Consider the following 42,451-nt stretch of genomic DNA (forward strand, 5'->3'; position numbering starts at 1 on the left):
AACAGATCTGGATATTGGTATTGGCGAAGAGAACCGTAAACGTTGGTTGCGTACAGGGAAGTGCTCATTCTTGCCTGAAGAGCGCGCATGGTTAGAGCGTTTACAAAATTGGGGTTTAGTCGATACTTTCCGTGCCGCAAATCCAGATTGCCATGATCAATTTTCGTGGTTTGATTATCGTTCACGCGGATTTGATGAAAATAGAGGGCTGCGTATCGATTTACTATTGGCGAGTAAGCCACTGGCTGCTCGTTGTATTGCCACGGGTATTGACTATGAAATTCGCGGGATGGAGAAACCTTCAGATCACGCCCCTGTCTGGTCTGAATTTGCACTCTAATTCTATCTCTTCGCCCTCGATTACCTTATGGCTGACATGAGGTATATGTGCAACTTTGATTGTGTCGGCGATACTGGCCCTATTTTAAGATAGGGCTATTTTTATGGCATAAATAAACCACTGTCACTGAGAAAATAAAAATGATTGATGTCGTCGCAGCAATTATCGAACAAAACGGCAAAATTTTACTGGCACAGCGAGATTCACATCGCGATCAGGCGGGAATGTGGGAGTTCCCTGGCGGAAAGGTCGAGGCTGGCGAAAGTCAGCAGCAAGCATTGATACGCGAACTTGCTGAAGAGTTAAATATCAGGGCGACAGTGGCAGAGTATATCGCTACCAATCAGTGGGACTCGCCAAAAGATAGGATCCGGCTACATGCCTGGCACATAGACAATTTCAGCGGTGAGTTGGTATTGAATTGCCATTCAGCATTAGTTTGGCTAGCACCAGAGGACGCATATAACTACCCTCTGGCACCCGCCGACATTCCACTATTAGAGGCTTTTATTGCTCGAAAACTTTTATTTCTCAAAAACAAATAAACTACTATCTGGTTAATCTTTTCCAAATCAGTGGATTTGTCCCGACCACACTGGAGTCACGCACGCATTGCAGAACTTCTCCCTCGACTCGCAATACGGCCCCTTCCGAGTAATTTTGGTTTTGATAAATGCAACAGCGCGTACACGGGTTATTATTTGTGTTGCGATTTGATGAGTTATTCCATACCTCTGGCGGCAAAGGAACGACAACATCGACATTATTTCTGTTCGCCATCGCCGCACCGGAAATAAGCGTGGTGAAACCAATAAGGCCCAGTAATAGCTGTGTTCTCATGACTTATTCTCCTTGGCTTTAGACGATGTTTTCTTTCGCTTCTTTGTCGCACTAGCAGGGGCTGTTGGCAACCCACGAAAAACCTGAGGCGAACGATTTTGTTTTGCTTGATTGATTAAATCTTGCAACGTGGTTACTAGCGGCTGCATAAAATCCTGATATCGACAATTCTTTTCACTGATTTGCGTCAGCGTCGATTCCCAATGTGCCGTCATATCTGGGCGGGCGGCAATATCAGGTAACGCATGAATCAATGCTCTACCTGCCGGGCTAGCATGGATATAGCGGCCCTTTTTAAACAAAAAAGTCCGTTTAAAAAGCAGCTCAATAATACCTGCGCGTGTCGCCTCAGTCCCTAAACCGTCGGTGGCTCGCAGGACTTTCTTTAACTCTTTATCTTGTACAAAACGCGCAATACCCGTCATTGCAGAAAGTAGGCTGGCATCGGTAAATGGCCGTGGAGGTTGAGTTTGCCGCTCAACAACCTCACCACGTTCACACAATAACTCCGCGCCTTTCTCTACCACGGGCAGCGGCGCACCTTCGTTTTCTTCATCGCGTTCTTTGCTACCCAGCAGAGTCCGCCAACCCGCCTCAGCCAGAAAACGCGCTTTAGCAATAAACTTGCCACCAGCAATATCCAATTCAATAACGCACTTACGGAACTGTGCATCTGGGCAAAACTGCATCAGATATTGCTGCGCAACTAATCGGTAAACCTTACTCTCATCCGTGGTGAGATTCACTTTAGTGGATCGTGCCGTTGGGATGATCGCATGGTGCGCATCCACTTTTTTGTCATCCCAGCAACGGTTACGTCGATCGCTATCCATCACTTCTAACGGCAGTAAATCAGCCTGATGGATGCTGATAGCATTGAGCACCGAATGGCGGCCGGCAAAATGTTCTTCTGGTAGGTATCGGCAATCTGAACGAGGATATGTAATCAATTTGTGCGTTTCATATAAACGTTGACAAATATCAAGCACTTGTTGTGCACTCAGGCCAAATCGTTTTGCGGCTTCAATCTGTAAAGTCGAAAGCGAAAATGGCAAAGGGGCTGTTTCTGATTCCCGTTTATCATTATAAGACGTGACAAAAGCAGGTTGGCCAGTGATGCGATTAACGACATGATCCGCCAGTGGTCGGTGCAACAAGCGCCCTTCTTCATCTTGATAAGATTCGCAGGAATCACTCGGTTGCCATAAAGCAATAAAACGCTCATCAGCAGGTGTGACGATGTGCGCTTTAACTTCAAAAAAGTCTTTAGGGACGAAATCTTCAATCTCTTCATCACGACGTACAACCAGCCCTAATACTGGCGTTTGTACTCGTCCGACAGATAGAACACCGTCATAACCCGCGTTGCGCCCAAGAATGGTATAGGCACGTGTCATATTGATGCCATAAAGCCAATCCGCTCTAGCCCTCGCCAAGGCGGAAACACACAGCGGAATAAACTCCCGGTTATAACGTAGTCGCTCGACTGCGCGCTCCACCGCCTGGGGATTTAAGTCATTAATCAGACAGCGGCGCACATTTTGCCGTTTCTCCGCCTCCAAATCGAGGTAGTCCAATACTTCATCAACCAGAAGTTGTCCTTCGCGATCAGGGTCACCGGCATGGATAACTTCGTCAGCCTGCTGCAATAACTGTTTGATGACATTAAGTTGTTTACTAACAGAAGGGCGTGGCTGCAATCGCCACTTTTCAGGAATAATAGGCAGGTCAGCCAAAGACCAACGGGCATAGCGGCTGTCGTAAGCATCAGGTTGAGCCTGCTCCAGCAAGTGGCCAATACACCACGTCACCATTTGGTCATTGCCACAAGCAATGAATCCATCACCTCGGCGATGCGGCTTTGGCAGGATATCGGCAATCGCTCGCGCCAAACTGGGCTTTTCGGCAATAAAAAGTCGCATCATTCACCGTATAAATACATCAGAGAGAAGGTCATTCTGTTATCTCAATCAGCGCCCGACGATTATCCACCGCATGTAGCTCACCAATTGCGCTGAGTGTCATACCGTGTTGAGCTGCAATCTCTTGCACTTGGTTTTGTGCCTCTGGTAATACCGCCAATAACAATCCACCCGATGTCTGCGGATCACAGAGTAAATTTTTCTGCAGATCAGACATCGCGCCAATCAGATGGCCATAGCTATCAAAGTTGCGTCCAGTTCCTCCCGGCACGCAACCTTTCGCAATATACTCTTCGACCGCCGGCAGACGAGGAATGGCCGAAAAATGCAAGGTTGCCTGAACACCCGACCCCTGACAGATTTCGCTTAGATGCCCTAGCAAACCGAACCCAGTCACATCCGTCATCGCAGTCACTCCGGCAATATGCGCAAAGTCGGCACCCGATTTATTCAACTGACACATGGTTTGCGTGGCAATACCTTGATGTTCCGGGCGTAATTGACTTTTCTTTTCTGCCGTAGTCAGGATGCCTATCCCTAGTGGCTTAGTGAGAAATAGCTGACAACCCGCTTTTGCTGCACTGTTTTTCTTAACCTGATCCGTGCTGACAATACCGGTTACTGCTAACCCGAAAATCGGTTCTGGCGCGTCAATAGAGTGCCCACCAGCCAGCGAAATTCCGGCCTGTTGACAAACATAGCGCCCACCTTCAATTACCTGTTGGGCGACTTCTGGCGCTAATTTATCAATAGGCCATCCTAGAATGGCAATCGCCATAATCGGTTTGCCACCCATAGCATAAATATCACTGATGGCGTTCGTCGCCGCTATACGCCCGAAATCAAACGGATCATCGACGATCGGCATGAAAAAGTCGGTAGTGCTGATAATGCCAACCCCACTGCCAATATCATACACCGCGGCATCATCACGGGTTTCATTGCCCACCAGCAGACGGGGATCAAGAAATTTTTGTTGCTCAGAATGCAAAATTTTATCCAACACTTTGGGTGATATTTTGCAACCGCAGCCCGCTCCGTGGCTGTATTGAGTAAGACGTATCGCTGGCGATGTCATAACACTCTCCCGTCTGATGGTTCAGTAACAAACAATCTAACCAATATGCTATTAAATCAATGAATAAGCTATTTAGTCAGGAATGATGCAGATAAGGTAAATATCCAGAGTATCTATGGTAGCGCCTCTAGCTTGGCTTGGTAAGTGGAGAGCCGTGATAAGGCGGATAGGTTGGTCACAAAGCGGGCTAAAACGCAGCTTGCCGCTGAAAAAACAAGCAAACTGCGTTTTGATATGAGAAATCAAGTCTCAGAAATAACGAACAAAAGGCGAGTAATCCGGCGGAGTGACTTTGGTGGCTGATTTCAGTTGTGGAGTACCAAGGTAGAGGAAACCGACGATTTCATCCTGCTCGCGGCAGGCAAAACCCTGACGAACAACTGGGTGGTGAGTCCAAGAACCCGTGCGCCAAATACCATTGAACCCTTGTGCCAGCGCCGCCATTTGCATAGCCTGCACGGCACAACCAGCAGAAACAACCTGCTCCCAATTTGGTACTTTAGGGTTTTCTGTGACATGGGCAATCACCGTAATAATCAGCGGTGCGCGGAAAGGCGCTAACTTCGCTTTTTCCAAAACAGCCTCATCAGACCCATCGTGTTTAACCGCATCTTGCAGTAATTGGCTAAATCGCTCCAGACCATCATTTTGAATTAAAACAAAACGCCACGGCTGTAATGTGCCATGATCAGGTGCACGCATACCTGCATGAATTATATTATCCAATGCCTCACCTGTTGGGGCTGGTGTGGTTAAGCGGGACGCCGAACGACGATTGAGTAACAATTCCAATGCATCCATCATTTTCTCCTGATAACGATTTTCATTTTCAGCACGGTAGCATAAGTTGTCGTTTTGTTACCAGTGTTGACCGATTCTCGAGGTTTTTCGGTGATTTAAAGCTGACTTTTGTTCATCAGGTCATTAGGATAACTGCACTTGCCCGGTTTTGTTGGAGATAACATGCGCACTTTGTGGCGAATTATTGCTGGTTTTTTTAAGTGGACTTGGCGTCTGCTGAATTTTGCCAGAGAGTTTATTCTTAATCTTTTTCTCATCCTGCTGATTTTGGTCGGCGTTGGTATTTACCTTCAGTTCCAAAGCAAACCGGCAGAACCGGTTAAGGGCGCACTATTAGTTAATTTAAGTGGTGTGGTGGTTGACCAGCCAGCAGTGAATAATAAGCTCCGTCAACTGGGGCGTGAATTATTAGGGGCATCCAGTAATCGTCTACAAGAAAACTCCCTATTTGATATTGTAGAAACTATTCGTCTAGCCAAAACCGATAGCAATATTACGGGGTTGGTATTATCGCTGAGTGATTTTACCGGCGCTGATCAGCCTTCGCTGCAATATATTGGCAAAGCACTGCGGGAATTCCGTGATACGGGTAAACCGATTTACGCTATCGGCGATAGTTATAATCAGACACAATATTATCTAGCCAGCTTTGCCAATAAAATCTATTTGTCCCCACAAGGGGCCGTCGATCTGCATGGTTTTGCCAGCAATAATCTTTATTACAAATCGTTGTTGGAAAAACTCAAAGTCACCACCAATATTTTCCGCGTGGGCACATATAAATCGGCAGTTGAGCCGATGATCCGTGATGATATGTCTCCCGCTGCCCGTGAGGCTGACAGTCGCTGGATTGGCGGTTTATGGCAAAACTATCTGACAGCGGTTTCTGCTAATCGTCAATTAACGCCAGAGCAATTGTTCCCGGGTGCCGCGGGTGTTATCAGTGGATTACAAGCTGCTGGCGGCTCCCCTGCGCAATATGCACTCAATAGTAAGCTGGTCGATCAACTGGCGGCTCGCCCTGAAATTGAAACTGAGTTGGTGAAGACGTTTGGTTGGGATAAAAGAAATAATGACTTTAATTACGTCAGTATTTATGACTATCAACCGACACCAACCCCACAGCAAGGTGAGCAAATTGCGGTTCTCTTTGCTAATGGCGCAATCATGGATGGACCACAAACACCGGGGAATGTCGGCGGCGATGCTCTGGCTGCGCAAATTCGTCAGGCGCGTTTAGATCCAAAAATCAAAGCGGTTATCTTGCGAGTGAACAGCCCTGGCGGCAGTGTCAGTGCCTCTGAGTTGATTCGTTCGGAATTGGCGGCGCTGCGGGCTGCTAATAAACCATTGGTTGTATCAATGGGTGGCATGGCCGCCTCTGGCGGGTATTGGATTTCAACCCCAGCCAATTATATTATTGCCAACCCAAGCACACTGACTGGTTCTATTGGTATCTTCGGCGTAATTAATACTTTCCAAAACTCGCTGGAAAGCATTGGTGTACATACCGACGGCGTGGCAACGTCACCACTAGCGAATGTATCGATAACCAAAGATTTGCCACCTGAATTTTCCCAGATGATGCAAATTAATATCGAAAACGGCTACAAAACCTTTATTGACTTGGTTGCTACCGCTCGCCATAAAACACCGGAGCAAGTCGATCAAATCGCGCAAGGCCATGTGTGGATAGGTCTGGATGCCAAAAACAACGGGCTAGTAGACCAACTCGGTGATTTTGATGATGCCGTCAAGAAAGTCGCCGAACTGGCAAAACTGAAAACCTGGCAACTGAATTGGTTTGTTGATGAACCGAGTCTCAGTGATTTGATTTTCGGTCAAATGAGCGCGTCAGTACAGGCGATACTGCCTGAAGCTATTCAGGCATGGTTACCTGCACCAATATCAGCCATGGCACGAGCAGTTAAAGATCAACCAAGTTTGCTCAATACACTCAATGACCCACAGAATCGGTATGCGTTATGCCTAACTTGTGGTGATGTGCGCTAGTCAAATCCTCAAATCGTAGATAAATACTCCGCCCGGCACCTGCCGGGCTTTTTTTCCTCACCAACCGCCCTATAATTCACTCATCTTATTCAGTTCGACTTTTCAGGCATATGACTCATGCAGAAGAAATCTATTTATGTCGCTTATACCGGCGGGACTATCGGTATGCAGCGTTCAGATCACGGCTACATTCCCGTGTCTGGTCACTTGCAACGCCAACTGGCCTTGATGCCTGAATTCCATCGGCCCGAAATGCCTGATTTTACTATTCATGAATATGCTCCATTAATTGATTCTTCTGATATGACGCCTGAGGACTGGCAGCATATTGCCAATGATATTCAGCAAAATTATGATTTATACGATGGCTTTGTTATTTTACATGGCACTGACACTATGGCGTTTACCGCCTCGGCCCTCTCCTTCATGCTGGAAAATCTGGCTAAACCCGTGATTGTCACCGGTTCGCAAATTCCCTTGGCGGAGTTACGTTCCGATGGGCAAACCAATTTACTTAATGCTCTGTATCTGGCAGCTAATCACCCAGTGAATGAAGTCAGTTTGTTCTTCAACAACAAATTGTTTCGCGGTAACCGTACCACCAAAGCTCATGCCGACGGTTTTGATGCTTTCGCCTCTCCTAATCTCTCTGTTCTGCTAGAAGCGGGCATCCATATTCGTCGTATGGCATCAGTTGAGTCCCCTATCAATAATGGGCCATTGGTCGTTCATAACATCACGCCGCAACCCATTGGCGTAGTCACTATCTATCCCGGAATCTCTGGTGCAGTAGTGCGGAACTTCCTGCTGCAACCGGTCAAGGCTTTGATTTTGCGATCCTATGGTGTGGGGAACGCACCACAGAAAGCAGAATTACTGGATGAGCTAAGAAATGCCAGCGAGCGCGGTATTGTGGTGGTAAATTTAACCCAATGTATTTCTGGCAGGGTCAATATGGATGGCTACGCTACGGGGAATGCACTGGCCCATGCTGGCGTGATCAGTGGTTTTGATATGACCGTTGAGGCTGCCCTGACAAAACTGCATTATTTGTTGAGTCAATCTCTATCCCCCGAAGAAATCCGCCGGTTGATGCAACAAAACCTGCGCGGCGAATTAACCGACACCCACTGATCTGGCGGAACTCTCATGAATGCGGCACTGTTATTAATTGATTTGCAAAATGATTTTTGTCCGGGAGGCGCATTGGCTGTCACCGAAGGTGACGAGGTTATTGCTATTGCAAATGAGGCTATTCATGCCTGTTTGATGTTAAAAATACCTGTTATCGCCAGCCAAGATTGGCACCCAGCCGAGCACCGTAGTTTTGCGATTAATTCCAATGCAGAACCGGGTTCTGTTGGCGAATTAGACGGTTTAACGCAAGTCTGGTGGCCCGTACATTGTGTACAAGACAGCCCCGGTGCAGCTTTGCATCCACGTTTAAACCATGAGGCTATTGCTGCGATTTTCCGTAAAGGCCAAGATCCCGCGATCGACAGCTACAGTGCTTTTTTTGATAATGGCAGACGAGCAAAAACCCCCCTGGATGGGTGGTTGCAGCAACACGGAATTGAGCGTTTGTATGTTATGGGGTTAGCAACAGATTATTGTGTGAAATACACCGTTTTAGATGCATTAACTTTGGGTTATCAAACCACCATCATCAGTGATGGTTGCCGTGGTGTCAATCTGCAACCACAAGACAGCCAACAAGCCTTTGACGCTATGCGTGATACTGGCGCCAACATACAAACATTGGCGCAACTTCTGACGGACTTAGAGGTAAAAGCAACTTATTAAACGAGGCACTCAACGGAGCCGATATCGACGCCGTTGAGTGATTCATTCTGGTTTCAACTTCACCAACGTCGGCTGGCTAAATTGCTGCTTAAGCTCTTGTTTGGTTTTCATCACAATCTGACCATCGGTGCCAATACTCATATGCTGGGCATCAGTGTTATGGCGCGCTTGCCATAGCATGACCATTTGCAGACTGTTCTCTTTCTGCTCAGGCGTCAGTGCCACACCATCTGGCCATTTACCTAACTCTACCGCCTGAACTAAACGCTGGTAAATTTCGGGTGTCATCACTGATATTAGGTCTTCAAGCTCCATCGGAACATCCTCAGATAAAGGAATAGCAAGCTGAATCGATTTTTCACTTATCCGGTTACGGTTTTTATCAGCCGTTATCCCGCAGTCTGTTCGCCATTTTGGTCATCAACAAAATTCAGTGATGCCGAGTTCACGCAATAGCGCTCTCCGGTAGGTTGTGGGCCATCAGGGAACACATGCCCCAAATGTGCATCACAGTTACCACAACGAATCTCGACACGGTGCATATTATGAGAATAATCATCAATATAGCGGATTGAATTCGCGTCAAGCGGTTGATAAAAACTCGGCCAACCACAACCGGAATCAAACTTAGATTCTGAGATAAAAAGCGGTTGGTGGCAACACAAGCATTGATACACACCGTCACGTTTATTGTGCAGTAATTTGCCACTAAAAGGCGCTTCCGTCCCCCGCTGCTGGGTGACATGCCGCTGAATATCGGACAGTTTCTCAATATTTTCTGTAGGGTTCAGTTCTTTAGCCATTTGTGCGATTCTCTGGCAGGGAATAAAGTCAACGAAAACAACGTCTAATAATAACAAAAAATTAACAACAAAGCAGTTAAAATTGTCCTAAACTGTATGCCATCGAAGCGATAACGGTGTAAATGTGATAAAAATCGCAAATATTACTGATTCTCACTTTAAACTAAATTATTCGCCCCAATATAAAAATGAGGCTAATCGTATCAGGAAACGCGTGATTAATGTTCGATCTACCTCCCCTGGTTTGATTTGTAGCAATAATTGACACGATTCCGCTTGACGCTCGGTAAGGTTTTTGTAATTTTACAACCAACCTTTTATTCACTAACAAATAGCTGGTGGAATATATGACTATCAAAGTAGGTATCAACGGTTTTGGCCGTATCGGTCGCATTGTTTTCCGTGCTGCTCAGGAACGTTCTGACATCGAAATCGTTGCAATCAACGACCTGTTGGACGCTGACTACATGGCGTACATGCTGAAATACGACTCTACCCATGGTCGTTTCGACGGTACTGTAGAAGTAAAAGACGGCCATCTGGTTGTTAACGGTAAAACCATCCGTGTTACCGCAGAGAGAGATCCGGCTAACCTGAAGTGGAACGAAGTTAACGTTGACGTTGTTGCTGAAGCAACTGGCCTGTTCCTGACCGACGAAACTGCACGTAAGCACATCGCTGCTGGCGCGAAGAAAGTGGTTCTGACTGGTCCTTCTAAAGACGACACCCCTATGTTCGTTATGGGCGTTAACCACAAGGCTTACGCTGGCCAAGAAATCGTTTCTAACGCTTCTTGCACCACTAACTGCCTGGCTCCACTGGCTAAAGTTATCAACGACAAGTTCGGTATCGTTGAAGCGCTGATGACCACTGTGCATGCAACTACTGCAACTCAGAAAACTGTTGATGGCCCGTCTCACAAAGACTGGCGCGGCGGCCGCGGCGCATCCCAGAACATCATCCCTTCTTCTACCGGTGCTGCTAAAGCAGTAGGTAAAGTTATCCCAGAACTGAACGGTAAACTGACTGGTATGGCGTTCCGCGTTCCTACCCCTAACGTTTCTGTTGTTGACCTGACTGCGCGTCTGGAAAAACCAGCTTCTTACAAAGAAATCTGTGCTGCCATCAAAGCAGCTTCAGAAGGCGAGCTGAAAGGCGTTCTGGGCTACACCGAAGATGACGTTGTATCTACCGATTTCAACGGCGAAAAACTGACTTCAGTATTCGATGCTAAAGCAGGTATCGCGCTGAATGACAACTTTGTGAAACTGGTTTCTTGGTACGATAACGAAACTGGCTATTCAAACAAAGTTCTGGATCTGATCTCTCACATCTCCAAATAATGGATTGATGTAGATTTCTGTCAAAAGCCACCCTCGGGTGGCTTTTTTATTGTCTAAAAATGCGGTGATGGCTACACGACTCCATCGGGTCAGTGTAATAAATTGCGTAATATCAATGATTCACCACTACTCTACTGTAGGCTTGCTGCAAGATTTTGCGTCTGTGATATTATCGAAAGTCTGAAGTTCAATGGATCTCAAGTTCCTATTCCCATAAGGCCAAACGAATGAACGAGAAAGTATTCACCCTACCTGTTGTTGAACAAATTTCGCCTTACATCAGCCAACGCCAGTTAGACGAATTACCCGTCGTAGTTGTATCCCACCCCAAAGTGCGCGCTGCAGTCACCTTGCAAGGTGCTCACCTGCTGGCTTTCCAGCCAAGTGGTGAACAGCCAGTTATTTGGTTGAGTAATAACACACCATTTAAAGATGGCGTTGCGATTCGTGGTGGCGTTCCTATCTGTTGGCCTTGGTTTGGTCCATCCGCGCAACCTTCCCATGGTTTTGCGCGTTTATTGCCATGGACTCTCAGCGCTCATGATGAGAACGAAAATGGGGTTATTTTGACCTTCACACTGGAAGACAGTGATGCCTCACGTAAATTCTGGCCACACGCATTCACTTTAATCGCCCGCTTCAAGTTGGGTGAGGAATGCGAAATGGAACTAGAATCACACGGTGATTATGAAGCGGTTGCCGCGTTACATACCTACTTCCAGATTGGCGATATCAACCAGATAAAAATCAGCGGACTTGGCGAAAAATACTTAGATAAAGTGCTGAAAGTGGCTGATGCCACACAGCAAGGCGACTTAGTGTTTAACGGCCAGACTGACCGGATCTATACTCAGCCAGAAGCCTATAGCCTGATAAAAGATGCCGCGCTGAAACGTACTATTGAAGTGCATCATCATCATCAAAGTGATGTTGTGGCCTGGAACCCTGGAGCTGAACTGTCTAGCAGTATGGTCGATATGCCAAATGATGGCTATAAGACGATGGTTTGCGTGGAGACTGCGCGTGTGAATAAACCTTTAGTTGCAACGCCGGATGCACCTGCTCGCCTTTCCATGACGATTCGTAGCCGTAAACACGCCTGATTGTGACATACACGGTCAGGCACAAAAATGGGGCATAACGCCCCATTTTTTATGATTCAGATACCCTACGCACAAATTAGCGGAAAGTATAAGTCACACCTGTCCATAACACGCCACTGTATGACGCATCGACCATTGGGCTGTTTTTCACTTCACTTGCCAGACGGATATAGCGGCCAGTAAAGAAAGCATTCCAATTAGGGTTGATGTTGTAATTAGCGGTCAATTCCAGATACGGTGCCCAGCTATCACTTGGGCTGTATTGCGCCAGACCACTACGAGCCGACTCATTGCGACTCACACCGTAGTAGTAGTCGTTTTGGTCCTCGCTATTCCAGCTTACACCCACGCCCGGCGTCAGTGTCCAACTATCAACATTAAAGCGATAGAGATAAGCCAGGTCTGCAACAAAACCACCGCTATTATCCAGCACATCGCCAGAGAACATGGTACGGATGGTCCCCCAATCTTCGATATGAGAATATGACATCCCTGCCATCATAGTACTGCGGCGTTTGTCCAGCTGTTTCATCTGCTGGTCATCACTGTCACCTGGCTTAAAGTGCAAAGGCAAATAATAGGCATCAATCGACAAACGATTAGTGTCATCTTTCCACAGGTAATAGCCAGCCGCCAAAGTACGGAAGTAGAAATTATCACTTTCATAAGAAACGATAGGCACGGGATAGACACGGTCATTCTTACCACGATAAGGGTCTGGACTGACTAATGCAGATGCCCCCAGAGACCATGTACCTGCCATCGCTGTTGGTATACAAACAGCGGTAGCAACAGCCAATGCTGCCAGTGTTTTTATTTGCTTCGTTTTTATGTCATGTTTTTTCACGGATTAAATCCCATTGGTCACTAAATCATGAGGTAACTTAGTGTAAATCAATTGCTTGCCTGTGGCGAAATCTTTACACATGCAAGCCTAATAATCATTTTACCTGTACAACTTATCATCAATAAGTATCAAACAGGCAAGCTAAAAATTTACGCAGATTTGATTACAATAAAATAACAATATATTCAAACAGATAATTTCGATTAATCATATATAAAACTCTGCAAACGAAATAAAAAATAGATTTAATTACCAAATAGTGGTTATTTATTGTACTAAGGGTGGAAAATCTAGGGTTTAGGTGAACTTGACCTTTAGAGGAGACGCGACCATAACAATAAGGTAGTAGTTTCAAAATTTTAACCCAATAAAGCACTACTATTATTTTATGTTCCCAACCATTCAAACAGGACGGGCATCGCTATGAACATATTTGATCACTATCGCCAGCGCTACGAAGCTGCCAAGGACGAAGAGTTCACACTGCAGGAGTTCCTTACTATCTGTCAGCAAGATCGCAGTGCATACGCCAATGCGGCTGAGCGTCTGCTGATGGCTATTGGTGAACCTGTGATGGTCGATACCGCACTTGAATCCCGCATGTCTCGACTGTTCTCTAATCGGGTTATCGCCCGTTATCCTGCTTTTGAAGAATTCTATGGTATGGAAGAAGCCATAGAACAGATAGTTTCGTACCTGAAACATGCTGCTCAAGGGTTAGAAGAGAAGAAACAAATTCTGTATTTACTCGGCCCTGTAGGGGGGGGGAAATCATCACTGGCCGAACGTCTTAAGGCTCTGATGCAACGGGTGCCTATCTATATTTTAAGTGCCAATGGTGAACGTAGCCCAGTCAATGACCACCCATTATGCTTATTTAACCCGCAGGAAGATGCGGCAATTTTAGCCAAAGAATACAATATCCCTAGCCGTTACCTCGGCACTATTATGTCGCCATGGGCGGCCAAACGCCTGCATGAATTTGGCGGGGATATTACCAAATTCAAAGTCATAAAGGTCTGGCCTTCTATTCTTGAGCAAATTGCGATAGCGAAGACAGAGCCTGGGGATGAAAACAACCAGGATATCTCGGCGTTGGTCGGTAAAGTTGATATCCGTAAACTGGAAAATCACGCACAAAATGATCCTGATGCCTATGGTTATTCCGGCGCATTATGCCGGGCAAACCAAGGGATTATGGAGTTCGTGGAGATGTTCAAAGCTCCTATTAAGGTGCTGCATCCACTGCTGACGGCGACACAGGAAGGAAACTATAACGGTACTGAAGGGATCTCTGCCCTGCCATTTAGCGGCATTATCCTCGCGCACTCTAACGAATCAGAGTGGGTCACATTCCGGAATAACAAAAATAATGAGGCATTCCTTGACCGTGTCTATATCGTCAAAGTGCCTTATTGCTTGCGTGTATCGGAAGAGATCAAAATCTACGACAAGTTATTGAATCACAGTGAATTAACCCATGCACCTTGTGCTCCGGGGACGTTGGAAACACTGGCTCGCTTCTCGATTCTTTCCCGTATGAAAGAGCCGGAAAACTCCAGCATCTACTCCAAAATGCGGGTATATGATGGTGAAAGCCTGAAAGATACCGACCCGAAAGCTAAGTCCTATCAGGAATATCGGGATTATGCCGGGGTTGATGAGGGTATGAATGGTCTCTCGACTCGATTCGCCTTTAAAATTCTGTCTCGGGTATTTAACTTTGACCATGCAGAAGTTGCCGCGAACCCAGTCCATCTCTTCTATGTCCTGGAACAGCAGATCGAGCGCGAGCAATTCCAACAGGATGTTGCAGAAAAATATCTCGAACACCTTAAAGGTTATCTGATTCCGAAGTATGCCGAATTTATCGGTAAAGAAATTCAGACCGCCTATCTGGAATCTTACTCTGAGTATGGCCAGAATATCTTTGACCGCTACGTTATCTACGCCGATTTCTGGATTCAGGATCAAGAGTATCGTGACCCAGATACCGGGCAATTATTTGACCGTGAATCGCTGAATGCTGAGTTGGAGAAAATTGAAAAACCTGCGGGTATCAGCAACCCGAAAGACTTCCGGAATGAAATCGTCAATTTTGTGTTGCGCGCCAGAGCCAATAATAATGGCCGTAATCCAAACTGGACCAGCTATGAGAAACTGCGCACGGTTATTGAGAAGAAAATGTTCTCTAACACCGAAGAGTTACTGCCCGTTATCTCCTTTAACGCGAAGACCTCAACGGATGAGCAGAAAAAGCATGATGACTTTGTCGATCGGATGATGGAAAAAGGCTATACCCGCAAGCAAGTACGCTTGCTGTGTGAATGGTATCTGCGGGTAAGAAAATCATCATAATTTGTGACTGATTCTCTATGGCATCTGGCTCTGAAGGCTTAGTCCGTTGAGTTCTCAGGGTAAGTGAAGGCGGCAATTTAACCCATCCCCAGTCATTGAGTTGACTCAGTGACTGGGGTCAGTGAAGACCGTCAACACAGCAACAACGTGAAAGATGCAGAGGCTGGGGGAGCTATGGGCTACTTTATTGACCGACGACTTAACGGTAAGAATAAAAGCATGGTTAATCGCCAGCGCTTTTTGCGCCGCTATAAGTCGCAGATTAAACAATCGATTTCCGATGCCATCAATAAAAGGTCGGTGACTGATATTGAGAGTGGCGAGTCTGTCTCAATACCTATTGACGATATCAATGAACCGATGTTCCATCAGGGCCGGGGCGGATTGCGTCATCGTGTGCACCCCGGCAATGACCATTTTGTTACCAATGACCGTGTGGAGCGCCCTCAAGGGGGTGGGGGCGGTGGAGGTAGCGGTCAAGGTAATGCCAGTCAAGATGGTGAAGGTGAGGATGAATTTGTCTTTCAAATTTCCAAAGACGAATATCTCGATTTATTGTTTGAAGATCTCGCTCTACCTAACTTGAAAAAAAATCAGTACAAGCAACTGACGGAATTTAAAACCCATCGTGCGGGTTATACCTCCAATGGGGTGCCGGCCAATATTAGTGTGGTACGTTCACTACAAAACTCACTGGCGCGTCGTACTGCCATGACTGCCAGCAAACGCCGTGAACTGCGGGAGTTGGAAGAAACTCTCGCCGTGTTGGAAAACTCAGAACCCGCGCAATTGTTGGAAGAAGAGCGCGTTCGTAAAGCCATTGCGGAATTAAAACAGAAGATAGCCCGCGTACCTTTTATTGATACTTTCGATTTGCGTTATAAAAACTATGAACGACGCCCTGAACCATCAAGTCAGGCAGTTATGTTCTGCCTGATGGATGTGTCAGGCTCGATGGATCAGGCCACCAAGGATATGGCGAAACGGTTCTATATCTTGCTGTATCTTTTCTTAAGTCGTACTTATAAAAACGTCGATGTCGTTTATATTCGCCACCATACGCAGGCCAAAGAAGTGGACGAGCAGGAGTTTTTCTATTCGCAAGAAACCGGTGGGACTATTGTATCCAGTGCACTGAAACTGATGGATGAAGTGGTTCAAGAGCGCTATGACCCGGCACAATGGAATATATACGCCGCCCAAGCGTCTGATGGCGATAACTGGGCCGATGACTCGCCATTGTGTCATGAATTATTGGCGAGAAAAATTTTGCCTGTGGTGCGTTACTACAGCTATATCGAGATAACACGCCGTGCCCATCAAACACTGTGGCGAGAGTACGAGGACCTGCAAGCAAACTACGAGAATTTTGCTATGCAGCATATACGTGAACCTGAAGATATTTATCCCGTCTTTCGTGAGTTGTTCCATAAACAGACCGTTGATAACTGATAGCAGCCCTACCCAGCCGGTTAACTCTTTCTATGACAGAAATAGCTTTCCGGCTTTTTCATGGGCTAAAATCACCCTACCTTCATTATTCTCAGAACTTACCCATGAAATGGCATGATGGATTACGACAACCCGGCGTCGCCGCTGCATTAATTGCCGCAGTACTGTTCGGTGCGGGCACCCCGCTGGCAAAACAGTTGCTGAATACCGTCAGCCCGTGGTTATTGGCGGGTTTGCTGTATCTAGGTTCTGGCGTTGGTTTGGCGCTTTATCGAGCCATAACCCGGCAGGCCGCTGTACACCTGCCTCGAAACGAACGCCTGTGGTTTATCGGTGCCATTACCTCTGGAGGCGTTATTGCTCCAGTGCTGCTGATGGTTGGCCTGACCGGGATGCCTGCATCCGGTGCATCATTGTTACTCAATGCCGAGGGGGTATTTACCGCCCTACTTGCCTGGTTTGCTTTCAAAGAGAATTTTGACCGCCGTATTGCCTTAGGCATGGTGGTCATTGTGGCTGGTGCTGCTATTTTAAGCTGGCCCGGAGAAGCTCAATTTTCCGGATTGTGGCCCACGCTGGCTATTTTAGGAGCCTGCTTTGCCTGGGGGATTGATAACAACCTGACACGTAAAGTCTCGCTGACCGATGCCACCTGGATTGCCGCTGTCAAAGGGTTGGTAGCCGGCGTGGTGAACCTTGCTTTGGCTTTCGCGCTCGGGGCAACATTACCACCGCTGATAAATTTAGCTGGTGCACTGTTAGTGGGATTTTTTGCGTATGGCGTCAGTCTGGCACTGTTTGTGATTGGTTTGCGCCATCTTGGCACCGCGCGGACGGGGGCTTATTTCTCCATCGCTCCATTTTTAGGTGCAGTATTGGCCGTTGCTATGGGCGACACCATTACCTTGCCTTTGGTTATCGCAGGCTTGTTGATGGCGATAGGGATTTGGCTACATCTTACCGAACAGCATGAGCATCAACATCATCATAGTGACTTGATACATGAGCACGAGCATCTGCATGATGAACATCACCAGCATTCACATGACTTTCCTGTTAACCCGAATGAGCCACATAAGCACCGTCATCAGCACCAGCCGCTGGCGCATTCTCATCCCCATTTTCCAGATTCACACCACCGTCATAAACATTAGTTTCCCTATTTATATAAAAAGGCTTTTATAAAACACCACTTTTACGGATATTTAATAGGATAAATATCAGTTTGTAAGTTGCCATCAGCATAATTTACCAATTAAAACTAAAATACAGATGAGCTGCATCAGAGAGATTTCTAAAAATAACAAACGACTATGGTGAAACTATTAATATGTATAATTATTTTATCTGTCGTCATTTTTAAAACAATAAAATGGTTTTAAAAGATCACCTAAAATCATCGGTTTATCTCTACAAGCAAATCATCTAATATAAGAATATTCTTATTCGCATGTGTTGTAGAGAAAACTGTGCGCCTCCTACTTTCACTGACACTATTCTTATCATTCATCCCTGTATCTCAGGCGGTGTATAACCCAAAAGAATATAATATTTGGTATATTCATGGCGGCGTTTTATACGGGGCGACTCAAACAGAAGACGAGGAGCCAGTACTTATCAGTATTGCTGGCCCCACAACAGATTGGGCAAATATGGTGATTTCATTGATGAGTCATGAGCCTTGTGACCCTACGAAAGTCACGACGAAATTTGCCTTCAATAACGATATGCTCACGGTAGAATATCGCTGTTTAAAAGCCGCAGATCACACAGTAAGCAGCTATACCCTGCATGATGCAGTCAAAGTCAATCAACTCTATAACCAACTGAAATCAGGTTTTACTGTCACGCTGGATAAGCGCATTAAAGTGTGGGCGGCAAATATCGCCACCCCTAAAAATAGTGACTGACAGTGTTAATCCTGATTTATCGATCATCCAGTTGACTAAAACGCGACTCGAGATAATCAAGCACACTGCGTACCGATGGCAGCAGTCCACGCCGTGAAGGAAATACCGCATGGATGATTTCGTGGCGCTACGACCAATCAGGTAATAAACGAATCAGTGAACCTGAGGCCAGTTGTTCAGTCACCATCATGACCGGAAGCTGCACCGCACCGACACCACGGAGTGCGGCACTGCGCAATGTGGTCATCTCTGCCGTCACCAGCCGCGGTTGATGGTAAATGGCAGCATGTGCCCCCTCTGGCCCATCTAAATTCCAGATAAACTCCTGCTGCGGTTGCCCTAATCCCAGACTTGGCCATCCGGTCAAATCAGCCGGTACCTTTACCTCACCTTGACGTGCTATCAGTTCAGGGCTAGCCACTAAGCACTGGCAGCGATTACCTAAGATTTTCAATACCAGATCACTGTCTTGCAGCGGCGGTGGCCGGACACGAATAGCAATATCAATAGCTTCTGCTACGGGATCAACCTGCCGATTCGTGGATTCAAGGTGAATCGTCACCAAAGGGCACGTGGCCATAAAATCGGCCAATATGGTACTGACTGTTGCCTGTAACAGAGCCACAGGGCAAGTCATTCGAACGATGCCCCGTGGCTCTGCCCTCGTTAAGTCGATTGATTCCTGTGCTGCTTTAGCTTCCTCCAACATCGCCTTGCAATGTTCGTAATAGGTACGCCCAACATCAGTAACAGCGAAACGCCGAGTTGACCGCTGGATTAGTCGCACACCCAGCCGCTCCTCCAACAAAGCCAGCCGCCGACTCAGCTTTGACTTTGGCAACCCCAATGCTCTGGCGGCCGCACTGAAACCACCATGTTCCACAACCTCAGCGTAATAATAGAGATCATTGAGATCTTGCACACTCAGCCCCTAGATTATCGATAACCATCTGTCTCATTGTTCCAATAATAGGACACTGATAACCAATTTTGCTATCTACTGCTTGGATTATTGCAGATATATACTTTCCTCAACTGGTCGCAAGAGCTGTTGAACATAGAGCGACCGTCCCTAATTGAGGAGAAAACAGATGAAAAAAGTCCAAGGTATTTATCGTGCGCCACGGCAACATTGGGTAGGTGATGGTTTCCCGGTACGCTCACTGTTTTCATACCAAAGCCATGGTAAACAACTCAGCCCTTTCCTACTGCTGGACTATGCTGGGCCGATGGATTTTACTGCCACCCAGCATCGCCGCGGTGTCGGGCAACATCCACATCGTGGCTTTGAAACTGTCACTATTGTTTATCACGGTGAAGTCGAACACCGGGATTCCACCGGTAAAGGCGGTGTTATTGGCCCAGGTGATGTGCAATGGATGACGGCGGGCGGCGGGATTCTGCATGAAGAGTTTCATTCCGATGCATTTGCGCGGCGTGGTGGAGCCTTTGAAATGGTGCAATTGTGGGTCAATTTGCCAGCAAAGGATAAAATGACAGCCCCAGGCTATCAGGCGATCCGCAGTGAAACCATTCCTCAAGTCGCACTACCCGATGCCGCCGGTAACCTGCGCGTCATCGCCGGCGAATATGATGGTGAACACGGCCCAGCTAACACATTTTCACCGCTGAACGTATGGGATATCCGGCTGAATCAGGGAAAAAGTGCCGAATTCTCACTGCCTGATGGCTGGAACACCGCTCTGATAGTGTTGCGAGGCACTGTGCAGGTCAATGGTGATGCGATTGCTCGTGATGCGGAAATGGTGTTACTGGACTCTGTGGGCAGCAATGTCACCGTCGAGGCCAACAATGATGCAGTGCTGTTATTACTCAGTGGTGAACCAATCGATGAGCCTATTATCGGTTACGGGCCCTTTGTCATGAACACACAGCAGCAAATAGCCGAAGCTATCGAGGATTTCAATAGTGGTCGCTTTGGCTCAATGGATAACCACGCATAATCTTGTTCTACTGGCCATGGCCTGACTGCACAATTGTCAGGTCATGGCATTTTACTTTTAGCCCAATAGCGATACTTTAATCAAACCATTTGTCGCTCACGCCTGACGATAAATCACCCTTTTCCTCTCTGGTTATCAACTAAACTTATTACTGTATCGAGCTTATAAAAACAACATTGAAATAAATAAGACTACGGTGTTTTTTTAACATTCCGATTATTTATCCACACATTAATATTTGTCATTTATCCTATTTTATTTACTCATAAATAATGATATTTCAATAAACAGTAGCAATGACTTTATTTAACCAAATAATGACTGCCAAGCGCTTCTTTTACATAGGAATTTATTATGAAGCCAGAAAATACAGCAATATCGCAAGATGCAACGCAGTCTGAATACAACGAAAATAGCGCATTATTAAGTGCTCTGGACCGCTCATTAGCCATTATTGAGTTTGATCTTTCCAGTCGTATTATTGCTGTTAATCAAAACTATCTTGATTATTTTGGTTATCAACGTGATGAAGTCATTGGTCAGCACCATCTTATGTTTTGCCCTCCGGATTATGCCACCAGCAAAGAATATCAAACACTTAAAGAACATTTACATGCTGGAGAATCTCAAGAAGGTACATTTGAACGGCGGCACAAAGATGGGTCAACAGTCTGGTTGGCTGCGATTTATCAACCTGTAGCAGGCCCCGATGGCACATTGACTCGTATGGTAAAAATTGCCAAAGACATTACTTTTTTAATTGAACAACAAAAAGCCACACAAGAATGGGTACAGCTACTGACTCAATTAACTGATCGCAGCGACAGCGCCATGTTTATTGCCGCCAATAGTGAGCATGGACAACAAGCCGTGTATATCAATCAGGGATTCACGAAGCTATTTGGTTATACCCCTGAGCAAGCTCTGGGACAGAACATGGTCGATCTGCTGCAAAGCGCGCATCCAGAACAACTGGCATTAATGGGTTCAACATCAACGGATGCACGCCAACAACTCTTGCCACAAGAACTGTTCTACAGCCAAGACCGCCAACCCCATTGGTGTTCGGCCATTATTAACTCGTTGGTTAATGAGCACGGTGAACAAAGTTATAGCATCGGGGTATTAACCGATATCACCCTGACCAAAATGTACGAAGTGCTGCAATATAAGGTATTAGAAGCGTTGGTGCGAGAGCGCCCTCTCGAGGAAGTCATGTCATTGCTGTGCCACGAAGTTGAGCGTATCGCCCCAGAGGTGACCGCCAGTATTTTGCTTGCCACAGGGACTGATATGCTAAGTCATCTTGCTGCCCCTAGCCTACCGCTCAGTTACACCGCAATGCTTGCCAATGTTCCTATCGGACCATTAGCCGGTTCTTGCGGTACTGCCGCATTTCGCAAAGCCCCCGTCGAAGTACAGGATATCGCCACAGACCCATTGTGGGAAAACTACCGGCATCTCATTCTACCTCACGGGTTTTTGGCGTGCTGGTCAACCCCTATCCTGTCGAGCCAAGGCGATATTCTGGGGACATTCGCTTTTTATTACAAACAGATACAAGGCCCAAGCCTATTTCACCGTCAATTGGTCAAACTCATTGCCAATTTATGTTCGCTCGCAATGGAGCGGGAGCTTTCACGCAAGCAGATTCAGCATTTAGCGTTTTATGATTCATTGACCGGGCTACCTAACCGCAGCCAGTTCTTAGTTTACGCCAAACAAGCCATTGCGCTGGCAAATGAAGTTAGCCATTCGTTGGCCGTATTAGTGATTAATCTTGACCGCTTCAAGCAGGTTAATGACTCGCTTGGCCATGCGGCTGGTGATGAACTTCTGGCGGTAATTGCACAACGCCTGCGAGATGAATTGCCAAAAAGTGACATTATTGGCCGCCTATCTGGTGATGAATTCATTATTATTCTGGCATCGTGCACCGTGCAGCAAGCCACCGTAAAAGTTGAGAAAATGCTCAGTTTGCTGGCTCAACCTTGTCTGATAGCCAACGTCAATATTATTCCTTCTGCCAGTATTGGGATCAGCTTATATCCAGAAAATGGTCAAGAAATGGATACGCTGATGAACCATGCCGATATTGCGATGCATAAAGCCAAGAATATGGGGACCGGACACTTTAATTTCTTCAGCGTGGAAATGAATAATCTCAATCAACAACGCCAAGATATGGAGGATGCCCTACGCCACGCATTCCATATTGGCTCCCTTGAGCTATTTTATCAGCCACAAGTGATGTTGAAAGACGGGCATCTATACGGTGTAGAAGCACTTAGCCGCTGGATTCATCCGGTGTTGGGGAATATCCCACCGCAACGCTTTATTCCTATTGCCGAAGAGAGTGGGCTGATTAATGAGCTCTCCCTATGGGCTATCGAAACGGCTTGTCAGCAGTTGGCGGACTGGCGTCTACGGGGCATTGACGTACCCTCGGTGTCAGTGAATTTGTCACCGACCAATTTTCACAACCCGGGTCTGCCGGATATGATTGCGCATATTTTGCAGCACTACCATTTACCGCCGCAGGATCTGACATTAGAGATTACCGAAGATATCTTGATTGAAAATAATCTGGCCATTTTCACTACCATCGAAAAAATTCATCGATTGGGCGTGAGATTGTCAATGGATGACTTTGGTACAGGATATTCTAGTCTGAGCTATTTACGCCGTCTGGATCTTGATGAAATCAAACTGGATAAAAGTTTTGTCCATGACCTTGAACATGATGAAACCAGCCGCACCCTGAGCGAAGCCGTAATACGCATTGGCGAAAGCTTGCAACTTTCAGTTATCGTTGAGGGCGTTGAAAATGAAGCTCAACGCACATTATTGAGCCGACAGGGCTATCAGATTGGTCAAGGGTTCCTCTTCTCTGAGGCCCTGCCTGCCGTCAAACTGGAGAAGTGGCTAGCACATCGGGCGACACCTTAATTGATCTTAGATACACATAAGTGACATTGTCACTTTAGATGATTTGGTAGTACACAACCTTTTCATTTGTCGGCAAATTCTTTATCCTTGCCGCCTGTGTCATTTGGATGTTGTTTTGTTGTTATGCAAAAATTTCTCTTCTTGCTGTTAAGCCTGATTCTGCTAGGCCCACTGGGCATAGATCTCTATCTACCAACGATTCCCGCCATAGCCAAAGGGCTTAATAGCAGTGAGTCACTGATCCAATCCACCATTGCCTTATTTATTCTCGTCCTGGGGATCGGCCAACTGATTGCCGGCCCTCTAGTGGATAAATATGGTCGTAAACCGATAGCTATTATTGGCATTGTCCTCTACATGCTTGGTGCCATTATGGCCGCTCTAGCCGTCAGCCCCTTGATGTTTGTCAGCTCGCGCCTGCTGCAAGGTGTTGCCGTTTGCTGTACTGCAGTGGTGGCATTCAGTGGCGTCCGCGACCGTCTCAATGGTAATGAGGCCGCCCGTGCCTTTGGCTTCCTTAATGGCACGTTAAATATTGTTCCGGCATTAGCGCCACTGCTTGGGGGGCTATTGGCCGAAGCTTTTGGCTGGCGAGCACCTTTCTGGTTCTTGGCGCTGTATGGATTGTTGGTACTCATTCTTATCATTATTTTCCTGCCAGAAACCCGCCCGGCAGATACGCAGCCAGTGAAGAGTTTGCCGATTAAAAATTATTTGCGCATCTTACGTGACGACCGTTTCTTGATTTTCTCGCTGGTAAACGCCGGGGCTATGGGCATGGCATTAACCTATGTCTCACTGGCACCAAATGTGTTGATGGTAGGCGCTGGACTCAGCCCATTGCAATTCTCATTAGTATTTGGTGCCAATGGTTTTTGGATTATGGCCGTTAGCTTCTTTGCCAATCGAATTATCCAGAAAGTCGGCCGACCAACGTGTCTGATGACCGGTAGTTTACTGATGGCATTGGGTTGCCTGGGGTTATTATTTGGCCTGACTCAACTGTCAGTAGAGACACAGCATCACTGGCTGGTTTACATGTTACCGGTCGCCAGCGCCTGCGCCGGTTTGGCCTTTATGATGGGGCCGGCGACCAGTTATGCACTGGAACCTTATGCTAATGAAGCCGGTGTCGCTTCAGCATTGGTCGGGTTCGTACAGATGGCGGGTGGCGCCGGATTGGGCCTACTGGCAATGGCTCTGCCCATTGAGCCTAAACTCTCACTGGCTATCGTTATGCTGGCTGGTTGCTTACTTGCATGGCTAGCGCGCCGTACCAGTAAACATATGCGTGGGACCTTGCAGAAAATAAACTAGAAGCCTGCACGCATAGCCATTGGCGTCGTCGCAAAGCCGCAAAAAAATCCCGATGAGCTTACCCAAGTAAGTGATTCGGGGTTGCCCTACCACTGCGTCAAGGGTACAAAGTCACTGGCACTCGGCTAGCCAGTGCACACATCAATTCATACCCCACAGTCCCAGCGGCTTTCGCCACATTGTCTATAGGCAGATTTTCACCCCAAATCTCAACTTTGCTACCAATTTGCGCATGCGGACACGCGGTTAAATCCACCGTCAGCATATCCATCGAAATCGCCCCAACAGTATGCGTCAATAAGCCATCCACTCGGATAGGTGTCCCACTCGGTGCCAGTCGTGGATAACCATCAGCGTAACCACAGGCCACTACACCAATTCGCTGCGCGCCACTGGCGGTGTAGCGACTGCCATACCCCACCGAATGCCCCGAAGACAATGACTGTACCGCTATGATTTCACTGTTCAGATTCATCACCGGACGCAGACCAATGCCCGCAATATCGGCTGTATCGCCGCTGGGCGATGCACCATAGAGAATAATGCCGGGACGAACCCAGTCATAGTGAGTCTCTGGATTACGCAGTATTGCCGCTGAATTTGCAAAGCAGCGTGTTGCGGCAAGATGCTCACTGGCTTGCTGAATCACGGAAAATTGAGTCTGTGCACCAATATGATTATCTGCATTGGCGAAGTGGCTCATTAAGGTTACCTCAGCCACATTGCTCAAGCTTTTCGCCCATTGCCAAACAGCATCCACCTGCCCGATGGGAAAACCTAAGCGATTCATACCGCTATTGAGTTTTAAATAAATATTAAGGGGAGTAGACAAGCGTGCAGTTTTAATCGCTTCAAGTTGCCAGTCACTGTGCACCGCTGTGGTTAGGCGATAATGGTCCAACACTTTCAGGTCTTGCGGCTGAAAGAACCCTTCGAGTAACAAAATAGGCCCTTGCCAGCCCTGCTCACGTAGCAGCACGGCCTCATTCAAATCCAGTAATGCAAACCCATCGGTTGCCGCAAGCCCTTGCCAGATACGCGCCAGACCATGACCATAGGCATTAGCTTTAACAACGGACCAAATTTTTGCTGTTTTGGCGTAGCCCCGAACAATATTCAGATTGTGTTGCAGTGCAGATAAATTCAGTGAGGCAGAGATCGGGCGAGGCATGCTTATTCCTTTCAGATAAATTCATTGCTTCACAGCCCGGCACTCCGCAGAGCTGTGACTATCAACAAGTGCCTTAGCGAACAGGATGAATATCGTGTAAAGGCGCGGTATTCAATGGCCGAAAGCCAGCGTTATAACGTGATACCGCAAGATCATCAGCTAAGATTGCCGGGCGGCGGCCATACATAATATCGGCCAATAATTGACCGGAACCACAAGCCATGGTCCATCCCAAGGTGCCGTGCCCCGTATTGAGGTAGAGGTTTTTGAGAGAAGTTCGCCCGACGATAGGCGTGCCATCCGGTGTCATTGGGCGCAGGCCAGCCCAGAACGTAGCCTGACTGATGTTCCCTCCGTGGGGATACAAATCACTGACTACCATTTCCAGTGTTTCACGTCGTGCTTGTGCCAATTGCGTATTGAACCCTACGATTTCCGCCATACCACCAACGCGAATACGATCGTCAAAACGGGTAATAGCAATCTTGTAGGTCTCATCCAATACCGTGGAAAATGGTGCAGATGCGGGATCAGTAATCGGAATGGTCAGTGAGTATCCTTTAAGCGGGTAAACAGGAATCGACACTAACCCGGCCAATAACGCTGTCGAGTAGGCACCAAAAGCAACGACATAGGCATCCGCCTTGATAATGTCATCACCGCACAGTACACCTGCAATCTGGTCACCCTCCACCAACAACTTATCGACCGAGCGGTTAAACATAAATTTCACCCCAGCCTGTTCAGCCATTTTGGCCAATCGTTCCGTAAATAGCTGACAGTCACCGGTTTCATCATTAGGCAGACGTAACCCCCCCGTCAGCTTATGCGCGACCTTAGCTAATGCAGGCTCGACAGTCGCTAATTGGTCAGCGGTGAGCAGAGAATATGGCACGCCCGCATCATCTAATACCGCGATATCTTTAGTGGCATTATCAAATTGCTGCTCGGTACGAAACAATTGCAACGTTCCCCCCTGACGCCCCTCATATTGAATGCCGGTATCTGCACGTAGGTCTTTTAAACAATCACGGCTGTATTCTGCCAACCGCACCATTCGGCTTTTGTTAATCATGTAGTGGGATGTGTCGCAGTTTCTTAACATTTGCCACATCCAGCGCAATTGGAATGCACTGCCATCGAGATGAATTGCGAGCGGCGCATGGCGCTGGAACATCCATTTAATCGCTTTCAGTGGCACGCCCGGTGCAGCCCAAGGGGCAGCGTACCCCGGTGATATTTGGCCCGCATTGGCTGCACTGGTCTCCTGCGCAGGTCCCGACTGGCGATCAATCACGGTGACATCATGACCGTCTTTGGCCAAGTACCAAGCGCTGGCAACGCCCACCACACCACTTCCTAAAATGACAATGCGCATATCATCCCACTCCGAAATCATACCAAAAGCATAATATTCTGTTGACAGAAAATTAACCCAGCAGAAAAAACTATCCAACACATTAATTATAGACTGTGACATTATTCACAATTAATTTACGGCGCAATGACTTCCCAATTCAATAGCGTCAGAGAAATAGCGATAAGATGCTATTTTTTACCCATTACGCGAAATAAAGACTGAAAATCGACCTAATTATCCTTATTTACAGCATGAATAATTGGCATATTGTATAAATGAAAGTTATTAGATTATTGTTCTGATTAACCGGCAAATAAACAGAATAATAATCTAATAAATTGTCATTTAAGATTATTGATTCAATTGATAAAAAATAATCTATATTGACATAAGGTCTTGCCATGCCTCAGTTTGTTCATATTGAGCTAGGATTATTGAAGTGACCGGTATTTTGCAGGGTTATAAAACCGTGAGGATGCGCTAATGACAACTTCAACACCGAAACACACCGCGCAAGATAAGCGCCTGACTGACGGCCCGGACTGGACATTTGAGTTGTTACAGGTCTATCTGGATCAAATAGACAAAGTGGCAAAACATTACCGTCTAGATACTTATCCTCATCAAATAGAGGTGATTACCTCAGAACAAATGATGGATGCCTACTCAAGTATCGGCATGCCAATTAATTACACGCACTGGTCTTTCGGTAAGAAATTTATCGAAACCGAGCAAAAATATAAGCATGGACAGCAAGGGTTGGCTTATGAAATTGTGATTAACTCCAACCCTTGTATTGCTTATTTAATGGAAGAAAATACCATTACTATGCAAGCCTTAGTCATGGCGCATGCTTGCTATGGTCATAATTCTTTCTTTAAGAATAACTATTTATTCCGAGCATGGACCGATGCCAGCTCCATCGTTGATTACCTGTTATTTGCCCGTCATTACATCAGTGAATGCGAAGAACGCTATGGTGTAGAAGAAGTTGAGCGGCTACTGGACTCTTGCCATGCGTTGATGAATTACGGAGTAGACCGTTATAAACGCCCGCAAAAAATTTCATTGGTTGAAGAAACTGCGCGCCAAAAAAGTCGTGAGGAGTATCTGCAAAGCCAAGTCAATTCTTTGTGGAAAACCCTACCCCGCAAGGACAGAGAAGAAGTGCAAGCTCAGGCTCAACGCTACCCAAGCGAGCCGCAAGAAAACCTACTCTATTTCATGGAAAAAAATGCCCCATTGCTGGAATCATGGCAACGCGAAGTGCTGCGCATTGTTCGTAAAGTCAGCCAATATTTTTATCCACAAAAACAAACCCAAGTGATGAATGAAGGCTGGGCGACTTTCTGGCATTACACCATTCTTAACCATCTGTATGATGAAGGTCAGGTCACCGACCGGTTCATGATGGAGTTTTTGCACAGCCATACTAATGTTGTCTATCAGCCGCCGTATAACAGCCCTTATTACAACGGCATTAACCCTTATGCTCTTGGCTTTGCTATGTTTCAGGACATCAAACGTATTTGCCTTTCCCCAACGGAAGAAGATTATTATTGGTTCCCTGATATCGCAGGGAAAGATTGGTTGGATACACTGCATTTTGCCATGCGTGATTTTAAAGACGAGAGTTTCATCAGCCAATTCTTATCACCCAAAGTGATGCGTGACTTCCGTCTCTTTACTGTGCTGGATGATGATAAGAATAATTATCTGGAAATCTCAGCTATTCATAATGAGGAAGGCTATCGTGCCATCCGCAATGAATTGTCTGCTCAATATAATTTAAGCAATCATGAACCTAACATTCAGGTCTGGAACGTGGATTTACGTGGGGACCGGTCCCTGACGTTGCGCTATATTCCGCATGACCGAGCACCACTGGATAAAAGCCGCCAACAAGTGATGAAACATATTCATCGGCTTTGGGGATTTGATATTCACATGGAGCAGTTGAATGATGATGGCAGTATTGAACTGCTCGATAGCATCCCGCAGAGAACCAATAAGCTCTAAACAAGTTCAACGCGGCTAATTCTCATCAAAAAGGGGCACTATATGCCCCTTTTGTTTTTCGGTTTTGCCGCCTTTCTCTAGCGGCGAGCTTCAGCCAAATCACTTGGCATGGTGCCCTGCATACTGTGCCAGATAGCACCACTCTCTTTACCATAGGTTCGCAGACATTCAACAACCTGCTCATGCCCTTTCTCATCACACAGTGTCGACAACTTGCTATAAAACGTCAGTGCCAACTTACGCGCTTCTGGATTCGAGAAGTAATAACGCCCTACGCGAGTATAAAGCCCTTTCAACCCATTGAGAATCAAACCATAAATCGGGTTGCCGGAGGCAAATGCCAACCCACGGAAAATGCCATAATCCAGTGCAGTAAATGCTTCTGAATTATCATCGACCGTCTGTGCTTGAGCCAGAATTTCCTGCGCTTTTTCTGGATGATTGCGAATGGCTGTGCGCACAAAAATTGTCGCGATATTTGTTCGAACAGCCAGTAAGTTGTCTATCAATTGTGGAACGCTGTCGTGGTCAAGCCGCGCCAGTGTTTCCAAGATATTAAGACCGGACGTCTCCCAAAAGTTGTTTACTTTCGTCGGTTTACCATGCTGAATAGTGAGCCAGCCATCGCGGGCTAACCGTTGCAGCACTTCGCGCAATGTTGTGCGGGTAACTCCAATTAGCTCTGAAAGTTCACGCTCCGCGGGCAAAATAGTGCCTGGAGGGAAGCGATTATTCCAAATACTTTCAATAATATACTCTTCCGCGAAACCGGCAGGACTTTGCGCCTTTATAACCATATTTTTTGACGTTCCGTAGCGATACATATCAGCAATTTAGTGCGCTCATCATACCAGACGACTCTATTCTGATATAGCTCCAGAGCCGAACAAATGGTGAAAGCAGTCATAAAGTTGCAAAAATTGCGCAGATGCAATGATGAGCAGATTATACATATTGCTTTTAGGTCGATAACGTAAAGTAAAATGTAACTTTGAACAGTAATAGCACCATAATCATTTATGAAGGAGACCACGACCCACAATGGATATGACCATTAGACAAGCCATACTCAGGAATTTTCTTGGAAGTTCACCCGACTGGTACAAACTGGCCATCATAGGGTTCCTTATTATCAACCCTTTGGTGTTCTTCTTTGTCAGCCCGTTCCTCGCAGGCTGGATGTTGGTTATTGAGTTTATCTTTACCTTGGCGATGGCACTAAAATGCTATCCCTTACAACCCGGTGGTTTATTGGCTATTCAAGCCGTAGCGATCGGTATGACCAGCCCACATCAGGTTGCAGAAGAAATTGCTAATAATTTGGAAGTCCTGTTGCTGTTGGTGTTTATGGTCGCAGGTATTTACTTTATGAAGCAGTTATTGCTGTTTGTTTTTACTAAACTGCTGCTAAATATCCGTTCAAAAATCATTCTCTCGTTAGCTTTTTGTCTCGCTTCAGCCTTTCTCTCCGCCTTCCTGGATGCTTTAACTGTCATCGCGGTAGTCATTAGCGTATCTGTCGGTTTTTATACTATTTATCACCATGTAGCATCCAATCACGCTGATAAAGACATAAATGATGACAGTTGGATAGACAGTCAGGAAAACCGTAAAACACTAGAGCAGTTTCGGGCGTTTTTACGCAGTCTGATGATGCATGCTGGTGTGGGTACGGCTCTGGGTGGGGTGATGACCATGGTAGGTGAACCACAAAACCTGATTATCGCCAAAAGTGCAGGCTGGCATTTTGCCGATTTCTTTATGCGCATGTTGCCTGTTACTCTGCCGGTACTGTGTTGCGGATTATTGGTTTGTCTGCTGGTCGAGCGTTTTAAATTGTTTGGCTATGGCGCTGAACTCCCTGAGCGCGTTCGTCAGGTTTTGACTGATTATGATAAACAAACCAGTGAAAAACGCACCCAGCAAGAAAAAGTCAAACTGTGGGTACAAGCACTGATCGGTGTTTGGCTTGTGCTAGCACTGGCATTGCATTTGGCTGAAGTTGGCTTGGTGGGGCTGTCGGTGATTATTCTTGCAACTTCACTTTGCGGCATCACCAATGAACATACGCTGGGTAAGGCGTTTCAGGAAGCCCTGCCGTTTACCGCATTACTCACCGTATTTTTCGCTGTGGTCGCGGTTATTATTGAGCAAAGTTTATTCACACCTATTATTCAATTCGTTTTGCAATCTTCGCCGTCAGCTCAATTATCGCTGTTTTATCTGTTTAACGGCTTGCTGTCGTCGGTATCAGACAATGTCTTTGTCGGCACGGTGTATATTAATGAAGCGCGAAAGGCATTTGAGCATGGCATCATTTCACTCCAGCAATTTGAGCTACTGGCTGTCGCCATCAATACCGGAACTAACTTGCCATCTGTCGCCACGCCAAATGGTCAGGCTGCATTCTTGTTCCTGTTAACCTCAGCACTCGCTCCACTTATTCGCCTATCCTATGGTCGTATGGTATACATGGCTCTGCCATATACTATCGTAATGACTGTTGTCGGTTTGTTGGGCGTTGAGTTTTTGTTGGTTCCCATGACGGAATGGATGACGCAAAGTGGCTGGATAAGTTTACCTCATATTGCAGAAGGGGTTAGCATCACGCACTGATGACTTGCATTATTGTCTCTGCCAGCCCTACACTTTCTTTCGCCGCGAAAGGTGACCTAAAAGCCAACGTCATGCATATTGACCGACGATGGGGATAATCTTCGAGGGATTCGGGGCTGGCAAGACAAACCAATATCTCATCCAAAGCAAAATTTATACCCGTGACAGCCTGTCATTCGCGAGAAATCGCTGATTTTTGCCTAATTTTACCTTTGGGTGGCTGGCAGCAAAGATGAATTGGTTTACACTGCCGGTACAATTGCTTACTGCATGGAAAATAAAGATATGTTGCAATTCCTTAACCGCTGCTCTAAAGGGCGCGGTGCTTGGCTATTACTGGCCCTGACTGCACTTGCATTAGAATTAGTTGCGCTCTATTTTCAGCACGTAATGTTGCTTCAACCTTGCGTGATGTGTATTTATGAACGGGCCGCATTATTTGGTATCCTGGGTGCCGCGTTATTAGGGGCTATTGCGCCTAAATCACCCTTACGTTATCTGGCTATTTTCATCTGGATTTACAGTGCTTGGAAAGGAGTTCAGTTAGCCTGGACACATACGATGCTACAACTGCATCCGTCCCCATTCACCACCTGTGATTTCTTTGTAAGCTTCCCTTCTTGGTTACCATTGGATAAGTGGTTCCCGGCTATTTTTGTTGCCAGCGGTGATTGTGCTGTCAAACAATGGGAATTCCTGACATTAGAAATGCCACAGTGGTTGGTGGGTATCTTCGCTGCTTACTTATTGATCTCAGTGCTCGTCTTGATTAGCCAATTTGTTAAGCCAAAAAGACGCGATCTTTTTAGCCGATAAGTCCCATACATATCTTTATCTATTTAAGACGCCATATGATGTGGCGTCTTTTTTATTTCTGTCCGCGCTTTTGACATAAAAAAGGCCGCCCTAAGGCAGCCTTTTTTCACACTAATTATCAACGAATTAAGCTTTAGTGTGCGTACAAATATATTGATTAGCTTGCTCACCATCAACAACCGCCAAGCGAATTGGCAGCGCAGAAATATTGAGGGACGCAATAACCTGCTCCTCGCTACTGGCCTTTTGGAAGATTAGCGACTCACCCTGACCTTCTGGATTAACTTTTACAAACTTAAACACCGACTTATCAATGGTTAATTGTTGGTTCGGACCATCTAATACCGCAGTAAGATTCCCGCCATCCTTCAATTCGCAATCAAGATTAATTAATGATGCGCCAGCCGCTTGAGCCTGATGTGAAACGCTACCTAATGTAGCGGATAAGCCGATGATAACAGCGGCTAATGTTGAATATTTCATATTTTAAGTTTCTTCGTTAGATACGGCGTATGTCAGCCAAATCTGGCTTATTAATAGGTAAGTATTATCTGGCCCACTGCGGTTTATTCAGAATATGATCTTGCCAGTCAATGACTTCACTCTCGCGAACGGCAATATGACGCACCGAAATCCGCTCACCATGCATGGCTGATTTCGACCCTGTCAACAGGGGGTGCCAACTCGGTAAATCTTGTCCCTCACCGATTAAACGATAGGCACAAGTGGGTGGCAACCAATCAAAAGTGACCAAATTTTCGCGGGTTAACTTGATGCAATCTTCTTCTAATTCAAAGCGACGCTCATAGTTACGGCACTGGCAGGTTTTAATATTGAGCTGATCACAGGCCACATTGGTGAAATAAATTTCATCAGTGTCCTCATCAATCAACTTATTCAAACAGCATTGACCGCATCCGTCGCACAGTGATTCCCATTCGCTATCTGACATCTCAGCGAGTGTTTTTTGTTGCCAAAATGGACGTTGCGACATATCGGTATCCGGTGTGGTTAATGAACGTGCAGTTAATAAGCATATAGCTAAATGAGCGGGTCGTTATAGACGCTTTGGCTACCAGATGCAAGTATTTGCCGCCCAACCACAAGGACAGGCGGCCTAAACTACTTTAGATTATACGGGTACTCATCGTCTTGTCATTGAGCTTAATCGTTAGCATATCGCCCGATATCATTGGCCCAACCCCCTGCGGAGTTCCCGTCAACACAACGTCGCCTGCACGTAATGTAAAGAAACGACTGATATAGCTTATCAATGGGATGATCGGGGTGATCATATCGCGGGTATTACCCTGCTGGCGGATGTCCCCGTTAATGGTCAGGGATAAATCAGCATCTTGCGCATCGCCGAACTCAGCGACTGGAATAAAACCGGAAATTGGGCATGAGCCATCAAAGGCTTTCGCTTTTTCCCACGGTTGCCCAGCTTTTTTCAAACCTGCCTGTAATTCACGCAGAGTTAAATCCAATGCCACACCATAACCGGCAATAGCACGCGCCACTCTATCTTCACTGGCTTGCTTTAATGGCGTGCCAATCAGAACAGCCAACTCCACTTCATGGTGTACAGCACCAAAATCTTTCGGAATGGCGACCGGCTGGCGAAGATCGCATAATGCCGTTTCTGGTTTGATAAACAGCACCGGTTCCGCCGAGGCCGTACTCCCCATTTCTTTAATATGCTCGGCATAGTTACTGCCAACGCAAACCACTTTATTTACTGGAAAATCCAGCAAAGACCCTTGCCAGTCTCTATGTTGATACATACTGCCTCTCCTGAATTCACATCCTGATAGACACGACACCGCGGTCATTTTAACCACAGACATTATTGACCAACACTATCGGCCATCATACCAATGCTGATGGCAAAATAGTAAGAGCGGTTCCAGTGCATAATGGTCCGAAAATTATCATAAACCAGAAATGCCCGCCCTTGCACATCATCGGGAACGATCACCCAAGCACGTAACTCAGGGTGAGTGATCTTCTTCCCAGATACAGGTTTGATACCAAGCCGCTGCCATTGCCCGATAGTCTTGGCTTGATTATCTTTCAAACCCGCCAGAGCAACATTGAACCCTTTTGGCAACTGTACTTCTTGCCCCCAACCTATCCCTGATGTCCAACCTTCAGTAGATAGATAGTTGGCAGTTGAAGCAAATACATCATCAATATTATTCCAAATATCGATTTTACCGTCACCATCACCGTCAGCACCATAATTCAGGAAAGAACTGGGCATAAATTGACTTTGTCCCATAGCTCCAGCCCATGACCCCTTCAATTGCGGGTCTTCCACTCGACCTTGTTGGATAATCTTGAGTGCGGCCATCAGTTCTTTAGTAAAGAATGCTTCTCGCCGGCCTTCAAATGCTAGTGTCGAGAGCGCAGAAATGACGTCTTCTTTACCTTGAATTTTACCAAAGCCACTTTCTAGCCCCCAAAGCGCAACAATATAGCGCTCTGGTACGCCATAACGTGCCGTCGCTTGTGATAACTGGGGCTGATAGCGCCGATAAATTGCCTTACCTTGCTCTATTTTTTTAGCCGTCAGAACCTTAGACAGATAATCATCTAATGTGACTTTCTTTTCTAGTTGGTTACGATCAGATTGAATCACCCGGTCAACAAAATGAATATTCGCAAATGCAATATCCAACGTCGCGCGACTGATCCCTTGCGCACGAGCATGCGCTTTCAACTGTTCGACATAAGCCGGGAACTGAGCCGGATCCCGACCTTGCTGAGAGAGCGTTGTTGTAGTGCTGTTCTTATTGACAGAAGCCGCGGCTGCAGCGCCTGAATCAGCCTCAACTTGTTGGGCGCTCGGCTGGGTTGGTATCGGGGCCGCGGCATTCTTACTGGAACATCCTACAGAGATGACTGTCGTCACAGCAATGGCAATTATTGACAGTTTCATCGTCACGTTCCTTTATAAAACAGGGGATTATGCCTTGATTTCACCCAAATGCATTTTTAGCAAACTTTCTGGTGGCGGTGGGACTTGCAGATAAAAACCCTGCTCGACAAGCGCATTCTTCACTTTCTCAATATCGGCTGTCGCCAAGCTTTTTCGCTCGTTTAATGAAAGTAACATCGCAAATTGCGGTTGACCAAAACTGGCCAGTAGCTCCGCAGGAACTCTTGAGAAATCATCTTTCTTTTCAATATAAAGGTAGGTCTGATCCCGTTTCGGGCTTCGGTAGATAGCACAAAGCATGTTCTGGACTCTGGTTGGTAAATTCAATAATAAAATTGCATAGTTAGCTTAAGATTATAACACGTCATGCTAGATTGCATGTCTGAGATCTCAATAGATAGGGATGTCTATGCCTATACTCTGTGCACATGGGTCAGGCACATAATGTTGATACTTTCCATTGTTGGTGCGTCGATGTTGTTGGTATCCCTGCTGTCTATTCTGCTGATACCCCTGCTGTTGGCATTTTGCCTGTTTATCACTTTCACGTTTTGCCGACTCGGCGTCTATCCGTGCCTTTTCCTGATCAAGCTGCCGCTGCCATGAATCAGCATTTGGAGTGACAGACCTCAGTGCTTTACGTTTTTCCAGATAATCCTTAGAAACCTTACTATCTTTTGGAATTTCAGCGTGATAGCTAAAATCAGCCCAGCTTGTTGCTGGAGCAGAAGTGGCAATAACACAGATAAATGACAGTGAGATGAAATTCCTTTTCATCGTTGATTTCCTTTAGAGTGATTGGTGTAAAAACCGCAAATTATCACAAAATGATTATCATTCTCAATATTAAATAACTAAAAATAGTACTGATTGGCGCAGTTTATAGTGAACAGAAAAGATGCCCGACAGTGAATGTTTAATTATTGCACGCTCTCTACTGTCGGCGTTGACAAAGTATCTGATCAGAGTTTTCTTAAATATTATTGTGAGCTATTTCACTAAGTCGATATTAACCATAATCAACCACTCTATTTCATCGTCTTAAAAGTGATAATAATGGTTACGTATTGTCATATCTTATAAAAACTGGAGTCACTCGATAAAAAACCTTGTTTGACTGAAAATAATGCTTTTTATGGGCGGCAACAAACCAGCATGAAGTAAATCTGACTGTTGAAAAAATATCCAATTTAATCATGGCAGTGATAATAGCCAAATATAGACAGGCCAAGGCTAGCGAATAAGCGGAAGTTATGCTGTAATTTCTTGTCAGATTGAAGTCATTAACGCTTTAGGATTTCAATATATTGATACGGATAGATTTCTCTTTATATTACCTATAACATGCTTGGGAAGATCAGAATATTGTACCCCGAATGGTATTTTGGGGATTAAACGCAGCTGAAACTGAGTCAGGATAGATGTCACAATCGCCAATTGAGTTAAAAGGCAGTAGTTTTACCCTTTCGGTCATTCATTTGCATGATTCACGACCGGAGGTAATCCGTCAGGCATTACAGGAGAAGGTGGATCAAGCGCCTGCTTTCCTGAAAAACGCCCCTGTTGTGATTAACGTTGCAACGTTACCTAACGGTGCTAACTGGAAAGATCTCCAACAGGCTGTCACCTCAGCGGGTTTGCGTATTGTTGGCATCAGTGGTTGTCAGGATGAACGTCAAAAACGGGCAATAGCACGGGCAGGTTTGCCGTTACTGAGTGAAGGTAAAGGCCAGAAAATGGCACCAGAGCCAGTTGCCAGCCCACCAGAAAACGTTTCTACCAAGACACGAATTATCAACACACCTGTTCGTTCCGGCCAACAGATTTATGCTCGTAATTGCGATTTGATTGTTATCAGCAGCGTCAGCGCCGGTGCTGAATTAATTGCCGACGGCAATATTCATATCTATGGAATGATGCGAGGCCGTGCGCTAGCAGGTGCATCAGGTGATGGCCAATGCCAGATTTTTTGCACGCATCTCGGTGCTGAACTAGTCTCTATCGCAGGGCAGTACTGGTTGAGTGATCAGATCCCGCGCGACTATTTTGGTCAGGCTGCGCGTTTGCATCTGCTGGATAACGCATTAACTATACAACCTTTAAATTAAGCCCTTTTGACAAGGAATCCATTTCATGGCACGCATTATTGTTGTTACATCGGGTAAAGGGGGCGTTGGCAAGACCACATCAAGCGCGGCTATCGCAACCGGCTTGGCCCAAAAAGGTAAAAAAACCGTTGTTATCGATTTCGATATCGGGCTGCGGAACCTAGACTTGATTATGGGATGTGAGCGCCGAGTCGTTTATGATTTTGTTAATGTGATTCAAGGTGATGCCACATTGAACCAAGCATTAATAAAAGATAAGCGTACAGATAATTTGTATATTTTGCCCGCCTCTCAGACGCGTGACAAAGACGCCCTGACCAAAGAGGGTGTTGAAAAGATTTTGAATGATCTTGGCGACATGAATTTTGAGTTCGTGGTGTGTGACTCGCCAGCGGGTATTGAAAGTGGCGCATTAATGGCGCTGTATTTTGCTGACGAAGCCGTCATCACGACCAACCCTGAGGTTTCCTCGGTTCGTGACTCAGACCGTATCCTTGGAATATTGTCATCCAAGTCACGTCGTGCAGAAAATGGTCAGGAACCGATTAAAGAACATCTGCTGTTAACCCGCTACAATCCAGGGCGTGTTAATCGCGGCGATATGCTGAGTATGGAAGATGTCCTCGATATTCTGAGGATCCCACTGGTTGGCGTTATTCCAGAAGATCAGTCTGTATTGCGCGCCTCAAACCAAGGTGAGCCCGTGATTCTGGACAAAGAGTCTGATGCCGGTAAAGCTTATGACGATACCGTTGACCGTTTACTAGGAGAAGAACGTCCTTTCCGCTTCATCGAAGAAGAGAAGAAGGGCTTCCTGAAACGCCTTTTTGGGGGATAAACCATGGCTTTGTTAGACTTTTTTCTGTCCCGCAAAAAACCGACAGCCAATATAGCCAAGGAACGGCTGCAAATTATCGTCGCAGAGCGTCGTCGTGGGGACAGTGAGCCCCATTACTTGCCTGACTTGAAACGCGATATTTTGGCGGTTATTTGTAAATATATCCAGATCGACCCTGAAATGCTGCACGTGCAATTTGAGCAGAAAGGGGATGATATTTCGGTACTTGAACTTAACGTGACATTACCGGAAACGGAAGAAACGCCTAAATGATTTCTTCGCAATAACTCCCCCCTGTATTTATTTACAGGGGGGAGTTTTCTGTTATTGACTGTATAAATATCCAGTTTTGTTTCTGCTATTAATATATACCCATCTAAACAAGAAAAATCTTAATCTCTATTTCAGTTATTCATAAACTATCTATAAATTTAAACTGAAGTATTCAGAGTGAAGTTCCCTCCCCTCTGAATTTCGATTAATACTGCTGTAAAATCTCCGTCAATTCCACAGACAGCAAATCACCACGCCAGCCACTTAATAACTCAGGCTGTGTTTCTGTTGATTTCAGTTTCCAATGCCAACTGAGTAATTGGTTTATTTGACGACGTGATGCCAGTAACTCGCTGCTAAGTCCGCTGCGCTCACTGACTGATAATATTAGCGCTTTAATATCTTTAAAGACTTTCTTGTAACCGGGTTGATCAATCAAATTAATGACCGGTGGAGGGAGTTGATCTTCAGGGACAGCATCACTCTCTGCCACTAGCGCTAGCAAGGTGCGTCCGTGATAACGAATCTCTTGCCCACTCAGCCCTAGAGAATCCAGCTCACCTAGTGACGTCGGTTGGTAACGCGCAACTTGCCATAGGTTCTCTTCTCGCACGACAAAATTCACGGCTAAATCACGCTCACGCGCTTGGCGTAAGCGCCATGCAGCCAGCTTCTGCAAACAGGCCAGTTGACGACCACGTAATTGCCAAGCATTGGTGATTTCACGGTATGCCAATTCCGGGTCAAGTGTTTCGCTGCGGCGTCGGCACAACAATTGGCACTCATCAATCGCCGCATCCATCCACCCTGCGGCCTCAGTGGCTTCCACTAACTTAGCGGCCAAAGGTAACAAATAGAACACATCCGCAGCGGCATAATCACACTGTTTTTCACTTAGCGGACGAGCAATCCAGTCTGTCCTAGATTCACTTTTATCTAACTCGACACCTTCAAATTCATTCACCAGCATGGCAAAACCACACGATAGCGTGCGCCCAGAAAATGCGGCCAAAACCTGAGTATCAATCATCGGCGTGGGCATCTGATCAAAGGCATTTAAGAATACTTCGAGATCTTCACTGCCCGCATGCAGATATTTCACTACATTGATATCTTGCAGCAGCTCGCGGAAAGGTTGCCACTGTGTGATAGGCAAAGGGTCAATCAGTGAAAGTTGTTCACCGTCATACAGTTGAATCAGGCCCAACTGCGGATAGTAAGTGCGTGTTCTGACAAACTCTGTATCCAGTGCGACATGGGCATGTTTTTGAGCTTGCTCGCAAGCCTGCTGCAACGCACTGTCGGTCGTGATCAACTGATAATTCAAAACGTCATTCTCTTGGTCGTTATACCCGTTATCTTTGGGGTATAGTCTATGGCAAACACAACAACGCCGGTGATGACCGGCGTTGTTGATGATGATTAGGTGACTCAGTTAAGTTAAGCCGCGTTTTGCTCGCTAGCCTTAGTGTTAACTTGCTCGTCACGCAATTCCCTGCGCAAAATTTTACCGACATTCGATTTCGGCAATTCGTCACGGAACTCTACAATTTTCGGTACTTTATACCCAGTAAGGTAGCGGCGGCAATGGGTTAGCAGCTCTTCTGGCGTCAGTGAGGCATCTTTTTTCACTACAAATAATTTTACCGTCTCGCCCGAGACTTCATTAGGCACCCCAACGGCGGCAGACTCCAGCACTTTGGAATGTAACGCGACCACATCTTCAATCTCATTGGGGTAGACGTTAAAACCAGACACTAAAATCATATCCTTTTTACGATCAACTACACGCAAAAAGCCCTGTTCATCAAGAGTGGCAATATCACCCGTTGCCAGCCAGCCATCTTTGAGCACTTCATCGGTCGAATCTGGCCGCTGCCAATAGCCTAACATAACTTGAGGGCCGCGCACCCATAGTTCGCCCGGCTCGCCGAACGCAGTGACTTCATTACCCTCATCATCAACCAAGCGAACATCTGTCGAAGGCACTGGTAGGCCAATGCTGCCACTGTAATGTTTCAAATCATAAGGGTTGCCCGTGACAAGCGGAGAACACTCAGTCAGCCCATAGCCTTCCAAAAGGTGTCTACCGGTGAGTTTCTCCCATTTTTCGGCAACGGCTTTCTGGACTGGCATGCCGCCCCCCACCGAAAGCCGTAACGAGGAAAAATCTAATTTGCTAAATTCTTCATTATTTAATAGTGCATTAAATAATGTGTTCACACCCGTCATTGCTGTGAATGGATAACGGCTTAGTTCTTTAACCATTCCCGGAATATCACGTGGGTTAGTGATTAATAAGCTACGCCCACCGAGTTCAATAAACAGCAGGCAATTCATGGTTAACGCGAAAATATGATAGAGCGGCAGTGCCGTCACGACCAACTCATGGCCGGGTTGCAGTAAGGGCGCATAGGCCGCTTTCGCCTGCTCCAAATTAGACTGCATATTCCGGTGCGTCAGCATGGCGCCTTTCGCCACACCAGTAGTTCCACCGGTATATTGCAAAAATGCCATATCCGTATTGATAACATCCGGCTTCACATATTGCATACGGCGACCTTTCTGTAATGCCGTACGGAACGAAATGGCATCAGGCAAATAATATTTCGGCACCAAACGCTTTATGTATTTCACTACGAAATTCACCAGCGTACCTTTAGCTGTCGATAATTGGTCACCCATACGGGTTAAAATGACGTGCTTAACCTGAGTTTTGAAAACGATTTTTTCTAGTGTATGAGCAAAGTTGGAGACGATAACAATGGCTGCTGCCCCACTGTCATTTAGCTGATGCTCGAGTTCACGCGGGGTATATAGCGGATTAACATTTACCACCACCATGCCCGCGCGCAAAATACCAAACAAGGCGATAGGATATTGCAGCAGATTTGGCATCATCAGGGCGACACGGTCACCTTTTTGTAATCCTAAACCTTGCTGTAAATAAGCAGCAAAAGCACGGCTACGCTCTTCCAGTTTACGGAAGGTCATTACCTCCCCCATATTGATAAACGCAGGTTGGTCCGCATAACGCAATGCTGCGTTCTCAAACATTTCCACCAAAGAAGAATAGCGATCCGGGTCAATCTCTGCGGGGACGTCTGCCGGATAACGCTTTAGCCATACTTTTTCCAAGGTAGCACTCCTGAAATGATTATTGATCGCCAGAGTAAAACTCAAATTCACATCATAACTTTAACAATATTTTAACTCAGCTTACCAGTTTGCTTTTAAACAATTTTGAGGTTGCGATATACGTCACTATTTTCTGGTGCCGAGATAACTCAAATAGGCAATACAACAATCGAAATTGAATAAATTCCAATTAAATCAATAAATTATAGTTTTATGAAATGTTAAATTATGTAACCTTATGATTATGATACAAAATAAATATCCTCCGGCATAGCCGGAGGTTTTTCATATGCGCCTATAAGGCTCTGTTGCCAGCCGCGCCCTAACA

The 42,451-nt window shown here is 46.2% G+C and carries 38 protein-coding genes and 1 pseudogene; 20 read left to right on the plus strand and 19 right to left on the minus strand.

The window, feature by feature from the left end:
• The coding region (locus HUZ92_RS19890) for an exodeoxyribonuclease III (protein WP_235941875.1) at nt 1-340 on the plus strand (340 nt) is incomplete at its 5' end.
• A gap of 140 nt (nt 341-480) precedes the next feature.
• A complete protein-coding gene (locus HUZ92_RS19895) occupies nt 481-885 on the plus strand; it encodes a pyrimidine (deoxy)nucleoside triphosphate diphosphatase (protein ID WP_050101878.1) in 405 nt (134 codons plus the stop codon).
• Nucleotides 886-889: 4 nt separating this feature from the next.
• Here the strand turns inward: HUZ92_RS19895 and HUZ92_RS19900 are convergent, their stop codons facing one another.
• From HUZ92_RS19900 to HUZ92_RS19915, 4 genes are all read right to left on the minus strand, one after another.
• Nucleotides 890-1,180 (minus strand): DUF1496 domain-containing protein, encoded by a 291-nt coding sequence (locus tag HUZ92_RS19900; RefSeq protein ID WP_050140593.1) that lies wholly within the window; start codon nt 1,178-1,180, stop codon nt 890-892.
• Nucleotides 1,177-3,102, minus strand: a complete 1,926-nt coding sequence (locus HUZ92_RS19905) for a DNA topoisomerase III (RefSeq protein ID WP_050101880.1) — start codon at nt 3,100-3,102, stop codon at nt 1,177-1,179. The genes HUZ92_RS19900 and HUZ92_RS19905 overlap by 4 nt, the downstream gene beginning before the upstream one ends.
• 31 nt (nt 3,103-3,133) lie before the next feature.
• Entirely contained in the window at nt 3,134-4,180 is a 1,047-nt protein-coding gene (gene selD, locus HUZ92_RS19910; protein ID WP_050101881.1) for a selenide, water dikinase SelD, read from the minus strand.
• 249 nt (nt 4,181-4,429) lie between these two features.
• On the minus strand, nt 4,430-4,981 hold the full coding sequence (locus tag HUZ92_RS19915) for an NAD(P)H nitroreductase (protein ID WP_050101882.1): 552 nt from the start codon (nt 4,979-4,981) through the stop codon (nt 4,430-4,432).
• A 162-nt stretch (nt 4,982-5,143) separates the two neighbouring features.
• Between HUZ92_RS19915 and sppA the strand changes: the two genes are divergently transcribed.
• From sppA to pncA, 3 genes are all read left to right on the plus strand, one after another.
• Entirely contained in the window at nt 5,144-6,994 is a 1,851-nt protein-coding gene (gene sppA, locus HUZ92_RS19920) for a signal peptide peptidase SppA (RefSeq protein ID WP_145579421.1), read from the plus strand.
• A gap of 117 nt (nt 6,995-7,111) precedes the next feature.
• The gene (ansA, locus tag HUZ92_RS19925; RefSeq protein WP_050101884.1) at nt 7,112-8,128 is read left to right on the plus strand and encodes an asparaginase; all 1,017 of its coding nucleotides are present in this window, start codon (nt 7,112-7,114) and stop codon (nt 8,126-8,128) included.
• Between the two features lie 15 nt (nt 8,129-8,143).
• Nucleotides 8,144-8,797 (plus strand): bifunctional nicotinamidase/pyrazinamidase, encoded by a 654-nt coding sequence (gene pncA / locus HUZ92_RS19930; RefSeq protein WP_050296429.1) that lies wholly within the window; start codon nt 8,144-8,146, stop codon nt 8,795-8,797.
• 42 nt (nt 8,798-8,839) lie between these two features.
• Here pncA and HUZ92_RS19935 read toward each other — a convergent pair whose 3' ends face one another.
• Both HUZ92_RS19935 and msrB read right to left on the minus strand, forming a co-directional pair.
• Complete coding sequence (locus tag HUZ92_RS19935; protein WP_050101886.1) at nt 8,840-9,112, minus strand: YeaC family protein; 273 nt, start codon at nt 9,110-9,112, stop codon at nt 8,840-8,842.
• Between the two features lie 74 nt (nt 9,113-9,186).
• On the minus strand, nt 9,187-9,600 hold the full coding sequence (gene msrB / locus HUZ92_RS19940) for a peptide-methionine (R)-S-oxide reductase MsrB (RefSeq protein ID WP_004708435.1): 414 nt from the start codon (nt 9,598-9,600) through the stop codon (nt 9,187-9,189).
• Between the two features lie 347 nt (nt 9,601-9,947).
• On the opposite strand from msrB, the gene gapA reads away from it, so the two are divergent.
• Together gapA and HUZ92_RS19950 are read left to right on the plus strand one after the other, a co-directional pair.
• The gene (gapA, locus tag HUZ92_RS19945; RefSeq protein ID WP_002224141.1) at nt 9,948-10,943 is read left to right on the plus strand and encodes a glyceraldehyde-3-phosphate dehydrogenase; all 996 of its coding nucleotides are present in this window, start codon (nt 9,948-9,950) and stop codon (nt 10,941-10,943) included.
• 227 nt (nt 10,944-11,170) lie between these two features.
• Nucleotides 11,171-12,046 carry a D-hexose-6-phosphate mutarotase gene (locus HUZ92_RS19950; RefSeq protein WP_128451894.1) on the plus strand — a complete coding sequence of 292 codons (876 nt, stop codon included), beginning with the start codon at nt 11,171-11,173 and terminating at the stop codon, nt 12,044-12,046.
• Nucleotides 12,047-12,122: 76 nt separating this feature from the next.
• On the opposite strand, the gene HUZ92_RS19955 is transcribed toward HUZ92_RS19950, so the two are convergent.
• The gene (locus HUZ92_RS19955; RefSeq protein WP_145579419.1) at nt 12,123-12,893 is read right to left on the minus strand and encodes a MipA/OmpV family protein; all 771 of its coding nucleotides are present in this window, start codon (nt 12,891-12,893) and stop codon (nt 12,123-12,125) included.
• A 423-nt stretch (nt 12,894-13,316) separates the two neighbouring features.
• Here HUZ92_RS19955 and yeaG point away from each other — a divergent pair, with 423 nt between their 5' ends.
• From yeaG to HUZ92_RS19975, 4 genes are all read left to right on the plus strand, one after another.
• Entirely contained in the window at nt 13,317-15,251 is a 1,935-nt protein-coding gene (gene yeaG, locus HUZ92_RS19960; protein ID WP_050101889.1) for a protein kinase YeaG, read from the plus strand.
• 174 nt (nt 15,252-15,425) lie between these two features.
• Nucleotides 15,426-16,703: a YeaH/YhbH family protein gene (locus tag HUZ92_RS19965; RefSeq protein ID WP_050101902.1), complete on the plus strand. Its 1,278-nt coding sequence runs from the start codon at nt 15,426-15,428 to the stop codon at nt 16,701-16,703.
• A gap of 104 nt (nt 16,704-16,807) precedes the next feature.
• Complete coding sequence (locus HUZ92_RS19970) at nt 16,808-17,857, plus strand: DMT family transporter (protein WP_050101890.1); 1,050 nt, start codon at nt 16,808-16,810, stop codon at nt 17,855-17,857.
• 315 nt (nt 17,858-18,172) lie between these two features.
• Entirely contained in the window at nt 18,173-18,613 is a 441-nt protein-coding gene (locus HUZ92_RS19975) for a hypothetical protein (RefSeq protein WP_235896974.1), read from the plus strand.
• A 16-nt stretch (nt 18,614-18,629) separates the two neighbouring features.
• Here HUZ92_RS19975 and HUZ92_RS19980 read toward each other — a convergent pair.
• Nucleotides 18,630-19,535: pseudogene (locus HUZ92_RS19980) on the minus strand (LysR family transcriptional regulator).
• A 169-nt stretch (nt 19,536-19,704) separates the two neighbouring features.
• On the opposite strand from HUZ92_RS19980, the gene HUZ92_RS19985 reads away from it, so the two are divergent.
• The 3 genes from HUZ92_RS19985 to HUZ92_RS19995 all read left to right on the plus strand — a co-directional run bounded on the left by HUZ92_RS19985 (nt 19,705) and on the right by HUZ92_RS19995 (nt 24,843).
• Nucleotides 19,705-20,577 carry a pirin family protein gene (locus HUZ92_RS19985; protein ID WP_050101893.1) on the plus strand — a complete coding sequence of 291 codons (873 nt, stop codon included), beginning with the start codon at nt 19,705-19,707 and terminating at the stop codon, nt 20,575-20,577.
• 354 nt (nt 20,578-20,931) lie between these two features.
• Nucleotides 20,932-23,526 carry a sensor domain-containing protein gene (locus tag HUZ92_RS19990; protein WP_050140587.1) on the plus strand — a complete coding sequence of 865 codons (2,595 nt, stop codon included), beginning with the start codon at nt 20,932-20,934 and terminating at the stop codon, nt 23,524-23,526.
• A 123-nt stretch (nt 23,527-23,649) separates the two neighbouring features.
• A complete protein-coding gene (locus tag HUZ92_RS19995) occupies nt 23,650-24,843 on the plus strand; it encodes a multidrug effflux MFS transporter (protein WP_050101895.1) in 1,194 nt (397 codons plus the stop codon).
• A gap of 97 nt (nt 24,844-24,940) precedes the next feature.
• Here HUZ92_RS19995 and dadX read toward each other — a convergent pair whose 3' ends face one another.
• Together dadX and HUZ92_RS20005 are read right to left on the minus strand one after the other, a co-directional pair.
• The gene (gene dadX, locus HUZ92_RS20000; protein ID WP_050140586.1) at nt 24,941-26,014 is read right to left on the minus strand and encodes a catabolic alanine racemase DadX; all 1,074 of its coding nucleotides are present in this window, start codon (nt 26,012-26,014) and stop codon (nt 24,941-24,943) included.
• A 73-nt stretch (nt 26,015-26,087) separates the two neighbouring features.
• Complete coding sequence (locus tag HUZ92_RS20005) at nt 26,088-27,392, minus strand: D-amino acid dehydrogenase (protein ID WP_050296434.1); 1,305 nt, start codon at nt 27,390-27,392, stop codon at nt 26,088-26,090.
• 465 nt (nt 27,393-27,857) lie between these two features.
• Between HUZ92_RS20005 and HUZ92_RS20010 the strand changes: the two genes are divergently transcribed.
• A complete protein-coding gene (locus HUZ92_RS20010) occupies nt 27,858-29,393 on the plus strand; it encodes a SpoVR family protein (RefSeq protein WP_145579415.1) in 1,536 nt (511 codons plus the stop codon).
• Between the two features lie 77 nt (nt 29,394-29,470).
• Here the strand turns inward: HUZ92_RS20010 and fadR are convergent, their stop codons facing one another.
• Complete coding sequence (gene fadR / locus HUZ92_RS20015; RefSeq protein WP_050140585.1) at nt 29,471-30,190, minus strand: fatty acid metabolism transcriptional regulator FadR; 720 nt, start codon at nt 30,188-30,190, stop codon at nt 29,471-29,473.
• A 244-nt stretch (nt 30,191-30,434) separates the two neighbouring features.
• Here fadR and nhaB point away from each other — a divergent pair, with 244 nt between their 5' ends.
• Nucleotides 30,435-32,009: a sodium/proton antiporter NhaB gene (gene nhaB, locus HUZ92_RS20020; protein ID WP_050101239.1), complete on the plus strand. Its 1,575-nt coding sequence runs from the start codon at nt 30,435-30,437 to the stop codon at nt 32,007-32,009.
• Nucleotides 32,010-32,294: 285 nt separating this feature from the next.
• Nucleotides 32,295-32,825, plus strand: coding sequence for a disulfide bond formation protein DsbB (dsbB, locus tag HUZ92_RS20025; protein WP_050101273.1), 531 nt, complete (start codon nt 32,295-32,297; stop codon nt 32,823-32,825).
• 126 nt (nt 32,826-32,951) lie between these two features.
• Here the strand turns inward: dsbB and HUZ92_RS20030 are convergent, their stop codons facing one another.
• The 6 genes from HUZ92_RS20030 to HUZ92_RS20055 all read right to left on the minus strand — a co-directional run bounded on the left by HUZ92_RS20030 (nt 32,952) and on the right by HUZ92_RS20055 (nt 36,543).
• On the minus strand, nt 32,952-33,308 hold the full coding sequence (locus tag HUZ92_RS20030; protein ID WP_050101238.1) for a hypothetical protein: 357 nt from the start codon (nt 33,306-33,308) through the stop codon (nt 32,952-32,954).
• A gap of 64 nt (nt 33,309-33,372) precedes the next feature.
• On the minus strand, nt 33,373-33,819 hold the full coding sequence (locus HUZ92_RS20035; protein ID WP_050101172.1) for a YcgN family cysteine cluster protein: 447 nt from the start codon (nt 33,817-33,819) through the stop codon (nt 33,373-33,375).
• A gap of 133 nt (nt 33,820-33,952) precedes the next feature.
• Complete coding sequence (locus HUZ92_RS20040) at nt 33,953-34,609, minus strand: fumarylacetoacetate hydrolase family protein (protein WP_050101171.1); 657 nt, start codon at nt 34,607-34,609, stop codon at nt 33,953-33,955.
• Between the two features lie 62 nt (nt 34,610-34,671).
• Nucleotides 34,672-35,766 carry a lytic murein transglycosylase gene (locus HUZ92_RS20045; RefSeq protein WP_050101170.1) on the minus strand — a complete coding sequence of 365 codons (1,095 nt, stop codon included), beginning with the start codon at nt 35,764-35,766 and terminating at the stop codon, nt 34,672-34,674.
• 27 nt (nt 35,767-35,793) lie between these two features.
• Nucleotides 35,794-36,066, minus strand: coding sequence for a YcgL domain-containing protein (locus HUZ92_RS20050; protein ID WP_145579413.1), 273 nt, complete (start codon nt 36,064-36,066; stop codon nt 35,794-35,796).
• A gap of 90 nt (nt 36,067-36,156) precedes the next feature.
• On the minus strand, nt 36,157-36,543 hold the full coding sequence (locus HUZ92_RS20055; protein WP_050101168.1) for a hypothetical protein: 387 nt from the start codon (nt 36,541-36,543) through the stop codon (nt 36,157-36,159).
• A 644-nt stretch (nt 36,544-37,187) separates the two neighbouring features.
• On the opposite strand from HUZ92_RS20055, the gene minC reads away from it, so the two are divergent.
• The 3 genes from minC to minE are packed head-to-tail and all read left to right on the plus strand — an operon-like array spanning nt 37,188 to nt 38,985.
• The gene (minC, locus tag HUZ92_RS20060; RefSeq protein ID WP_050101167.1) at nt 37,188-37,874 is read left to right on the plus strand and encodes a septum site-determining protein MinC; all 687 of its coding nucleotides are present in this window, start codon (nt 37,188-37,190) and stop codon (nt 37,872-37,874) included.
• Nucleotides 37,875-37,899: 25 nt separating this feature from the next.
• Nucleotides 37,900-38,712 carry a septum site-determining protein MinD gene (minD, locus tag HUZ92_RS20065; RefSeq protein WP_050101166.1) on the plus strand — a complete coding sequence of 271 codons (813 nt, stop codon included), beginning with the start codon at nt 37,900-37,902 and terminating at the stop codon, nt 38,710-38,712.
• 3 nt (nt 38,713-38,715) lie between these two features.
• Nucleotides 38,716-38,985 (plus strand): cell division topological specificity factor MinE, encoded by a 270-nt coding sequence (gene minE, locus HUZ92_RS20070; RefSeq protein ID WP_002211180.1) that lies wholly within the window; start codon nt 38,716-38,718, stop codon nt 38,983-38,985.
• Nucleotides 38,986-39,190: 205 nt separating this feature from the next.
• Here minE and rnd read toward each other — a convergent pair whose 3' ends face one another.
• Complete coding sequence (gene rnd, locus HUZ92_RS20075) at nt 39,191-40,312, minus strand: ribonuclease D (protein WP_050101268.1); 1,122 nt, start codon at nt 40,310-40,312, stop codon at nt 39,191-39,193.
• 113 nt (nt 40,313-40,425) lie between these two features.
• Nucleotides 40,426-42,123 carry a long-chain-fatty-acid--CoA ligase FadD gene (gene fadD, locus HUZ92_RS20080; RefSeq protein ID WP_050101165.1) on the minus strand — a complete coding sequence of 566 codons (1,698 nt, stop codon included), beginning with the start codon at nt 42,121-42,123 and terminating at the stop codon, nt 40,426-40,428.
• Nucleotides 42,124-42,451: the final 328 nt, after the last annotated feature.

The sequence above is a fragment of the Yersinia vastinensis genome, from assembly GCF_902726565.1.
GTDB lineage: Bacteria > Pseudomonadota > Gammaproteobacteria > Enterobacterales > Enterobacteriaceae > Yersinia > Yersinia vastinensis.

Excerpts from the sequence above, each read along its gene's own strand:
- HUZ92_RS19995 (WP_050101895.1), top strand. The coding sequence starts at position 23,650 with ATGCAAAAATTTCTCTTCTTGCTGTTAAGCCTGATTCTGCTAGGCCCA.
- HUZ92_RS20010 (WP_145579415.1), top strand. The coding sequence starts at position 27,858 with ATGACAACTTCAACACCGAAACACACCGCGCAAGATAAGCGCCTGACT.
- HUZ92_RS19900 (WP_050140593.1), bottom strand. The coding sequence starts at position 1,180 with ATGAGAACACAGCTATTACTGGGCCTTATTGGTTTCACCACGCTTATT.
- HUZ92_RS20030 (WP_050101238.1), bottom strand. The coding sequence starts at position 33,308 with ATGAAATATTCAACATTAGCCGCTGTTATCATCGGCTTATCCGCTACA.
- selD (WP_050101881.1), bottom strand. The coding sequence starts at position 4,180 with ATGACATCGCCAGCGATACGTCTTACTCAATACAGCCACGGAGCGGGC.
- sppA (WP_145579421.1), top strand. The coding sequence starts at position 5,144 with ATGCGCACTTTGTGGCGAATTATTGCTGGTTTTTTTAAGTGGACTTGG.
- HUZ92_RS19990 (WP_050140587.1), top strand. The coding sequence starts at position 20,932 with ATGAAGCCAGAAAATACAGCAATATCGCAAGATGCAACGCAGTCTGAA.
- gapA (WP_002224141.1), top strand. The coding sequence starts at position 9,948 with ATGACTATCAAAGTAGGTATCAACGGTTTTGGCCGTATCGGTCGCATT.
- HUZ92_RS20050 (WP_145579413.1), bottom strand. The coding sequence starts at position 36,066 with ATGCTTTGTGCTATCTACCGAAGCCCGAAACGGGATCAGACCTACCTT.
- nhaB (WP_050101239.1), top strand. The coding sequence starts at position 30,435 with ATGGATATGACCATTAGACAAGCCATACTCAGGAATTTTCTTGGAAGT.
- HUZ92_RS20045 (WP_050101170.1), bottom strand. The coding sequence starts at position 35,766 with ATGAAACTGTCAATAATTGCCATTGCTGTGACGACAGTCATCTCTGTA.
- HUZ92_RS19985 (WP_050101893.1), top strand. The coding sequence starts at position 19,705 with ATGAAAAAAGTCCAAGGTATTTATCGTGCGCCACGGCAACATTGGGTA.
- minE (WP_002211180.1), top strand. The coding sequence starts at position 38,716 with ATGGCTTTGTTAGACTTTTTTCTGTCCCGCAAAAAACCGACAGCCAAT.
- minC (WP_050101167.1), top strand. The coding sequence starts at position 37,188 with ATGTCACAATCGCCAATTGAGTTAAAAGGCAGTAGTTTTACCCTTTCG.
- yeaG (WP_050101889.1), top strand. The coding sequence starts at position 13,317 with ATGAACATATTTGATCACTATCGCCAGCGCTACGAAGCTGCCAAGGAC.
- dadX (WP_050140586.1), bottom strand. The coding sequence starts at position 26,014 with ATGCCTCGCCCGATCTCTGCCTCACTGAATTTATCTGCACTGCAACAC.
- HUZ92_RS19915 (WP_050101882.1), bottom strand. The coding sequence starts at position 4,981 with ATGGATGCATTGGAATTGTTACTCAATCGTCGTTCGGCGTCCCGCTTA.
- HUZ92_RS19895 (WP_050101878.1), top strand. The coding sequence starts at position 481 with ATGATTGATGTCGTCGCAGCAATTATCGAACAAAACGGCAAAATTTTA.
- HUZ92_RS19935 (WP_050101886.1), bottom strand. The coding sequence starts at position 9,112 with ATGGAGCTTGAAGACCTAATATCAGTGATGACACCCGAAATTTACCAG.
- HUZ92_RS20035 (WP_050101172.1), bottom strand. The coding sequence starts at position 33,819 with ATGTCGCAACGTCCATTTTGGCAACAAAAAACACTCGCTGAGATGTCA.
- pncA (WP_050296429.1), top strand. The coding sequence starts at position 8,144 with ATGAATGCGGCACTGTTATTAATTGATTTGCAAAATGATTTTTGTCCG.
- HUZ92_RS19965 (WP_050101902.1), top strand. The coding sequence starts at position 15,426 with ATGGGCTACTTTATTGACCGACGACTTAACGGTAAGAATAAAAGCATG.
- ansA (WP_050101884.1), top strand. The coding sequence starts at position 7,112 with ATGCAGAAGAAATCTATTTATGTCGCTTATACCGGCGGGACTATCGGT.
- HUZ92_RS20055 (WP_050101168.1), bottom strand. The coding sequence starts at position 36,543 with ATGAAAAGGAATTTCATCTCACTGTCATTTATCTGTGTTATTGCCACT.
- minD (WP_050101166.1), top strand. The coding sequence starts at position 37,900 with ATGGCACGCATTATTGTTGTTACATCGGGTAAAGGGGGCGTTGGCAAG.
- dsbB (WP_050101273.1), top strand. The coding sequence starts at position 32,295 with ATGTTGCAATTCCTTAACCGCTGCTCTAAAGGGCGCGGTGCTTGGCTA.
- HUZ92_RS19970 (WP_050101890.1), top strand. The coding sequence starts at position 16,808 with ATGAAATGGCATGATGGATTACGACAACCCGGCGTCGCCGCTGCATTA.
- msrB (WP_004708435.1), bottom strand. The coding sequence starts at position 9,600 with ATGGCTAAAGAACTGAACCCTACAGAAAATATTGAGAAACTGTCCGAT.
- HUZ92_RS20005 (WP_050296434.1), bottom strand. The coding sequence starts at position 27,392 with ATGCGCATTGTCATTTTAGGAAGTGGTGTGGTGGGCGTTGCCAGCGCT.
- HUZ92_RS19950 (WP_128451894.1), top strand. The coding sequence starts at position 11,171 with ATGAACGAGAAAGTATTCACCCTACCTGTTGTTGAACAAATTTCGCCT.
- HUZ92_RS20040 (WP_050101171.1), bottom strand. The coding sequence starts at position 34,609 with ATGTATCAACATAGAGACTGGCAAGGGTCTTTGCTGGATTTTCCAGTA.
- HUZ92_RS19905 (WP_050101880.1), bottom strand. The coding sequence starts at position 3,102 with ATGCGACTTTTTATTGCCGAAAAGCCCAGTTTGGCGCGAGCGATTGCC.
- fadR (WP_050140585.1), bottom strand. The coding sequence starts at position 30,190 with ATGGTTATAAAGGCGCAAAGTCCTGCCGGTTTCGCGGAAGAGTATATT.